The sequence below is a fragment of the Nocardia sp. NPDC057353 genome (assembly GCF_042667085.1).
Taxonomy (GTDB): Bacteria; Actinomycetota; Actinomycetes; order Mycobacteriales; family Mycobacteriaceae; genus Nocardia.
In genome coordinates, this window is sequence record NZ_JBHVAK010000015.1 from 57182 (window position 1) to 113027 (window position 55846).

At 72.1% G+C, this 55846-nt stretch carries 52 protein-coding genes and 1 pseudogene (1 of these 53 only partly in view); 21 read left to right on the top strand and 32 right to left on the bottom strand.

Going from position 1 to position 55846, the window contains the following annotated elements; all coding sequences use genetic code 11:
• A protein-coding gene (locus ACFUUZ_RS10390) for an acyltransferase (protein ID WP_378694608.1) crosses the window boundary here: on the bottom strand, positions 1-182 show its 5' portion. Its footprint begins 571 nt before the window's first position; the window shows 182 of its 753 coding nt (coding positions 1-182); its start codon is at positions 180-182; the stop codon falls past the left edge of the window.
• A gap of 94 nt (positions 183-276) precedes the next feature.
• On the opposite strand from ACFUUZ_RS10390, the gene ACFUUZ_RS10395 reads away from it, so the two are divergent.
• Positions 277-1590: a PQQ-binding-like beta-propeller repeat protein gene (locus ACFUUZ_RS10395; RefSeq protein WP_378694610.1), complete on the top strand. Its 1314-nt coding sequence runs from the start codon at positions 277-279 to the stop codon at positions 1588-1590.
• Here ACFUUZ_RS10395 and ACFUUZ_RS10400 read toward each other — a convergent pair.
• The 8 genes from ACFUUZ_RS10400 to ctaD all read right to left on the bottom strand — a co-directional run bounded on the left by ACFUUZ_RS10400 (position 1568) and on the right by ctaD (position 10440).
• A complete protein-coding gene (locus ACFUUZ_RS10400) occupies positions 1568-2905 on the bottom strand; it encodes a class I SAM-dependent methyltransferase (protein WP_378694612.1) in 1338 nt (445 codons plus the stop codon). The two genes, ACFUUZ_RS10395 and ACFUUZ_RS10400, sit on opposite strands and share 23 nt — an antisense overlap.
• On the bottom strand, positions 2906-3883 hold the full coding sequence (locus tag ACFUUZ_RS10405; protein WP_378694614.1) for a class I SAM-dependent methyltransferase: 978 nt from the start codon (positions 3881-3883) through the stop codon (positions 2906-2908).
• Between the two features lie 11 nt (positions 3884-3894).
• The gene (locus ACFUUZ_RS10410; protein ID WP_378694616.1) at positions 3895-4677 is read right to left on the bottom strand and encodes an enoyl-CoA hydratase-related protein; all 783 of its coding nucleotides are present in this window, start codon (positions 4675-4677) and stop codon (positions 3895-3897) included.
• A 19-nt stretch (positions 4678-4696) separates the two neighbouring features.
• On the bottom strand, positions 4697-5518 hold the full coding sequence (locus ACFUUZ_RS10415; protein WP_378694618.1) for an NUDIX hydrolase: 822 nt from the start codon (positions 5516-5518) through the stop codon (positions 4697-4699).
• Positions 5519-5547: 29 nt separating this feature from the next.
• Complete coding sequence (locus tag ACFUUZ_RS10420) at positions 5548-6381, bottom strand: ABC transporter ATP-binding protein (RefSeq protein WP_378694620.1); 834 nt, start codon at positions 6379-6381, stop codon at positions 5548-5550.
• Between the two features lie 113 nt (positions 6382-6494).
• Positions 6495-7256 (bottom strand): aminoacyl-tRNA hydrolase, encoded by a 762-nt coding sequence (locus ACFUUZ_RS10425; RefSeq protein ID WP_378694707.1) that lies wholly within the window; start codon positions 7254-7256, stop codon positions 6495-6497.
• Between the two features lie 147 nt (positions 7257-7403).
• Positions 7404-8609, bottom strand: coding sequence for a phosphoserine phosphatase SerB (gene serB, locus ACFUUZ_RS10430; RefSeq protein WP_378694709.1), 1206 nt, complete (start codon positions 8607-8609; stop codon positions 7404-7406).
• 88 nt (positions 8610-8697) lie between these two features.
• The gene (ctaD, locus tag ACFUUZ_RS10435; protein ID WP_378694622.1) at positions 8698-10440 is read right to left on the bottom strand and encodes a cytochrome c oxidase subunit I; all 1743 of its coding nucleotides are present in this window, start codon (positions 10438-10440) and stop codon (positions 8698-8700) included.
• A gap of 143 nt (positions 10441-10583) precedes the next feature.
• On the opposite strand from ctaD, the gene ACFUUZ_RS10440 reads away from it, so the two are divergent.
• Positions 10584-11633 (top strand): ABC transporter substrate-binding protein, encoded by a 1050-nt coding sequence (locus ACFUUZ_RS10440; RefSeq protein ID WP_378694624.1) that lies wholly within the window; start codon positions 10584-10586, stop codon positions 11631-11633.
• A 13-nt stretch (positions 11634-11646) separates the two neighbouring features.
• On the opposite strand, the gene nrdF is transcribed toward ACFUUZ_RS10440, so the two are convergent.
• The gene (gene nrdF, locus ACFUUZ_RS10445) at positions 11647-12609 is read right to left on the bottom strand and encodes a class 1b ribonucleoside-diphosphate reductase subunit beta (protein ID WP_378694626.1); all 963 of its coding nucleotides are present in this window, start codon (positions 12607-12609) and stop codon (positions 11647-11649) included.
• A 224-nt stretch (positions 12610-12833) separates the two neighbouring features.
• On the bottom strand, positions 12834-13688 hold the full coding sequence (locus tag ACFUUZ_RS10450; RefSeq protein ID WP_378694628.1) for a dioxygenase: 855 nt from the start codon (positions 13686-13688) through the stop codon (positions 12834-12836).
• A gap of 226 nt (positions 13689-13914) precedes the next feature.
• On the opposite strand from ACFUUZ_RS10450, the gene ACFUUZ_RS10455 reads away from it, so the two are divergent.
• Both ACFUUZ_RS10455 and ACFUUZ_RS10460 read left to right on the top strand, forming a co-directional pair.
• Entirely contained in the window at positions 13915-14169 is a 255-nt protein-coding gene (locus ACFUUZ_RS10455) for a type II toxin-antitoxin system Phd/YefM family antitoxin (RefSeq protein ID WP_378694630.1), read from the top strand.
• Positions 14162-14590 (top strand): type II toxin-antitoxin system VapC family toxin, encoded by a 429-nt coding sequence (locus ACFUUZ_RS10460; protein WP_378694632.1) that lies wholly within the window; start codon positions 14162-14164, stop codon positions 14588-14590. Before ACFUUZ_RS10455 ends, ACFUUZ_RS10460 begins: the two co-directional genes overlap by 8 nt.
• A 1-nt stretch (position 14591) precedes the next feature.
• Here the strand turns inward: ACFUUZ_RS10460 and ACFUUZ_RS10465 are convergent, their stop codons facing one another.
• Positions 14592-14987 (bottom strand): RidA family protein, encoded by a 396-nt coding sequence (locus ACFUUZ_RS10465; RefSeq protein ID WP_378694634.1) that lies wholly within the window; start codon positions 14985-14987, stop codon positions 14592-14594.
• A 53-nt stretch (positions 14988-15040) separates the two neighbouring features.
• On the opposite strand from ACFUUZ_RS10465, the gene ACFUUZ_RS10470 reads away from it, so the two are divergent.
• Positions 15041-15997: a helix-turn-helix transcriptional regulator gene (locus ACFUUZ_RS10470; RefSeq protein WP_378694636.1), complete on the top strand. Its 957-nt coding sequence runs from the start codon at positions 15041-15043 to the stop codon at positions 15995-15997.
• A gap of 13 nt (positions 15998-16010) precedes the next feature.
• Here ACFUUZ_RS10470 and ACFUUZ_RS10475 read toward each other — a convergent pair whose 3' ends face one another.
• From ACFUUZ_RS10475 to ACFUUZ_RS10485, 3 genes are all read right to left on the bottom strand, one after another.
• Positions 16011-16232 (bottom strand): hypothetical protein, encoded by a 222-nt coding sequence (locus ACFUUZ_RS10475; RefSeq protein ID WP_378694638.1) that lies wholly within the window; start codon positions 16230-16232, stop codon positions 16011-16013.
• Between the two features lie 68 nt (positions 16233-16300).
• A complete protein-coding gene (locus ACFUUZ_RS10480) occupies positions 16301-16441 on the bottom strand; it encodes a hypothetical protein (RefSeq protein ID WP_378694640.1) in 141 nt (46 codons plus the stop codon).
• A gap of 66 nt (positions 16442-16507) precedes the next feature.
• Entirely contained in the window at positions 16508-17503 is a 996-nt protein-coding gene (locus ACFUUZ_RS10485) for an LLM class F420-dependent oxidoreductase (protein WP_378694642.1), read from the bottom strand.
• A gap of 228 nt (positions 17504-17731) precedes the next feature.
• On the opposite strand from ACFUUZ_RS10485, the gene sigK reads away from it, so the two are divergent.
• Positions 17732-18325: an ECF RNA polymerase sigma factor SigK gene (sigK, locus tag ACFUUZ_RS10490; RefSeq protein WP_378694644.1), complete on the top strand. Its 594-nt coding sequence runs from the start codon at positions 17732-17734 to the stop codon at positions 18323-18325.
• Between the two features lie 375 nt (positions 18326-18700).
• Positions 18701-20071 (top strand): magnesium transporter, encoded by a 1371-nt coding sequence (gene mgtE, locus ACFUUZ_RS10495; protein WP_378694646.1) that lies wholly within the window; start codon positions 18701-18703, stop codon positions 20069-20071.
• Positions 20072-20691: 620 nt separating this feature from the next.
• Here the strand turns inward: mgtE and ACFUUZ_RS10500 are convergent.
• The 6 genes from ACFUUZ_RS10500 to ACFUUZ_RS10525 form a co-directional block, all read right to left on the bottom strand.
• The gene (locus ACFUUZ_RS10500; RefSeq protein ID WP_378694648.1) at positions 20692-21714 is read right to left on the bottom strand and encodes a serine/threonine-protein kinase; all 1023 of its coding nucleotides are present in this window, start codon (positions 21712-21714) and stop codon (positions 20692-20694) included.
• Positions 21715-21776: 62 nt separating this feature from the next.
• Entirely contained in the window at positions 21777-22265 is a 489-nt protein-coding gene (locus tag ACFUUZ_RS10505; protein ID WP_378694650.1) for a hypothetical protein, read from the bottom strand.
• A gap of 57 nt (positions 22266-22322) precedes the next feature.
• Positions 22323-24404 carry a class 1b ribonucleoside-diphosphate reductase subunit alpha gene (gene nrdE / locus ACFUUZ_RS10510; RefSeq protein ID WP_378694652.1) on the bottom strand — a complete coding sequence of 694 codons (2082 nt, stop codon included), beginning with the start codon at positions 24402-24404 and terminating at the stop codon, positions 22323-22325.
• Positions 24405-24409: 5 nt separating this feature from the next.
• Positions 24410-24916 carry a class Ib ribonucleoside-diphosphate reductase assembly flavoprotein NrdI gene (nrdI, locus tag ACFUUZ_RS10515; RefSeq protein ID WP_378694654.1) on the bottom strand — a complete coding sequence of 169 codons (507 nt, stop codon included), beginning with the start codon at positions 24914-24916 and terminating at the stop codon, positions 24410-24412.
• Between the two features lie 40 nt (positions 24917-24956).
• Positions 24957-25190: a glutaredoxin-like protein NrdH gene (gene nrdH, locus ACFUUZ_RS10520; RefSeq protein ID WP_378694656.1), complete on the bottom strand. Its 234-nt coding sequence runs from the start codon at positions 25188-25190 to the stop codon at positions 24957-24959.
• Between the two features lie 343 nt (positions 25191-25533).
• Complete coding sequence (locus ACFUUZ_RS10525) at positions 25534-26100, bottom strand: NAD(P)H-dependent oxidoreductase (RefSeq protein WP_378694659.1); 567 nt, start codon at positions 26098-26100, stop codon at positions 25534-25536.
• A gap of 93 nt (positions 26101-26193) precedes the next feature.
• Between ACFUUZ_RS10525 and ACFUUZ_RS10530 the strand changes: the two genes are divergently transcribed.
• Both ACFUUZ_RS10530 and nadE read left to right on the top strand, forming a co-directional pair.
• On the top strand, positions 26194-26826 hold the full coding sequence (locus tag ACFUUZ_RS10530) for a TetR/AcrR family transcriptional regulator (protein ID WP_378694660.1): 633 nt from the start codon (positions 26194-26196) through the stop codon (positions 26824-26826).
• 8 nt (positions 26827-26834) lie between these two features.
• A complete protein-coding gene (gene nadE / locus ACFUUZ_RS10535; protein ID WP_378694662.1) occupies positions 26835-27659 on the top strand; it encodes an ammonia-dependent NAD(+) synthetase in 825 nt (274 codons plus the stop codon).
• A gap of 172 nt (positions 27660-27831) precedes the next feature.
• Here nadE and ACFUUZ_RS10540 read toward each other — a convergent pair whose 3' ends face one another.
• The 4 genes from ACFUUZ_RS10540 to moaA form a co-directional block, all read right to left on the bottom strand.
• Complete coding sequence (locus tag ACFUUZ_RS10540) at positions 27832-29256, bottom strand: RNA polymerase sigma factor (RefSeq protein ID WP_378694664.1); 1425 nt, start codon at positions 29254-29256, stop codon at positions 27832-27834.
• Positions 29253-30005 carry a YciI family protein gene (locus ACFUUZ_RS10545; protein ID WP_378694666.1) on the bottom strand — a complete coding sequence of 251 codons (753 nt, stop codon included), beginning with the start codon at positions 30003-30005 and terminating at the stop codon, positions 29253-29255. Before ACFUUZ_RS10545 ends, ACFUUZ_RS10540 begins: the two co-directional genes overlap by 4 nt.
• Positions 30006-30096: 91 nt before the next feature.
• On the bottom strand, positions 30097-30339 hold the full coding sequence (locus ACFUUZ_RS10550; RefSeq protein ID WP_378694668.1) for a MoaD/ThiS family protein: 243 nt from the start codon (positions 30337-30339) through the stop codon (positions 30097-30099).
• Positions 30332-31390 (bottom strand): GTP 3',8-cyclase MoaA, encoded by a 1059-nt coding sequence (moaA, locus tag ACFUUZ_RS10555; RefSeq protein WP_378694670.1) that lies wholly within the window; start codon positions 31388-31390, stop codon positions 30332-30334. Before moaA ends, ACFUUZ_RS10550 begins: the two co-directional genes overlap by 8 nt.
• A 51-nt stretch (positions 31391-31441) precedes the next feature.
• Between moaA and glp the strand changes: the two genes are divergently transcribed.
• The 4 genes from glp (at position 31442) to ACFUUZ_RS10575 (ending at position 35430) form a co-directional block, all read left to right on the top strand.
• Entirely contained in the window at positions 31442-32647 is a 1206-nt protein-coding gene (gene glp / locus ACFUUZ_RS10560) for a gephyrin-like molybdotransferase Glp (protein WP_378694672.1), read from the top strand.
• The gene (moaCB, locus tag ACFUUZ_RS10565) at positions 32644-33837 is read left to right on the top strand and encodes a bifunctional molybdenum cofactor biosynthesis protein MoaC/MoaB (protein ID WP_378694673.1); all 1194 of its coding nucleotides are present in this window, start codon (positions 32644-32646) and stop codon (positions 33835-33837) included. Before glp ends, moaCB begins: the two co-directional genes overlap by 4 nt.
• 4 nt (positions 33838-33841) lie before the next feature.
• Positions 33842-34276 carry a molybdenum cofactor biosynthesis protein MoaE gene (locus ACFUUZ_RS10570; protein ID WP_378694674.1) on the top strand — a complete coding sequence of 145 codons (435 nt, stop codon included), beginning with the start codon at positions 33842-33844 and terminating at the stop codon, positions 34274-34276.
• A 149-nt stretch (positions 34277-34425) separates the two neighbouring features.
• Positions 34426-35430, top strand: coding sequence for an AraC family transcriptional regulator (locus ACFUUZ_RS10575; RefSeq protein ID WP_378694676.1), 1005 nt, complete (start codon positions 34426-34428; stop codon positions 35428-35430).
• On the opposite strand, the gene ACFUUZ_RS10580 is transcribed toward ACFUUZ_RS10575, so the two are convergent.
• The 3 genes from ACFUUZ_RS10580 to ACFUUZ_RS10590 form a co-directional block, all read right to left on the bottom strand.
• The gene (locus tag ACFUUZ_RS10580; protein WP_378694678.1) at positions 35420-35608 is read right to left on the bottom strand and encodes a hypothetical protein; all 189 of its coding nucleotides are present in this window, start codon (positions 35606-35608) and stop codon (positions 35420-35422) included. The two genes, ACFUUZ_RS10575 and ACFUUZ_RS10580, sit on opposite strands and share 11 nt — an antisense overlap.
• A gap of 176 nt (positions 35609-35784) precedes the next feature.
• On the bottom strand, positions 35785-36810 hold the full coding sequence (locus ACFUUZ_RS10585) for a CobW family GTP-binding protein (RefSeq protein WP_378694679.1): 1026 nt from the start codon (positions 36808-36810) through the stop codon (positions 35785-35787).
• A gap of 30 nt (positions 36811-36840) precedes the next feature.
• Positions 36841-37956, bottom strand: a complete 1116-nt coding sequence (locus tag ACFUUZ_RS10590) for an N-acetylmuramoyl-L-alanine amidase (RefSeq protein ID WP_378694681.1) — start codon at positions 37954-37956, stop codon at positions 36841-36843.
• 152 nt (positions 37957-38108) lie between these two features.
• Between ACFUUZ_RS10590 and ACFUUZ_RS10595 the strand changes: the two genes are divergently transcribed.
• On the top strand, positions 38109-38477 hold the full coding sequence (locus tag ACFUUZ_RS10595; protein ID WP_378694683.1) for a hypothetical protein: 369 nt from the start codon (positions 38109-38111) through the stop codon (positions 38475-38477).
• Here the strand turns inward: ACFUUZ_RS10595 and ACFUUZ_RS10600 are convergent.
• On the bottom strand, positions 38474-39745 hold the full coding sequence (locus ACFUUZ_RS10600; RefSeq protein ID WP_378694711.1) for an MFS transporter: 1272 nt from the start codon (positions 39743-39745) through the stop codon (positions 38474-38476). The genes ACFUUZ_RS10595 and ACFUUZ_RS10600 overlap by 4 nt on opposite strands.
• 409 nt (positions 39746-40154) lie before the next feature.
• Between ACFUUZ_RS10600 and ACFUUZ_RS10605 the strand changes: the two genes are divergently transcribed.
• Positions 40155-41237, top strand: a complete 1083-nt coding sequence (locus ACFUUZ_RS10605; protein WP_378694684.1) for a hypothetical protein — start codon at positions 40155-40157, stop codon at positions 41235-41237.
• Position 41238: 1 nt separating this feature from the next.
• On the opposite strand, the gene ACFUUZ_RS10610 is transcribed toward ACFUUZ_RS10605, so the two are convergent.
• Positions 41239-42480 carry a metallophosphoesterase gene (locus ACFUUZ_RS10610; protein WP_378694686.1) on the bottom strand — a complete coding sequence of 414 codons (1242 nt, stop codon included), beginning with the start codon at positions 42478-42480 and terminating at the stop codon, positions 41239-41241.
• Between the two features lie 86 nt (positions 42481-42566).
• Here ACFUUZ_RS10610 and ACFUUZ_RS10615 point away from each other — a divergent pair.
• From ACFUUZ_RS10615 to ACFUUZ_RS10625, 3 genes and pseudogenes are all read left to right on the top strand, one after another.
• A pseudogene (locus ACFUUZ_RS10615) lies at positions 42567-42983 on the top strand (molybdopterin-binding protein); the annotation flags it as partial.
• On the top strand, positions 42980-43777 hold the full coding sequence (gene modB, locus ACFUUZ_RS10620; RefSeq protein WP_378694688.1) for a molybdate ABC transporter permease subunit: 798 nt from the start codon (positions 42980-42982) through the stop codon (positions 43775-43777). The pseudogene ACFUUZ_RS10615 and the gene modB, both read left to right, overlap by 4 nt.
• The gene (locus tag ACFUUZ_RS10625) at positions 43774-44931 is read left to right on the top strand and encodes an ABC transporter ATP-binding protein (RefSeq protein WP_378694690.1); all 1158 of its coding nucleotides are present in this window, start codon (positions 43774-43776) and stop codon (positions 44929-44931) included. The genes modB and ACFUUZ_RS10625 overlap by 4 nt, the downstream gene beginning before the upstream one ends.
• A 1-nt stretch (position 44932) precedes the next feature.
• On the opposite strand, the gene ACFUUZ_RS10630 is transcribed toward ACFUUZ_RS10625, so the two are convergent.
• Positions 44933-46444 (bottom strand): phosphatase PAP2 family protein, encoded by a 1512-nt coding sequence (locus tag ACFUUZ_RS10630; protein WP_378694692.1) that lies wholly within the window; start codon positions 46442-46444, stop codon positions 44933-44935.
• Between the two features lie 285 nt (positions 46445-46729).
• On the opposite strand from ACFUUZ_RS10630, the gene ACFUUZ_RS10635 reads away from it, so the two are divergent.
• Entirely contained in the window at positions 46730-46873 is a 144-nt protein-coding gene (locus ACFUUZ_RS10635) for a hypothetical protein (RefSeq protein ID WP_378694694.1), read from the top strand.
• A 7-nt stretch (positions 46874-46880) separates the two neighbouring features.
• Here the strand turns inward: ACFUUZ_RS10635 and ACFUUZ_RS10640 are convergent, their stop codons facing one another.
• Entirely contained in the window at positions 46881-52910 is a 6030-nt protein-coding gene (locus ACFUUZ_RS10640) for an amino acid adenylation domain-containing protein (RefSeq protein WP_378694696.1), read from the bottom strand.
• A gap of 96 nt (positions 52911-53006) precedes the next feature.
• On the opposite strand from ACFUUZ_RS10640, the gene ACFUUZ_RS10645 reads away from it, so the two are divergent.
• Together ACFUUZ_RS10645 and ACFUUZ_RS10650 are read left to right on the top strand one after the other, a co-directional pair.
• Positions 53007-54434: an amidase gene (locus ACFUUZ_RS10645; protein ID WP_378694697.1), complete on the top strand. Its 1428-nt coding sequence runs from the start codon at positions 53007-53009 to the stop codon at positions 54432-54434.
• 176 nt (positions 54435-54610) lie between these two features.
• Positions 54611-55798 (top strand): lipase family protein, encoded by a 1188-nt coding sequence (locus ACFUUZ_RS10650; RefSeq protein ID WP_378694699.1) that lies wholly within the window; start codon positions 54611-54613, stop codon positions 55796-55798.
• The last annotated feature ends 48 nt before the right edge of the window (positions 55799-55846 follow it).

Genomic DNA, 55846 nt, shown 5'->3' on the forward strand with positions numbered 1-55846 from the left:
TGCGGGTTCGCCGCCTTGAACTTGAACAGCCGGTAGTAGCGCACCAGGTACCAGGGCGTATAGGCCCGGTTGGCGAGCACCCAGCGCAGCGAGGCCATGGTCAGGAACCTGGCCTGTTTCGGATCGCGGCGGCGCGATCCCTGCCAGCGCGAGCGCAGCGGTGCGCCCCACATGCTCGTCACGAAGTCTCCTCCGTCGATCGGTCTTCGGATACCACAGACTAGTCTTGCCCTCGGCCGGTCTCGGCGCAGGCAACGACCCAAGGGAGAGCAGCAGGTGGGAAGCGGCGGTGCACGTTCGGGGTTCCGGCAGGCGGCTGTCGCGGCGGCGCTCGCGGGGCTACTGCTCACCTCCTGCGGCACCGACGTCGACGACATCACCCAGGGCCCCGGGTTCGGCTGGACCGCGGCGCACAACGACGGCCGCAACAGCGGCACCTCCGCGGTCGAGGGGTCGCGCCGGCTCGGCCCGGCCTGGCAGCGCCCGCTCGGCGGGCCGGTCGCCGCGCCGGTGACGGTGGGGTCGGAGGGGCAGATGTTCGTCACCACGCGCACCGCGAACTGCGCGATCTTCTCCTTCCAGATGAGCGGCCGCAAGCGCTTCTGCAACCAGCTCGGCCCGAACGCCGTCTCCGCGCCCACGCTGCTGGACTCGGCGAACAACGTCTACGTCGGCGACGACAGCGGCGTGAACTCGGACAACTTCCTCGGCCAGCCGCGCTGGCGCACCCCGGTCGCCGGGGTGCCGGTGACCATGCAGTTCACCGGTGACGGCCACGTCCTCTCGATCACCCAGACCGGCCAGGTCGACGTGCTGGAGCGGCAGACAGGCAAGCGCGTCGTCCCCACCGTGCAGCTGCTCGGCCAGCCGGACTTCCTGCGCGCCCCCGACCTCACCTGGCCCGCGGCCGGGCAGGGGCTCACCGACTGCGCCGACGGCGGCCCGCGCTGCGCGGTCGCCACCCAGGCGGCGGTGGACGGCGCGAGCGGCCGGATCTTCGCCACGGTCTGGGAGCCGGGCCGCCCGGCCGCGGCGCTGGTGGCGCTGCGCTACACCGGCGACCGGGTCGAGCGGCTGTGGAGCGCCGAGCTGCTCACCGACGGCGCCGCCGCCGGGCCCACGCTCTCCGCCGACGGCGGCACCGTCTACGTGGGTGACAACAGCGGCAGGCTGCTCGCGCTCGACACCGCCGACGGCCGCACCCGCTGGGCACACGAGCTGGGCTGGACCCCGCGCGGCGGGCTCTCGGTCTCCGCCGACGGGTTGATCGTCCCGGCGGGCGACGACGGCTACCTGCTCGCCCTGCGCGACACCGGCGACGCCGTCGAACCCGTCTGGGAGCGCAAGGACCTGGCGCTGCGCGGCACCCCGGTGCAGACCGCGGGCGACACCGGCTACACGGTGGCCGCGATCGGCGACGGGCTCACCCTGATCACCTTCGACACCGGGACCGGCGCGACCGTCGACTCCGATGTGCTGCCGGAGGCACAGGGCAGCACCACCGGCACCGCGGTCGGGCCGGAGGGCGAGGTGGTGACGGCGACCAGGATCGGCGAGCTGTTCGTCTTCACCCCGGAGTCGCAGGGGTAGCGGTGCAGAGGAAGACCGCGGCGGCGCGGCCGATCCGGGTGACCACCAGCGTGTAGGGGGTGCGGCCGGTCGGGGCGAGGGTGCGGCGCAGCCGGTCGGGGTCGAGGTCGACGCCGCGGACCAGGATCTCCAGCGGGCCGCACCCGCGGCGCCTCAGCTCGGCGCGGAGCGGTTTCTCGCGGAGCTCGAAGCGGTCGAGGACGCGGAAGCCGCGGGTGCCCGGCGGGACCGCCTCGCCGGTGAGGTAGGCGATTCTGGGGTCGAGCTGCCAGAGGCCGTGCTTCGCGGCGTAATGGCGGACCAGGCCGGCGCGAACCACGGCGCCGTCCGGGTCGACGATCCAGGTGCCCGGTTCGCGCTCCGGGATGTCGTCCGGGTCGGCGTCGGTGAGCGTGCTCGGCGGCTGTCCGGTGCGCAGGACGGTAGCGCGGCGGGTGATGCCGGATGCGGTGAGCCCCGGTGACCAGAGGCAGGCTTCGCGGACGCCGCCGTCCAGCGAGACCAGTTCGATCTCGCCGGGCCATTCCAGGCGGGAGAAGTCGAGGCCGGGGGCGCATTTCACGACCAGGTCGCGGCCCGCGTAGGCGGCGAGCAGGTCGGGAAGGGGTGGTTGCAGTGCCGTTGGGTCGTGCGTGCGCTTGCCGCCCGCCCGGCGGCCGGGATCGGCCACGACCACGGTGTCGCGGGTGCACGGAATCAGCGCGTCCGCGCGGAACAGCGCCACCGGCGCGCGATGCGCCCGGTCGGTTTCCGGTCCGGCGGCGGCGTTCGTCGGGCCGTCGATGGCGGCCTCGACCGCATTCGCCTGCTCGCCCGCGGCGATCTCGGGTCTCCCCGAGCCGGTACGCCCCGCGGGGGCCGCATTTCCCCGCGCGGGGATGTCCGCACCCGCGACAGCGAGGTTGTGCGCGGCCATGGCCAGCCGGACCGGGTCGATATCGCTGCCGATGACGGCGGTGCAGGTCTCCGCGAGCGCGGCGAGTTCGCCGCCGATCGAGCAGGTCACGTCGTGCACCGCGCGCCCGGCGAGCCGGGTCGCCCGGTGCCCGGCGACGGCGCTCGGCGTCGCCTGCTGCAGCGCGTCGTCGGTGAGCAGCCACTCCCCCGCGCCGTCCAGCTTGGCGGCGGCGCGGCGGCGCAGCCGGACCGTCTCCACCAGCGCGGCGGCCATCGCGCCGTGCGCGCGCCGGACCCGGCCGAGATCGGCGAGCAGCGACCCGTCGGTGAGCGGCAGCCCGGCCGTCTCGGCCAGCGCCGCGCGCCCGGCCGCGCTCCCGAGGAAGGCGACGTCCGAACGCGCGAAGGCGTACCCCAACTACTGGGCGGGGGCGCCCGGCTTCACGCCGGTGATCATGGCGTTGTAGAAGAACCGCCGCGGCACGATCCGGTGCAGCACCTTCTCGTCCAGCGCGCTGAGCTTCAGCCACGCCTTGTACTGGAACAGCCGGTACCGCAGCGAGAGCTTCTCGTCCGGCACCGCGGCCTCGAAGGTGCGCACCGGCCAGCCCCAGAGCGCCGCCGCGAACTCCTCGGTGTGCGCGATCGCGTCCACCGCCCCGGCCCGCCTGGCGATCGCCTCCAGCTCGTCCGGCTCGAAGGTGTGCAGGTCGACCACGGCCTCCAGCGCCGCCGCCCGGGACGACTCGTCCAGCTCGGACTGCGGCCGCCGCCAGCCCGCCAGCGGGGGCAGCTTGGTGATGGTGGTGGTGATCTTCCAGGTGATCCGACCCAGCCAGCGGGCGTAGAAATTACCGGCGGTGGTCGGCTCGCCGGCGAAGACGAAGCGGCCGCCCGGCTTGAGCACCCGCAGGCACTCCTTCAGCGCCAGCTCCACGTCGGGGATGTGGTGCAGGACCGCGTGCCCGACCACCAGATCGAAGGTGTCGTCCTCGTACGGGATGGTTTCGGCGTCGGCCACCCGGCCGTCCACGTCCAACCCCAGGTTCTCGGCATTGCGCAGCGCGACCTTCACCATGCCGGGCGAGAGGTCGGTGACCGAGCCGCTCTTGGCGATCCCGCCCTGCATGAGGTTCAGCAGGAAGAAGCCGGTGCCGCAGCCGAGCTCCAGCGCGCGGCCGTAGGGCAGCTGCACCGGGCCCGCCGCCAGGTCGAAGCGGCCCCGCGCGTAGTCGATACACCGCTCGTCGTAGGAGATCGACCACTTGTCGTCGTAGGTCTCCGCTTCCCAGTCGTGGTAGAGGACCTGGGCGAGCTTGTTGTTCTCCCGTGCGGCTTCCACTTCGGCTTCGGTGGCGTGTGGGTTCGGCGCGGGGTCGTCGGGGCGTACCGTCATGAGCGCAGAGCCTACCGTCCGGTTCCCGGTACCGGGTTCGGGCCGTCCGCCGCGTAGGCCGCCGCCGCCCGCTGCGGCTCCCCGGTCAGCGCCAGGCCGATCCACGCCGCGCTCGCCTGCGCGGAGTAGTGCGCGGGGGCACTGAGCACCTCCTTGGCGGCGGTGACCGCGGGGCCTGCCAGGCCGGTGAAGCGCTCGGCCCAGCGGTGCGCGGCGTCGTAGACGTCGTCCGGCGCGACGACCTCGTCCACCAGCCCCAGCCGCAGCGCCTCCTCGGCCTCCACGTACCGGCCGCTGAAGACCAGGTCGCGGGCGGCGCCGATCCCGACCAGCCGGACGAGCCGGTCCAGGCCGACGGTCGGGATGGTGCCGTGGTGGATCTGCGGCAGCCCGAGTTTGACGTTGTCGCCGACGATCCTGCGGTCCGCGCCGAGCGCCAGCTCCAGCGCGCCGCCCAGGCAGTAGCCGGTGATGGCGGCGACCGTCGGCACCCGCACCTGCGACAGGCAGTCCAGCTGCTGGGTGTGGTCGCTGATCAGGGCGACCGCCTGATCGGGGCTCCAGGTGCCGATCTCGGCGAGGTCGTCGCCCGCGCTGAAGATCCGCTCGTCGCCGTAGACGACCAGCGCCGAGACCAGCTTGTTCTTGCCCGCCCGCTTGGCGTCGATCGCGATCTCGCGGGCCAGCTGCAGGGTGATCAGGTTGGCCGGGGGCCGCGAGAACCGCAGCACCGCCACCCCGCGCTGCGTGGGCAGCTCCAGGGTGGTGAACTCCGCGGGCGTGTTGTTCGACATGGCCGGCGAGATTACCCGGTCAGCGTGCCGAGCCGCGCAGCTCCATGGGGTTCGGCAGGTCGGCGAAGTACCGTGCGTCGTCCGGGAATTGCAGCACCGTGCTGCCGTCCTGCTGCGCCACCACCGGCTCGATCGGCTCGATCACCGGCCGCGCGGCGAGCACGGCGGCGGTGTCCGCGTACTGCCCGAGCGCGACCAGCTGCGACCAGGTGGGCGGGAGCAGCACGTCGTGCCCGGCCCGCCAGCGGTCGAGCGCCGCGGCCGGGGTGCGCCAGTGCACCACCTCGGCCTCGGAGGTGGCGCCGTCCGCCCGCTGCCCGGCAGGCAGCACCGCGACGAAGAAGCGGGTGTCGTAGCGGCGCCGCTCGACCACCGGGGTGACCCAGTTGGCCCACGGCCGCAGCAGATCGGCGCGGAGTACCAGGCCGGTCTCGGCGAGGAAGGCGGCGAGCGAGGTCTGCCTGGACTCCAGCGCGTGCCTGGCGTCCCGGTACTCGGTGGTGTCGGAGACGACGGTCTCGGCGGTGGGGCCCGCGAGCAGCACGCCGCACTCCTCGAAGGTCTCCCTGACCGCCGCGCAGACCAGCGCCTGCGCGCGCGGGCCGGTGGTGCCGAAGCGCTCGGCCCACCAGTCCGGGCCCGGCCCGGCCCAGGCGATCTCGGCGTCGGCGTCGGACGGGTCGACGCCGCCGCCGGGGAACACGGTCATGCCCGCGGCGAAGTCCATGCCGGTGACCCGGCGCTGCAGGAAGACCTCGGGTCCGGCGTCGCCGTCGCGCACCAGCAGGACGGTCGAGGCGTCCCGCAGCGGTGCGGGTTCGGGATCGTTCGTCTCGCTCACCAACCCACCCTAGCGCTTGTTCGGACGGCTCAGCGGTGCCGGTGCTTGCCGGAGCGCCTGGCCCGGCGGGCGAACCAGCGGCCGTCCACCTGGTCCAGCGCGATGGACTGGCGGAAGGCGGCGCTCAGGTTCTCCGCGGTGAGCACGTCGGCGAGCAGCCCCTGCGCGACCACCTCGCCCTCGCGCAGCAGCAGGCCGTGCGTGAAACCGGGCGGGATCTCCTCCACGTGGTGGGTGACCAGCACCATGGCCGGGGCGTCCGGGTCGCTCGCCAGGTCGCCGAGGCGCTCCACCAGCTCCTCGCGGCCGCCGAGGTCGAGCCCGGCGGCGGGCTCGTCGAGCAGCAGCAGCTCGGGGTCGGTCATCAGGGCGCGGGCGATCAGCACCCGCTTGCGCTCGCCCTCGGAGAGCGTGCCGTAGGTGCGGTCGGCGAGGTGCTCGGCGCCGAGGCTCTCCAGCATGTCCAGCGCGCGGTCGGTGTCCACCCGCTCGTACTTCTCCCGCCAGCGGCCGAGCACCGCGTACCCGGCCGAGACCACCAGGTCGGCGACCTTCTCGTCGGCGGGGACCCGGGCGGCGACCGCGGCCGAGGAGAGCCCGATGCGCGGGCGTAGCTCGGTGACCGCGACCTTGCCGAGCACCTCGCCGAGCAGGTTCGCGGTGCCCGCGGTGGGGTGCACCTCGGCGGCGGCCATCCGGAGCAGGGAGGTCTTCCCCGCGCCGTTGGGGCCGAGCACCACCCAGCGTTCGTCCAGTTCGACCTGCCAGGTGACGGGGCCGACCAGGGTGCGGCCGGACCGTCGGATGGTCACGGCGCTGAAGTCGATGAGGAGATCAGGATCCGGTTGCGACACGCGCTCCATCTTGGACCACGCGCGGCGCCCGCGCCCGGCCACCCTCGGCGCGGTGCGCGGGATCTTTGCTGCCGCGTGTCCGCCGCGCCTGCCCCGCCCCCGGGATCCCCGATCCGACTGGCTCATCCGAGCGCTGGCGGCACGGCGAGCACCGTGATGGAGCCGGGGGCGACCTCGGTGTACCCGGCGTCGCGCACCGCGACCGCACCGCCGCCCGCCTGCAGCGCGAGCAGCTCACCCCACTGCTCCGGCCCGGCTTCGCGCACCGCGCAGCGGAATTCGTCCCGCGCCCAGCGGGCCGCGGCGCCGAGCGGGAGCGCACCGGCGAGCAGCATGCTCGCGTGCCCGACCTGCGCCGCCGCCTTGCCCACCGTCATCCCCAGTTCCCGGTTCACCCAGAGCACGGGGGCATCGGCCGCGGGCTCCCCCGGTTCGTCGGCGAGCAGCTCGGTGCCGCCGATCTGCAGCCGCTTGATCCGCGGATCCACCGCGCCGACCGGGCCGGGCACCAGGGCCCGCGCCTCCGCGCCGCCCACGCTCAGCGTGATCCCAGGAACCTCCTGCGCCGCCCGCCACTGCGCCCCGCGGGCCCGCCGCGCCACCTTGCGGATGCGCGCCCGCTTCCAGCCGAGGTACCCCTGCTCCCACGGCCCGCCCGGCCCCGAGCGCTCGTCCAGGCAGAGCGCCACCGCCACCGCCGCGGCAGCCGCGAGCAGGTCGCTGCGGGCGGGCGGGTCGACCTTGGGCAGGTGCAGCACCATCTGCATGGCCTGCACCTGCCCAGGGTCGTCCGGGTCGGGGGTATTGCCGTAGCCGCGGGCGAGCTCCGCGTGCAGTGCAGCGAAACCCGCTGTCGGCGTTCCGTTCTCGTCCACCCCGAGCACGGCGCCGACCGGCGCGCAGGTACAGCCCGCGCCGACCTCCCCTCGCGTATCGAAACCGACGTCCTCCACCCTCGACCTCCGTCCGTCACGCACGCGAAACTCCGTGAGTTTACGTGGCCGAGCAGGCACCCGCCGGGTGAACGGGGCTCAGCCCAGCGGCACCCGGCGCAGCAGCCCGTCGCGGGCGTCGGCCGCCTCCACCTCGTCGCGGGTCACGCCGAGCACGAAGAGCACGGCGTCCAGGAACGGGTGCGAGAGCGCCGCGTCGGCGACCTCGCGCAGTGCCGGCTTGGCATTGAAGGCGACGCCGAGCCCGGCGGCATTGAGCATGTCGATGTCGTTGGCGCCGTCGCCGACCGCGACGGTCTGCTCCATCGGCACCCCGGCCTCGGCGGCGAACCGGCGCAGCGCGGTCGCCTTGTAGGCCCGGTCCACGATCTCCCCGGTGACCCGTCCGGTGAGCTTCCCGTCGACGATCTCCAGCGTGTTGGCCTGCACGAAGTCCAGCTCCAGCTCGTGCGCCAGCGGCTCGATCACCTGCCGGAAGCCGCCGGAGACGACCCCGCAGCGGAACCCGATCCGGCGCAGCGTGCGGATCGTGGTGCGGGCGCCGGGGGTGAGCTCGATCCGCTCGGCGACCTCCTCGATCACCGACTCGTCCAGCCCGGCCAGGGTGGCGACCCGCTGCCGCAGCGACTCGGCGAAGTCGAGCTCGCCGCGCATGGCCGCCTCGGTGACCGCGCGCACCTCGTCCTCGACGCCCGCGTGCGCGGCCAGCATCTCGATCACCTCGCCCTGGATCAGCGTGGAGTCGACGTCGAAGACGATGAGCCGCTTGCCGCGCCTGGCCAGCCCGGCCCGCTCGACCGCGACATCCACCCGCTCGGCCACCGCGACCTCGGCCAGCGCGGTGCGCAGCACCTCGTCCTCGTCGCGCGCGGTGACCAGCAGCTCCATCCCGGTCACCGGGTAGTCGGCGATGCCGCGGATGGAGTCGATATTGGCGCCCAGCTGGGCCAGCCTGCGGGAGACGGCGCTGAACGCCCGCGCGGTCACCGGCGCGCCGAGCACGACGACGGCGTGCGTGGAGACCGGCTGCCTGCCGATGGCGGCATCCACCTCGACGTCGACGTGCATGCCGACGGTGTTCATCGCCTCCTCGACCTCGTCCTGCAGCACCTCGGGGTCGGCCGGGCAGGTGACCAGGACGCCGAGCGTGAGCCTGCCGCGGATCACCACCTGCTCGACGTCGAGCAGGTGCACGCCGTGCCGGGACATGGCCCCGAGCAGGACGGAGGTCACGCCGGGGCGGTCGGGCCCGGTGACGGTGACGAGAACGATGGTGTCGGCCACTCGGCTGCTCCAGTGTCGGTCGGGTGCGCTCACGAAAAGAGTGTGCACCCGCCGGGGATCGGCGGGTGCACACTCGGGCATTGCGGGGTTACTTGGTGAGCTCGACCCGGTCGTCGGACTCGACGTGGTGCTTCGCCGTGCCCCAGCCCACGTGCGCCTCTTCCCGCATCCGGTCGATCATGTGCGGGTAGTGCAGCTCGAACGCGGGGCGCTCGGAGCGGATGCGCGGCAGCTCGTAGAAGTTGTGCCGCGGCGGCGGGCAGGTGGTCGCCCACTCCAGCGAGTTGCCGTAGCCCCACGGGTCGTCGACGGTGACCACCTCGCCGTACCGGTAGCTCTTGAAGACGTTCCACAGGAACGGCAGCATCGAGGCGCCGAGCACGAAGGCGCCGATGGTGGAGATGGTGTTCAGCGTGGTGAAGCCGTCGGTGGGCAGGTAGTCGGCGTAGCGCCGCGGCATGCCCTCGGCACCCAGCCAGTGCTGGACCAGGAAGGTGGTGTGGAAGCCGATGAAGGTGGCCCAGAAGTGCCACTTCGCCAGCCGCTCGTCCATCATCCGGCCGGTCATCTTCGGGAACCAGAAGTAGATGCCCGCGAAGGTGGCGAACACGATGGTGCCGAAGAGCACGTAGTGGAAGTGCGCGACCACGAAGTACGAGTCGGTGACGTGGAAGTCCAGCGGCGGGCTGGCCAGGATGACGCCGGAGAGGCCGCCGAAGAGGAAGGTCACCAGGAAGCCGAGGGAGAAGAGCATCGGCGACTCGAACGTCAGCTGGCCGCGCCACATGGTGCCGATCCAGTTGAAGAACTTCACGCCGGTCGGCACCGCGATGAGGAACGTCATGAAGGAGAAGAACGGCAGCAGCACCGCGCCGGTGGCGTACATGTGGTGCGCCCACACCGCGATGGAGAGCGCGGCGATGCCGAGCGTCGCGTACACCAGCGTGGTGTAGCCGAAGATCGGCTTGCGGGAGAAGACCGGGAAGATCTCGGACACGATCCCGAAGAACGGCAGCGCGATGATGTACACCTCGGGATGCCCGAAGAACCAGAACAGGTGCTGGTAGAGCAGGATGCCGCCGGTGGCCGGGTCGTAGATGTGCCCGCCCAGGTGCCGGTCGTACGCGAGGCCGAAGAGCGCGGCGGTGAGCAGCGGGAACGCGAGGATGACCAGCACCGAGGTGACGGCGATGTTCCAGGTGAAGATCGGCATCCGGAACATGGTCATGCCGGGCGCACGCAGGCAGACGACCGTGGTCAGCATGTTCACACCGCCGAGGATGGTGCCAAGGCCGGAGACGGCGAGGCCGAGGATCCACAGGTCGGTGCCGACGCCGGGCGAGTGCAGGATGTCGGTGAGCGGCACGTACGCCGTCCAGCCGAAGTCCGCCGCGCCGCCGGGGGTGATGAAGCCCGCGGTGCCCATGGTCGCGCCGAACGCGTACAGCCAGTAGCTGAAGGCGTTCAGCCGCGGGAAGGCGACGTCGGGGGCGCCGATCTGCAGCGGCAGCAGGATGTTCGCGAAGCCGAAGACGATGGCGGTCGCGTAGAAGAGCAGCATGATCGTGCCGTGCATGGTGAACAGCTGGTTGAACTGCTCCGGCGAGAGGAACTGCAGGCCGGGGCGGGCCAGCTCGCCGCGCATCAGCAGCGCCATCAGGCCACCGATGAGGAAGAAGCTCATCGAGGTGGTCAGGTACATGACACCGAGGACCTTGGGGTCCGTGGTGGTCACCATCTTGTAGAGGAACGACCCCTTCGGCCCGGTGCGGGCTGGATACGGCCGAGACGCTTCCACCTGTTTGACTGGCTGGGGCTCAACGGCAGTCACTGATCCTCCTCGTTCGCGTGCGCTCCCCAGATCGTAAACCTTGTGGCGGGGGCGGTCCGACTCCGGTCCTACTCTGTGTCGTATTTCCGTTCCGGCCCGGTGCGCGGGTGGGTACTACCCGCTCCGGCTGTACCCTCACCCGCATGCCGGTGAGCGCCCGCGTCCGCACCCGATTCCCGTCCGTCCGCCCCCTCGCGGTGTTCGCCGCGGCGGGGGCGCTGCTGCTCGCGGGGTGCGGGCAGCAGACCGACGACGCCTCCACCATCATCCGCACCACCACGAACATCGCGGGGGCGGGCGTGGTCGGGTTGGAGCGCGACACCACGAAGGCGTGCCCGCTGCCGAGCCGCCCCGACCAGGGCGCCGCGCAGGTCACGCACACCGGCGGGGTCACGACGGTGCCCGCCGACCCGCAGCGGATCGTGGTGCTCGGCACCCCCGCGCTGGACGCCGCCTGCGCGCTCGGGCTCTGGGAGCGGGTGGTCGGCGCGACCACGCTGAACGGCTCGGCGCCGCAGCCGGACTACCTCGGGTACGGGGTGAAGCGGATCCCCTCCGTCGGCCCGGACGGCGCGCCGGACCCGGCCCGGATCGCGGAGCTGGACCCGGACGTCATCGTGGGAACCGCGGGCCAGGGCGACTACGCCGCGCTCGCCGCCGTCGCGCCCACCGTGCTCGCGGGCACCGGCAGCGGCTGGGCGGCCGAGTTCACCGGCCTCGCCGCCGGGCTCGGCCGCACCGAGGCCGCCGAGGCCGCGCTCGCCGCCTACCGCGCCGACGCCGCCGCCACCGGCGCCGACCCGGCGGTCTCGGCTGCGCAGACCCAGGCCTCGGTGATCCGGTTCGGCGCGGACAGCATCACCGTGCAGGGCGCCGACAGCTTCGCGGGCGGCGTCCTCGCCGACATCGGCGTGCGCAGGCCGCAGGACCAGCGCGCCGCCTCCTTCACCGTCGCCCCCGACGAGCTGGACCGGGTCGAGGGCGACGTGATCTTCGTGCTCTTCGACGGCGAGGCGGGCACCGAGTACGGCGAGTCGGTCATGCGCTCGGCGGGCTGGAAGGAGCTGGGCGCCGCGAGCGACCAGCGGGTCTTCGCGGTGGAGGACTCGGTCTGGCACGGCAGCGGGGTGACCGCCGCGCGTGCCCTCGTGACCGACGTCCGGATGCACCTGAACGGCTACGTCGGCGGCTGACCGCCGACCGCGCTCAGAACTCCCAGTCCTCGTCCTCGGTGTTGACCGCCTTGCCGATCACGTAGGAGCTGCCGGAGCCGGAGAAGAAGTCGTGGTTCTCGTCGGCGTTCGGCGAGAGCGCGGAGAGGATCGCCGGGTTCACGTCGGTCTCGTCCTTCGGGAAGAGCCCCTCGTAGCCCAGGTTCATCAGCGCCTTGTTGGCGTTGTACCGGAGGAACTTCTTGACGTCCTCGGTGAGCCCGACCTCGTCGTACAGGTCCTGGGTGTACTCCGCCTCGTTCTCGTACAGCTCGAAGAGCAGCTCGAAGGTGTAGTTCTTGAGCTCGTCGCGCTCGGCCTGGGAGACCAGCTCCAGCCCCTTCTGGTACTTGTAGCCGATGTAGTAGCCGTGCACCGCCTCGTCCCGGATGATCAGCCGGATCATGTCGGCGGTGTTGGTCAGCTTGGCCCGCGAGGACCAGTGCATCGGCAGGTAGAAGCCGGAGTAGAAAAGGAAGCTCTCCAGCAGCGTGGAGGCCACCTTGCGCTTGAGCGGGTCGTCGCCGTTGTAGTACTCCAGCACGATCTCGGCCTTGCGCTGCAGGTTGCGGTTCTCCTCCGACCAGCGGAACGCCTCGTCGATCTCACGGGTCGAGCAGAGCGTGGAGAAGATCGAGCTGTAGCTCTTGGCGTGCACCGACTCCATGAAGGCGATATTGGTGAGCACCGCCTCCTCGTGCGGGGTCAGCGCGTCCGGGATCAGGCTCACCGCGCCGACCGTGCCCTGGATGGTGTCGAGCAGGGTGAGCCCGGTGAAGACCCGCATGGTGAGCTGCTTCTCGTCCGGGGTCAGCGTGGCCCAGGACGGGATGTCGTTGGAGACCGGCACCTTCTCCGGCAGCCAGAAGTTGCCGGTCAGCCGGTCCCAGACCTCGGCGTCCTTCTCGTCGGGCACCCGATTCCAGTTGATGGCCGACACCCGATCGATCAGTTTCATGCTGCTCCCGCACCTTTCCGGCTCCAGGCCGTACGCCGATACCCCTCTCCGGGAACACTACAGCTAGGGGGCAGAAACGCCCGAACCCACAAGGGATTGTGTCTGACCTGATCTTCGACGGTGCGCGTCGGCGCTGGTACGGGGCCGGTTCCCGCGCGGGTCCCGGCGCGTCGCGGAGCGCTGGGTTCGGGCCGGGAGTGGGCGGATGCCGGAGGGTTGCCCGATCAGCGGCCCTGCGGCCGCGCACCCGGCCGGGACTGCGTGTTCGCGGACTTCGCCGCGACCCCGACGGTGATCGCGACATCCATCCGGTCCGACGGCGACCCGTTCACCGTCGCGAGCTCGGCATCCCAGCCGTCGCCGAAGACATTGTCCGAGGCCAGGCTGACCCCGGACAGGTTCCCGGTGCTCCGCGCGTACCCGGAGTCGGCGGCGAAGACCTGCTCGCAGGCGTCCTGCGGGAGCGCGATCTGCGAGGTGAGCCGCGCGTTGTCGCCCGCGACGGCGACCTCGAGCGAGTCGTAGACCTCGAAGTGGATGTGCGGCCAGCGGCCGGCGTAGCAGGCGGGGAAGATCGAGGTGAAGGTGACGGTGCCGTCCGCGTCCGCGACCTGGACGCCGCGCAGGTAGTTCTGCTCGGCGACGCTCCGCCCGTACAGCGAGTACTCGCCGTCCCGGTCGCAGTGCCACACGTAGACGGCCATCCCGGTACCCGCCGCGCCGGAGTTCGCCAGGTCCCGCAGGGTGATCCGCAGCGTCATGGGCACGCCGTCGGCGGTGCCGGTGAGGCCGCCGAAGCTGGTGGTGATGTCGCTGCGCACCACGCCGGACTGCACGAGCACGTTCGGCCCGTTGGAGCCGTCGCCCGGGTACGGCCCCGCCGTCTCCTGCGGTGCGGCGGCGACGGAGGTGCTCGCCGTCGTGGTCGCGGAGGTCGCGGGCGTCACCTGGTCCGCGCCGGGCGCGCACCCGGCGGCCGCCAGCCCCGCCGCACCCGCCCCGAAGAAGAACAGCGCCCGCCGCCGCGACATGGTGCGCAGGTCGTGCGCCAATCCCAGATCGTGCTCGTGCTTGCCCATGCGCACCTCTTTCGTCGTTTCCGCTGGTCAGGAGCGACGGTAGGGGCCGGGACCGGCACCGGGCCGGCTGCGGGCTGGGAGAATCCTGTGTGTCGGTGGCTCCCGCTACAGTGCTCCCCGTCGACGCGGTCGCGTCGACTTGGGGAAATCAGGGGGATTCATGCTTCGACCGAGCACCGGCGGTAACGCGATAGCAACTGATAGCGCCTCTCGCTATCCTGATGACATGACCAGGACGATCAGCCAAGCCGAGCTCCGCAATGGAAGCGCGAGCATCATGGATGCACTCGAAGCAGGCGAGGACTTCGTCATCACTCGCAATGGGCAGCCGGTCGGCGAGCTGCGTCCCATCACCCGGCCGCGCGGCATGACCACCGTCGAGCTGCGACGGCGGCTCGCCAGGTTCGCGGGCCAGGCAAGCGGGGCCGAGGAGCGAGCGGAGATCGACGCCGTATTCGGCGAGGACCGCTTGGATGACTGAGCGGGGGACGAAGTTCCGCTATCCCGTCGGCCTGATCGACACGTGCGTGCTGATCGACCTGATCGATCTGCCGGACTTCGAAGGGGCAGACCTGCCGATCGAGTCGAGAATCAGCACGGTCACGCTGGCGGAACTGGGCATGGGGATAGCACTGGCACCCGACCCGACAGCACTGGCGATCCGAACCGAACGGCTCCTGGAGATCGAGCACGGCTTCGACGCGCTACCGTTCTCCGCCACCGCTGCCCGCCGATTCGCCTCATTGGCGAAACTGACAGTCGCAGCGGGGCGGAATCCGAAGCCGCGCCGAATGGACTTGATGATCGCCGCGATCGCCTCGTCGAACGATCTACCCCTGTTCACCCGCAACCCGGATGATTTCAAGGGCCTGGATCCGCTGCTGACCGTGGTCTCGGTGTAGCTCAGTCCACGGCGGTCCCCTCCAGCTCGACCAGCTGGCCGGGGACTGCCAGGCGGGTGACGCCGAGGAGGGTGGTGGCGGGGGCGATTCCGGCGGCGCCGAGGCGGGCGGCGAGGACGCCGTAGTGCTGGAAGAGCAGGTCGACGTCGGTGGTGTAGACATTCAGCCGGACCAGGTTCGGTAGCGCCATGTCGGCGGCGGCGAGGACGGCTTCGAGGTTGTCCAGGCTCAGGGTGAGCTGGGCGGCCATGTCGTCGGGGTGCTGGGGTTCGCCGTCGGCGTTCATGGCGGTCTGGCCGGAGCAGTAGAGGGTCCGGGTGGGGGCGGTGACCAGCTCGGCCTGGTGGAAGCCGAGCGCCAGGGACCAGGTGACGGGGTTGATCGCGGTTCGTTCCATGCGGATCAGCCTCACAGCGAATCACGACATCCTGTGTCGGGTATTTTCGAGCCGTGCGCGCCGACCGCCTCGTCTCGCTGGTCCTGCTGCTGCGCAGCCGCGGCCGGATGACCGCGCCCGCGCTGGCCCGCGAACTCGAGGTCTCCACCAGGACCGTGCTCCGCGATATCGAGGCGCTCTCCACCGCGGGCGTCCCGGTCTACGCCGAGCGTGGAAGGCACGGCGGGTTCGCGCTGCTCCCCGGCTTCCGGACCGAGCTCACCGGGCTCAACCACGAGGAGACACTGGCCCTGCTCACCTCCGGTGCAGGCGCGTTCGGGTTGGGCGCGGCGCTCGCGTCGGCGCTGCGGAAGGTGGCCGACGCACTGCCGGAGAACCACGCCGCCACCGCGAGCGATCAGGCCCGCCGCCTGCTGCACGAACCGGAGACAGACCTGCTCGAGCGCAGGCGCATCCGCGACGAGATCCCGGCGCGGGTCATGGCCGAGATCCGCCGCGCGGTGCTCGCCGGGCACCGGCTGCGCATTCACTACGCGGCGGCGGGCGCGGAACCCCGGTGGCGGACGGTGGACCCGATCGGCCTGGTCACGGCACGCGATCAGGGCTATCTGCTCGCGCTCAGAGCGGGGGAGGATCGCACCTACAAGCTGTCCAGGGTGACCGCCGCCGAAGCGCTCGACGAACCGGCGCAGCGCCCGGAAGGAATTGACCTGCACCAGCTCTGGCGCGAGCGTGCCGCCCGCTTCCGCGCCGGCGGCGATCGGCTGGCCGTGGTGGCCCGGGTACTCCCGTCCCGGCGCGCGGAGTTGGCGGAGACCGCGCTCACCGTCGATGGAGAACACCTCGACCAAGACGGTCTGCTCCGGCTCGGACTCGCCTTCCAGGACCGGCGGCACGCCGAATGGGCGTTCTGGCAGCTCGGCGCCGACGCGGAGGTCACCGCCCCGGACTCGCTGCGCGCCGCGCTCCACGAACGCGCCGCCGCCATGGCCGCTCGCTACCGGGAGTGACCCGAGCCCCGGTTCACCAGGTCGGCAGGGCGGTGCGCTCCCACGGGACGGCGTCCAGCCGCTGCCGGTCCCCTTCGAGCCAGTCCCAGATCAACTGCCCGACCTCGTCCGGATCGTCCAGGGTCGTCCTTAGGTATTCGCCGTCGGAGACGCCGTGCACCTCGAGCGGGTAATCGGCCTCGTCGTTGCGGTAGGTCTGGATGAACCCCGGTTCCGTGGGCCTGACCACCGTCATGAACGGCCCGCCTGCGGCGAACCGGAGCCGGGCCAGCCAGTAGCCCAGATGCTCTCACGTCAACATGGTCAACTCCCTGGCGTGAGGGCCACCTCGAGACTCAGGCGCTCGCCGTCGAGGACGTCGGTCAGCAACGCCGCCACTCCGGCGCGTTCCCGCTCGTCCTTCAGGTTGCCCACCCGGAAGAGCACATCGATGTTCACGGACACGACGCAGACGGTAGCGCGGGGCACCGACAGCGGTGGAGACGAAATCGCCTCCACCGCTTGCCCGAATCACGCCAGCGCGGGCAGCACTTCCTTCTCGAAGAGCTCGATCCCGCTGGTGTCGTACGCCGCCTCCGGGAAGTTGAAGATGGCGTAGCCGAGCCCGAGCGCCTCGACGCCGCGGAGCCGCTCGACGATCTGCTCGGGTGTACCGACCGCGGCCCCGCCTGCGGTCAGGTTCTGGACGTACCCGGCCCCCTTCTCCGCACCGAGCGCGGGCGCGAGCCGATCGCCGATCGCCTTCTTGCGCTCCTCCACCTCGGCTTCGGTCGTCCCGACCACCACATTGAAGTTCGCGCTGCGCACGATGGCGTCGTAGTCGGTGCCGACGTCGGCGCAGTGCCCGCGCAGGATCTCCGACTTGCGGGTGAACTCCTCCGGGTCGTTGCCCGCGAAATTCGTGTACTGCGCGTACTTGGCCGCGATCTTCAGCGTCTTCTTCTCCCCGCCGCCCGCGATCCAGAGCGGAATCCCGCCCTCCTGCAGCGGCTGCGGGTACACCCGGGCCCCATCCACCCGGTAGTACTTGCCGTCCAGGGTGGCGCTGCCGGTACTCCAGGCCTGGCGGAAGATCTGCACGCCCTCGTCCAGCCTGCCCAGCCGCTCACCGGCGGTGGGGAAGCCGTACCCGTAGGCGCGCCACTCGTGCTCGTACCAGCCGCCGCCGATGCCCATCTCGGTGCGGCCGCCGGAGATGGCGTCCACGGTGGCGGCGACCTTGGCCAGGTAGGCCGGGTTGCGGTAGCTGATCGCGGTACACATCTGGCCGAGCCGGATCCGCGAGGTGCTCGCCGCGAAGGCGGACATGAGCGTCCACGCCTCGTGGGTGGCCTCCTCGGTCGGCTCCGGCACGGTGTGGAAGTGGTCGTAGACCCACAGCGACTCCCAGACCGGGTTCGCGTCGGCGCGCGCGGCGAGATCCCGCATCACCCCCCACTGCGCGGCGGTGTCGATACCGACCAGGTCCAACCGCCACCCCTGCGGGACGAAGATTCCGAAGCGCACAGCACTCTCCTCGTATGTCGTCGCGTGCCGGGCGCACGCGCGCCCGTCCTCCACTCTGTCGAGCCTGCGCCGCGCGGGCAACGATTCGGCGCTCGGCGCGCGCAATTCCGATCACGGCCGAAACGGGGCGGAATCGGTCTACCGGTGCGGGAGTTTGCGGAGATTTTGCGGGGGCAGTCGGCGGGCATGCGGGTGTGCGGTGCGCCCGGGACGAAGGGAATAGCGGGAATGACGCGAGCGCACACGGCAGGGGCGACGATCGAGCGGGCGGAGCTGGACGAGCTGCTCGCGGGCGTCGCACACGGTGACCGGGTCGCCTTCACCGACTTCTACCGCGCCACCAGCGCCAGGGTCTACGGCCTCGCGCTGCGCGTGGTGCAGCACCGGGCCGCCGCGGAGGAGATCACCCAGGAGGTGTACCTGCAGGTCTGGCAGACGGCGGCGCGGTACGACGCGAGCATGTCGACGCCGACCGGCTGGCTGCTCATGCTCACCCACCGCCGCGCGGTCGACCGGGTGCGCCGGGAGTCCGCGGCCGCCGCGCGCGACCTGGTCTTCGGCCACGCGCACCGCCCGGTCGACCACGACGTGGTCGCCGAATCGGTCACCCGTCGACTCGAGGCGGGCTCGGTCGTCGACGGCATGCGGGTGCTCACGCCCGTGCAGCGCGAGGCCATCACGCTCGCCTACTACGGCGGCCGCAGCTACACCGAGGTCGCCGACCACCTCGGCATCCCGCTCTCCACGGTGAAGAGCCGCATCCGGGACGGGCTGCGCAGGCTGCGCACGGCGGTCACCGACACCGTGGTCGCCGCAGGCTGAACGGCCGCACCGCCCCCGGCGGAGTCCGGTGCCGGAGTGGGTCGCCGCCCACCCCACCTGCCCGGATGTCGAAGCGCCGCGCGCGATATGAGCGCCGTCACCGGGCCTGCGCCACGAGGTGAATTCCGCGGCGCGGCGGTGTACTCTCGCCCACGTCGATTCCCGCGGTGGCATTCTCGCCCCGCACCCCGAACGAGGAGGTGGGTTGCCATGCGCAGTGAACCTCCCAGTCGAAGGCCGCGCGGCGCCGCCCCTTCGCTCTGATCATCGATCCCCCGGCACTTTCCGGCCGGGTGCGCGCGTGGGGTAGCGCCTCGCGGTGTGACGCAGTCGTAGACCTCGTTCACCCGTTGCCTCGTGCCGAGGGGATCACCCATGTCGCAAACCGACGTCATCGAAGTACGCCCGGCGCTCTCGCTGCCGGACACCGTGCAGGAACTCGTGGAGACGCGCCGCGCCGACGCCGCGCTGGACTGGCTCGGCAACCACTCGCCGCACGCCATCGCCGACCAGCTCGCCCGGATGGACGCCGTGCGCGCGGGCATGGCCTTCCGGCTGCTGGACAAGGATCTCGCGCTCGCCGTCTTCGAGGAGCTCGAGCCGGTGGACCAGCAGCAGATCCTGGAAGGCTTGCGGGACAAGAGCTTCCGCGACCTGATCGAGAACATGGCACCGGACGACCGGGCCCGCATGCTGCGCGAGGCGCCCGCGACCGTCGCCAAGAAGGTCCTCGCTGGGCTCAGCCCGCGCGAACGCCGGATGACCGCGGGGCTGCTCGGCTACCCGGAGGGCTCGGTCGGGCTCTACATGACCCCCGAGGTCGTCGCGCTCCCGCGCGACCTCACCGTCGCCGCCGCGCTGCAGACCGTGCGCGCCAAGGGCGGCCGCGCCGAGACCGTCTACACCCTGCCGGTCGTCGACACCGGCCGCAGGCTCACCGGCATCGTCGAGCTGCGCGAACTGGTGCTCAGCGGCCCCGACGAGCTCGTCGCCGACCTGGTGCGCACCGAACCCGCCTTCGTCCGCGCCACCGACTCCGCCGAGCGCGCCGCCCGCGTCATGCGCGAGACCAACGTCCTCGACCTGCCGGTGGTGGACAGCGAGGACCGGCTGGTCGGGCTGCTCACCATCGACGACGCGGTCGAGGTGATCGAGGCCGCGGACAGCGAGGACGTCGCCAAGCAGGCGGGCTCCGCGCCGTGGGCCGGGCACTACATGGCGGCCGGGGTCTTCCAACTGGCCCGCTACCGGGCGCTCTGGCTGTTGCTCCTGCTGGTCGCCGCCACCCTCACGGTGAGCGTCACCGACTTCTTCGAGGGCACGCTGGAACAGGCGGCGCAGCTCGCGCTGTTCATCCCGCTGCTCATCGGGGCGGGCGGGAACGCGGGCGCCCAGGCGGCGACGGCGTGCGTGCGCGCGGTCGCCGTCGGCGAGGTGCGCGGGAGCGACCTGTTCCGGGTGATCTGGCGGGAGTGCCGGGTCGGATTCGTGCTCGGCAGCATGCTCGCCGTCGCCGGAACGGTGATCGGCGGGTTCTTCGTCGGTCCGAAGGTGGCTGTCGTCGTCGGGCTCACCCTGGTGATGATCTGCGCCTGGGCCGCGACCATCGGAGGGACCATGCCGTTGCTCGCCAAGCGGCTGCGGATCGACCCGGCGGTCGTCTCCGCGCCCATGGTGACGACGCTGGTCGATGCCACCGGCCTGATCCTTTACTTCACCATCGCCAAGTTGGTGCTAGGGATCTGAGGTCCATCATGAGGGTCGAGCTGCCGTTCTAGACCCTACGATCAGCGTATAGTGCCAGTCGCCAACTGACAGAGCACTTTCAACCGGTCCCTGCTTGGAGCAGTCGGGGCTACATTACAGCGACCTGCTTCCCTAGGACTGCCCCCTGTCGAAAGCTTGTTCGATAGGGGGCGGTCTTGTGGTGTATCCTCACGTCGAGGTGTACAACCTGCAGAATTTGCGCCTCGATGCGTATGCACGCACAGGAAGGAGCCGCTGGTGACTGACATATCACCCGAGGGCAACCTCTTGATGCTGTGCATCAGCCAACTGCCGGGTCGATGCTTACCACGGCATATTTGGGCTGCCGAAGTACTTCTTGAGCAATTATGGAATAGCGCAGACCTGCGCCAGTCTCATAGATCAGACTGGCATGGAACGCTGTCAGCCCTAGTCGATGATCATGGCGTAAAGACACGGCGCGTTCGTAACGAAATATGGAAACTAGCATTCACCGGAGCGCTAGTTCCCGAAGGAAGCGGCCTCTCAGCGATTTTCAAAGTCGAAGAGAGCAGTCATACGGAATTCGTTACCAGCAACTTCCCTTCCGATTTTGTTAACGCAGTCGATTTTGCCGTCACTCAGTTAACTGCAAGGTTATTCGCTATTTCGAACACTCCCGGCACCTGATCATCCTGTAGGCCAGGAACCGAAATACTCGACCCGTAACGACGCCAGGCCGTGTTTGTCTTCTTCTGGATCGATAGCTTGACACCTCCTTTTCGAGTATTCTCCGCCGTTACTCGAACCCACTTGCGCCGATCACGAAGAAAGGGCGCCTCCCATGTACCCGAATTCTTCTGGATCCAATTTGCGATCTCGACTTGGGCGATTGCCGTATCCATTTCCCGCGCAGTTTTATATCGCCGATCCGGACTGACATTCATTGACTTCTCAATCACTTGACGAAGTCGTTTACAGACCCAGAAAGGGATTACCCGATCCTCCGGACGAAGGGGGATCCTTCCGGCACTGAGAGCATCTACAACATGCGTTTTCGAATAAGAACCGTAGTCAAATTTCCCAATCAGAAGCTCCAAAAGAACAACACCCAAAGAATAGATATCAGACGCCCTCGTGAGACCTGTCGAACCGAATAATTCTGGCGGCGAGTAGAGTTGTGGGGCATTTACGCCAGGCGCATACCCTTCAGCATTCATACGGCCAGCGAGGCCCAGATCGCCCAGCTTGACAACGTCCACATCATCGCTTAGAAATATATTCGGACTTTTTATGTCTCGATGCAAAATACCATGGCGCTCGTGCATCTCAGCCAATCCGCGGAGAGACCGTCTAACAATATTCAAAGATTCGTGCGGGGTGAATCGCACTCCCCGCTCAAGCGCGTCGGTCAAGCTACCCTTTTCAAAATAGGGCATGATGACTTCAACTACCCGCATCGGGGGCGGGTAGCATCTTATCTCGGCGACCGCCCGGACGTTGACGACATTTGGATGATTAATCAGCTCCATGACGTGCGGCTCAACCAGGTCGGCATCGTCTTCAATTTCAGATAGGTCAACTCTCTTGCCGACAAGGAAGTTGTTTAGATTTGGATCCCAGTAGGCTCTGACTTCCCGAAATTGAGAATCCAAAGTTTGCATGCACTCATAGTTCAGAGTAAGAAGGATATCTTGCTTTTCCAATTTGTTTTCACCAAGCAGTTTCAGACGATTGCACTAGTGAAAGAATGGGCAACCGCAGCAGCGAAGGCCGCCGCACGACCCGCATTCCAGTATTCTGGCTTACTAGAAAATGACACTACCGCCGGATCGAGGCCATTTAGCGAATCTGGACGCAAGCCTACCGCTGAGCCGATTGCATCGGTCTTAATTTCGAGGCAGTCTACCCCCTGCTGGGCACTTGTGACCATTAGTATGGTAATTATCGAAGCCCGTTCGAAAGCCTCAGCATACTTCCATTGATTAAATTTCCTAGTTCCAACGACGATCATCACATCTGGCGAGATAGTCCGAATATCCTGAGTGATCCTTGAGAATGTGTCGTTCAGGCGGTCAGCACCGGTTAGCCCGGCGGACGGCCGGAATCGACTCGGCACACCCCGGATCGCCACGGGGTTAACGTCGGGCCTTGAGTTATCGACAGCACCGTAGTACACAATTCCTGAATTAACCGCAACGCCCAAAATCTTCACTTTGAACTTCCCGGGTGTTTAGAAGTGAACGAACCTGAAGCGACTCGATAGGCCGGACTACAGCATGCAGCTGACGCAGCCCTCGACCTCGGTCCCCTCCAGCGCCATCTGCCGCAGGCGGATGTAGTAGAGCGTCTTGATCCCCTTGCGCCAGGCGTAGATCTGCGCCTTGTTCAGGTCGCGCGTGTTGGCGGTGTCCTTGAAGAAGAGGGTCAGGGAGAGGCCCTGGTCCACGTGCTGGGTGGCGGCGGCGTAGGTGTCGACGATCTTCTCGTAGCCGATTTCGTAGGCGTCCTGGTAGTACTCGAGGTTGTCGTTGTCCATGTAGGGCGCCGGGTAGTAGACGCGGCCGATCTTGCCTTCCTTGCGGATCTCGATCTTCGACGCCACCGGGTGGATCGAGCTGGTGGAGTGGTTGATGTAGGAGATCGAGCCGGTGGGCGGGACGGCCTGCAGGTTCTGGTTGTAGATGCCGTGCTCCATGACGGAGGCCTTCAGCTCCAGCCAGTCCTGCTGGGTGGGGATGTGCACCCCGGCGTCGGCGAAGAGTTGGCGGACGCGCTCGGTCTCCGGCTCCCAGGCGCGGTCGGTGTACTTGTCGAAGTACTCGCCGCTGGCGTACTTGGACTCCGGGAAGCCGCCGAAGGTGGAGCCGCGCTCGATGGCGATCCGGTTCGAGGCGCGCAGGGCGTGGAACACCACGGTGTAGAAGTAGATGTTGGTGAAGTCGATGCCCTCGGGCGAGCCGTAGTGGATGTGCTCGCGGGCCAGGTAGCCGTGCAGGTTCATCTGGCCGAGGCCGATGGCGTGCGAGGCGTTGTTGCCCTGCTCGATGGAGGGCACCGAGTAGATGTGGGTCTGGTCGGAGACGGCGGTGAGCGCGCGGATCGAGACCTCGATGGTGCGCGCGAAGTCCGGCGAGTCCATGGTCTTGGCGATGTTCAGCGAGCCGAGGTTGCAGGAGATGTCCTTGCCGACGTGGTCGTAGGACAGGTCGTCGTTGTAGGTCGACGGAGTCGAGACCTGCAGGATCTCCGAGCACAGGTTGGAGTGCGTGATCTTGCCCGCGATCGGGTTGGCCCGGTTCACGGTGTCCTCGTACATGATGTACGGGTAGCCGGACTCGAACTGCAGCTCGGCGATGGTCTGGAAGAACTCGCGGGCCCGGATCTTGGACTTGCGGATCCGCTTGTCGTCGACCATCTCGTAGTACTTCTCGGTAATGTTCACGTCGGCGAACGGCTTGCCGTAGATGCGCTCGACGTCGTACGGCGAGAAGAGGTACATGTCCTCGTTGTTCTTCGCCAGCTCGAAGGTGATGTCGGGGATCACCACGCCGAGCGAGAGCGTCTTGATCCGGATCTTCTCGTCCGCGTTCTCCCGCTTGGTGTCCAGGAAGCGGTAGATGTCCGGGTGGTGCGCGTGCAGGTAGACCGCGCCCGCGCCCTGCCGCGCGCCGAGCTGGTTGGCGTAGGAGAACGAGTCCTCCAGCAGCTTCATGATCGGGATGACGCCGGAGCTCTGGTTCTCGATCTTCTTGATCGGCGCGCCGTGCTCGCGGATATTGCTGAGCAGCAGCGCCACCCCGCCGCCGCGCTTGGAGAGCTGCAGCGCGGAGTTGATCGAGCGCCCGATGGACTCCATGTTGTCCTCGATGCGCAGCAGGAAGCAGCTCACCGGCTCGCCGCGCTGCTTCTTGCCCGAGTTCAGGAAGGTCGGGGTGGCAGGCTGGAAGCGGCCGGTGATGATCTCCTCGACCAGCTCGACGGCCTGCTGCTCGTCGCCGTCGGCGAGGGTGAGCGCGACCATGCAGACCCGGTCCTCGAAGCGCTCCAGGTAGCGCTTCCCGTCGAAGGTCTTGAGCGTGTACGAGGTGTAGTACTTGAACGCGCCGAGGAAGGTCGGGAACCGGAACTTCTTCGCGTAGGCCTGCTCGAAGAGCGACTTCACGAAGGGGCGGCTGTACTTCTCCAGCACCTCCGCCTCGTAGTAGTTCTCCTCGACCAGGTAGTCGAGCTTCTCGTCGAGGTTGTGGAAGAAGACGGTGTTCTGGTTGACGTGCTGCAGGAAGTACTGCCGCGCGGCCTCCCGGTCGCGGTCGAACTGGATGCGTCCGTCCGCGCCGTAGAGGTTCAGCATCGCGTTCAGGGCGTGGTAGTCGAGGCCCTCTCCGGAGTCTCCGCCGCGGACCGGGGGCTGCTCCAGGCGGGCTGACTTTCCGGCCGGTGCTGTCGTTGCTGTTGCCAAAACAATCCCAATCCCTCGCGGACGCGGACGACGTCCTCTGCGGTTCCCATCAATTCGAAGCGGTAGAGGTAGGGGACCCCGCATTTACGCGAGATCACCTCGCCCGCAAAGCAAAACGTCTCGCCGAAGTTGGTGTTGCCCGCGGCGACGACCCCGCGCAGCAGGGCGCGGTTGTGCGGATCGTTGAGGAACTGCGCCACCTGGCGCGGCACGAATTCCTTGTCGGAGCGGCGGCCGTCCAGGTGCTTCCCGCCGCCGTAGGTGGGGCAGATCAGCACGTACGGCTCGTCCACGCGCAGCTTCTCCGCGAGGTGCAGCGGGATGCGCCGGGCGGGCAGCGCCAGCTTGACCACGAATCGGTGGGTGTTCTCCGAGGCGCTGGAGAAGTAGACCAGTCCTGTCACGACACCCTCCTGGAAAACGGGCCGGGGACGGCCCTGCGGCTCAGGCCGCGACGGTGGCGAGCGCCTTGATCCGGTCCGGCCGGAAGCCGGACCAGTGCTCCTCACCCGCCACGACGACGGGCGCCTGCAGGTAGCCGAGCGCCATCACGAAATCGCGGGCGTCGTCGTTCTGCGAGATGTCGACGACGCTGTACTCCACCCCGGCCTTGTCGAGCGCCTTGTAGGTGGCATTGCACTGGACGCAAGCAGGCTTGGTGTACACGGTGATGGTCATCTGATGTCCCTCTCGTCCAAGGCTGGCGAATCCCTGCGCAAACTGCGAATACCGGGGCTCACAGCAGCTGTGACGGGCGGGCCGTTGGTGCGTGAGTTCGGTAGGGCAGACACTACACCTAGTGGCCGACAGATCCGAGCAGCACTAGACCTGGTGAGTTGCATCCGTGGAATTAACTCCCAGGACACGCCGAGGACGCCCACTAAAACCTGTGATCCAGATCACAAAACACGCCATCGGCAGCACCTCAGCAAACTCGCGCCCCGCCCGTATCGCCAGTCACAGCGGACACAGCGCGGCGCCCCGCCCACCGGGGGTGGACGGGGCGCGGGGCGGAGCGGAATCAGGCGTCGACGCGCTGCCCCGCGGCGGCCACCAGCTCGTGCAGGGTGGCGCCGAGCTGGGTCAGCGCCTCGGCGTCCTCGCGCGGGTGCGCGGCGCCGAAGCGCTCACCGATCCCGCCGAAGTGCGCGTGCGCGGACTCGACCACGGCGCCGCCCGCGACGCCGACCGCCTTGACGGTGTCACCGTGCGCCCACTGCGCGGCGTTGCCGCTGATCGAGGCGCTCACGACGGCGACCGGCTTGTCCTTGACGGCGCCGGTGCCGTACGGGCGGGAGGCCCAGTCGATGGCGTTCTTGAGCACGGCGGTGATGGTGCCGTTGTACTCGGGGGTCACCAGCAGCAGCGCGTCGGCCTCGGCGACGGCGTCGCGCAGCTTCTGCGCGGCGGCGGGCACCGAACCCGGGACGTCGATGTCCTCGTTGTAGAACGGGATCTCGCCGAGCCCCTCGTACAGCGACACCGAGACACCCTCGGGAGCGGTCTGCACCGCGGCCTCGGCGAGCTGCCGGTTGACCGAGGCGGCGCGCAGGCTGCCGACGAGGACGAGAACGCGGGTCTGGCTCATGACGACTCCTGATGTTCTGGGATAGATTCCGTCTGTCCGCAGTAGTAACCGGACCGCGGTCCGATTACTTCCCGCCGAACCGGAGCCTGCCCTGTGAGCTACGACACACCGAAGGAGCGGGCGCCGCTGCCGCTGCTCGGCGCGGTGCCCGAGGTTCCGGTCGAGCGGGCGGACGCCGCGCGCAACCGCAGGGTGCTGCTCGACACCGCGCAGCGGCTGGTGCGCGACGAGGGCGTGCGCAACCTGACCATGGACGAGCTGGCCCGCCGCGCCGGAGTCGGCAAGGGCACCGTGTTCCGCCGCTTCGGCAACCGCTCCGGGCTGCTGATCGCGCTGCTCGACCACTCCGAGCAGAAGTTCCAGGGCGCGTTCCTCTTCGGCCCGCCGCCGCTGGGGCCGGGGGCGCCGCCGGTACAGCGGCTGGTCGCCTTCGGCCGGGCCCGGCTGCTCGACATCGAGGTGGAGGGCGAGCTGCACCGCGCCGCCGAGCTGGGCGCGGCCGAGCAGCGCTACCGCAACCCGCCCTACAACGTGAGCCGGGTGCACGTCAGCACGCTGCTGCGGCAGGCGGGCGCGCCGGGCGACCCGCGGCTGCTCGCCGACGCGCTGCTCGCCTCGCTCGGCGCGGCGCTGGTCATGCATCAGCTGCACGACCTCGGGTACACCCGCGATGAGATCGCGGACAACTGGGAGACGCTCGCCCGGCGGGTGAGCGGGCCGGAATGAGGGGCGACATGGCAGGGCTGCGCGAACGGATCATCGCCGAGCTCGGGGTTCGGTCCGAGATCGACCCGGAGGCGGAGATCCGCAGGCGGGTCGACTTTCTGAAGGACTACCTGAAGGCGACGCCCGCGAAGGGGTACGTGCTCGGCATCAGCGGCGGACAGGACAGCACGCTCGCCGGGCGGCTGGCCGCGCTGGCCGCGGCGGAGCTGCGCGCGGAGGGCGTCGAGGCGGCGTTCGTCGCGGTGCGGCTGCCGTACGGGGTGCAGGCGGACGAGGCGGATGCGAAGATCGCGCTCGACTTCATCCGGCCGGACCGCTCGGTGCTGGTGAACGTGCGACCGGGGGTGGACGCGCTCGGCGCCGAGACCGCGGCCGGGCTCGGCGTGGACGGGCTGCGCGACTTCGTGCGCGGCAACGTCAAGGCGCGGGAGCGGATGGTGATCCAGTACGCGATCGCCGGGCAGGAGAACCTGCTGGTCATCGGCACCGACCACGCGGCGGAGGCGATCACCGGGTTCTTCACCAAGTACGGCGACGGCGGCGCGGACGTCACGCCGCTGACCGGGCTCACCAAGCGGCAGGGGGCGGCGCTGCTGCGCGCGCTCGGCGCGCCGGAGAGCACCTGGTCCAAGGTGCCGACCGCCGACCTGGAGGACGACCGGCCCGCGCTGCCCGACGAGGAGGCGCTCGGGGTCCGCTACAGCGAGATCGACGACTACCTGGAGGGTGCGGAGGTGACCGATGCGGTCGCCGAGCGGCTGGAGTCGCTGTTCACCGCGACCAGGCACAAGCGGAATCTGCCGGTGGCGCCGCTGGACACCTGGTGGCGGTAAACGGGTCGGCCGCTAGCGGGGTCTACCGGTAGCGCGGTCTACCGGTAGCGGGGTCTACCGGTAGCGGAGTCGACCGGTCGCAAGGTCGGCCGGTAGTGAGGTCAGCCGGTAGCGGAGTCGACTGGTTAGTCGGATTCAAAGCCGCCCTGCTGCGGTTCGGCCTGCGACCTGGTCACTCCGGGAGATGGCGCTCGACCTCGGCGAGTCTGGCACGGAGGAATTCGCGGACGAGGGCGGTACCCGCGGTGGGGATGGCGGCGCGGTAGTGGGCGGCCGCCTCGGGGTAGCGGGCGGCGCGGCGGCAGGTGTCGGCGTAGGCGGCGGTGAGCAGGTGGGTGCCGGTGAGCCGGGGGTGCGCGGCGATGGCGTCGAGTGCGGCGAGCCCGGCCTGCGGGCCGTCGCGGAAGCCGATGGCGATCGCGCGGTTGACCAGGACCGGGGCGGCGGCGCCCGCGGTGGCGAGCGCGTCGTAGCAGGTGACGATGCGAACCCAGTCGGTCTCCGGCCAGGAGGGGGCGGTGGCGTGCGCGGCGGCGATCTCCGCCTGCGGGAGGTAGGGGCCCGCGGTCGCGGCGCGGAGGTGCCGGAGCCCGGCGGTGATGCGGGCGCTGTCCCAGCGGGAGCGGTCCTGCCGGTCGAGCGGGATCAGGGCGCCGGTGGGGTCGCGGCGGGCGGCGCGCCTGCTGTCCTGGAGCAGCATGAGCGCGAGCAGGGCGTGCGCCTGGCCCGCGTGCTCGCCCGGGAGGGCGCAGAGCAGCTCGCCGAGGCGGAGAGCCTCGTCGCAGAGGTCGTCGCGGACGGCGTCGGGGCCTGCGGTGGCGAAGTAGCCCTCGGAGAAGACCAGGTGGATCACGGCGAGCACCACCGGGACGCGCTCCGGGATGCGGTGCTCCGGCGGGAGCTCGAGCGGGATGCGGGCGCGCCGGATCTTGGCCTTAGCGCGGGAGATCCGCTGCGCCACCGTCGGCTCGGGGACCACGAAGGCGCGGGCGATCTCCGCGGTGCGAAGGCCGCAGACCAGGCGCAGGATGAGCGCGACCCGCGCCTCGACGGCGAGGGCCGGGTGGGCGCAGGCGAAGAGCAGGCGCAGGCGCTCGTCGGTGAGCGGGTCCGGGACCGGCGCGGCGGCGACCTGCGCCGAGCCCGTCGGGGCGGCCGCCTCCCGCGCGGCGTCGGCCCATGCATCGGCGCCCGGTGCGCGGTCGCCCGGCTGGGCCGGTCCCGACGCGCGGCCACCCCACGGGAAGCCACTCTGCGCTGGGTCGCGGTGGACAGAGCCGCCTTCCGCTCCGTCGTGCCGCGCGGAGACATCGGGGGCGGTCGCGGCAGCGAGGAGGACGGCCTCCTGCTCCTTGCCTGCGCGGGCGGCTTCGCGGCGGAGCCGGTCGAGGGCCACCCGGCGGGCGACGGTGGTGATCCAGGCGCCGGGACGGTCGGGAGTGCCCTGTTCGGGCCAGAGCCGGAGGGCTCGGGTGAAGGCCTCCTGGACGGCGTCCTCCGCGAGACCGAGGTCGCCGGTGTCGCGGGCGAGCACCGCGACGGACCGGCCGAACTCGGCGCGGTAGATCGCGTCGAACCGACCGGCCCGGCCGGTCATTCGAACGCCAGGACGGGCCGCACCTCGGTGGCACCGGTCGGGCCGAGCGGGATCTGCGCGGCCAGCTCGACCGCGGCGGCCCGGTCGGGCGCGGTGAACAGGTAGAGCCCGTCGATCACCTCCGCCGCCTCGGCGAACGGGCCGTCGGTGAGCAGCAGCTCACCGGCGGGGGCACGCAGGGTGGTGGCGGTGCCGGGCGGGTGCAGCGCGATCCCGCCGGTCAGCGCGGAACCCGCCGCCTCGGCGAAGGCGCCGTGCTCGGCGACCGCGGCGTCCCATTCCGGGCTGTCCGGGCCGATCACCGCCTCCGGCCGCTCCCAGAGCAGCGCGACCCACCAGCGCGCGCCCGGCTCGGCGTGCGGGAAGTACTGCGCGGCGGGCCGCAGCTCGACGGCGCCGGTGGAGACGGCGGGCAGCTGCCTGGCCCAGTCGATCGCCGCGTCCAGATCGGCGACGTCGAAGACGTAGAACCCGCCGACCACCTCGGCCGATTCGGCGAACGGGCCGTCGGTGGCGACCACCGCCCCCGCGGCCGCGCCACCTCCGGCGCCCCCCGCCGAGCCGGCTCCACCCTGCCTGGTCAGCCGCACCGCCTCGGCGGTACCCGCCAGCGCGGCGCCGCCCGCGACCACCGCGCCCGCCGCGGCGTCGAAGGCCGCGTACCGCTCCACCTCGGCGTCGAACTCCGGCGTTCCCGGCGTGGCGTCCGGCCCGCCCTCGGGGCCGAGCAACAGTGCCAAATAGTGCATATCGGTCATCCTTCCCGGTCTGAGAGGAGCAGGAAACCCCTCTTACCAGGACGACGAAGACGCCCGGCGCACCTCGACAGTGTGAGCTGCGTCACCCACCTGCGAAGGGCGGGAGGACGTCGACGGTCGGCGTGAGGACGGCCGCCCGATCCCGGGTGAGCTCATCGCCGACCAGGTACGCGCAGGCGCCGAGCATGGCGTCCAGCTCGGTGCCGTAGGCTGCGGCGAGCGCGCCGCGCAGGTCGGCGACGGTCGCGCCGTCGGGCAGCGCCAGCACCTCGCGGTCCTTGCCGACCGCGTCGGCGATCGCGGCGAAGTAGCGGACCTCAACCACCGATGGCTCCCATCGTGCGTTCGGGGGGGACGAAGCCGGCGGCATCGATGCCGTGCCCCGCCCACTTGTTCCACATGGCGCCGCGCCAGAGCTCGGCGAGCCCGGCGTCGTCGACGCCGGTGCGCAGCGCCCGGCGCAGGTCGAACTCCTGGTCGCTGAAGAGGCAGGAGCGCAGCATGCCGTCGGCGGTGAGCCGGGTGCGGTCGCAGCTGTCGCAGAACTTGCGGGTCACCGAGGCGATGATGCCGACGGTGGCGGGGCCGCCGTCGACGGCCCAGGTCTCGGCCGGGGCGGACGGGTCGGGGCGGCCCACCGGGACCAGGTCGAAGCGGGCGCCGAGCACGTCCAGCAGCTCGGCGGCGGTCACCATGTTGGCGCGGGCCCACTCGTGGTCCGCGTCCAGCGGCATCTCCTCGATGAAGCGCAGCTCGCAGCCCTGCTCCAGGCACCAGTGCAGCAGGTCGGGGGCGCCTGCCAGGGTGGCGCGCATGAGCACCGCGTTGACCTTGACCGGGGTGAGGCCCGCGGCGTGCGCGGCCGCGACCCCGGCGAAGACCGAATCCAGCCGGTCCCGGCGGGTGAGCCGGTGGAACTCGCGCGCGTCGACGGTGTCCAGCGAGATGTTCACCCGGCTCAGCCCGGCGGCGGCCAGCCCGGCCGCGCGGTGCGCCAGCCCCACCCCGTTGCTGGTGATCGCCAGCGGCACGGCGGGGACGGCGGCGTGGCACCCGGCCACGATCTGCTCCAGGTCCCGCCGCATGAGCGGCTCGCCCCCGGTGAACCGCACCTCCCTGATGCCGAGCTCGCGCACCGCGAGCGTGACCAGCCGCACGATCTCGGCCGGGGTCAGCAGCTCCTCGCGCGGGATCGCGGGCAGCCCCTCCTCCGGCATGCAGTAGGTGCAGCGCAGCGAACACTTCTCGGTGATGGAGACGCGCAGGTCGCGGGCGGTGCGGCCGAACCGGTCCACCAGCAGCGGGGTGTCGGGGCGGCCGGCCAGCGAGGGATGCCCGGACCGCACGGCGGGGATCCCCATCTCGACCAACGTCACCCCCCCATTATGACGACGGCCGCCCTCAGGCGACCGACTAGGCTGAAACCCATGAATTCCCGGCCCGCCCTCGCCCCGGCCCGGGCGGTCGACGACTACCGCGCCACCGTCGCCGAGCTGCTCCGCCCGGCGGGGCCGCGGCCGGTGCGGCAGCTCGCCCCGGTGGCGGCGCTGCACGCGGTGCTCGCCGCCGATGTGCACAGCCCGCTGGAGCTGCCGGTCTTCCGCAACTCCGCCATGGACGGCTACGCGCTGCGCGCCGAGTCGGTGCTGGTCACACCGGTGACGCTGCCGCTCGCCGGGGTGCTCGCCGCGGGCGCGGGCGAGCTCGCTCCAGTGCCCGCGGGCGCCGCGGTGAAGGTGATGACCGGGGCGCCGGTGCCGCCGGGCGCGGACTGTGTGGTCCCGGTCGAGGACACCCGCTCGGACGGGGCGACGGTGACCGTCGAACGCGGCCGCGGCGCCGGTGAATTCATTCGCGAGGCAGGCACCGACGTGCGGCGCGGCGAGCTGCTGGTCCCGGCGGGGACGCGGCTGGCGCCGCGGCACGTCGCCGCGCTGGCCGCGGTCGGGCTGCCGACCGTCCCGGTGTTCGCACCGGTGCGGGCGGCGGTGCTCACCACCGGGGACGAGCTGATGCCCGCCGGGGTCCCGCTGCGGCCGGGCGCGATCTACAACTCCAACGGCGCCGCGCTGGCCGCCGCGCTCGCCGACAGCGGCGCGGAGGTGGTGTCGGTGGCGCACAGCACCGACGACCACGGCGAGTTCCGCGCGCTGCTCGCCGCCGCGGTGGCGGTCGCGGACGTGGTGTTCACCAGCGGCGGGGTCTCGCAGGGCGATTTCGAGGTGGTCAAGGAGGTGCTCGGGCCGCTCGGCGGGGTGTTCGGCGCGGTCGCGATGCAGCCGGGCGGGCCGCAGGGGTACACGGTGGTCGACGGGGTGCCTGTGCTCAGCTTCCCCGGCAACCCGGTGAGCACCGCGGTCTCCTTCGAGGTGTTCGCGCGGCCGGTGCTGCGCGAGCTGGCCGGGCTGGCGCAGGCGCCGGAACAGCTGCTGCCGCTGCGGGACCCGATCCGCTCGCCCGCCGGGAAGCGGCAGTACCTGCGCGGGGCGCTGGACGGCGACGGGGTGCGGGTGGTGGCCGGGCCCGGCTCGCACCTGGTGGCCGGGATGGCGAGGGCCGATGCGCTGGTGGAGGTTCCGGAGGCGGTCACCGAACTGCCCGCGGGGGCGGTTGTGCGAGTCTGGTCCCTGTGAGCGAGCTGTCGCACGTCGATGCAGAGGGCCGCGCGCACATGGTCGATGTGAGCGCCAAGGCCGAGACCGCGCGTACCGCCACGGCGGCGGGAATCCTGCGCACCACACCGGAGGTGGTGGCGCTGGTGCGCGCCGACGACCTGCCGAAGGCGGATGTGCTCGCCACCGCACGGGTGGCGGGGATCGCCGGGGCGAAGAAGACCTCCGAACTGATCCCGCTCTGCCACCCGCTCGCGCTGACCTCGGTGAAGGTGGCGTTCGAGTTCCTCGACGACGGGATCGGGATCGAGGCGACGGCCAAGACGACCGGGCCGACCGGGGTCGAGATGGAGGCGTTGACCGCGGTCGCGGTGGCGGGGTTGACGCTGCACGACATGGTGAAGGCGGTGGATCCCGCGGCCGTGCTCGACGGAGTCCGGCTGCTCACCAAGAGCGGTGGGAAGCGCGGGGATTGGGTCCGCGAGGTCGAGGTTCCCGCGGCATCCGGAGCGGTGCTCGCCCCCAGCGCGGACCCGGCCGAGGCCGCCGCGGACGAGCCCGGCACGCCCACCTCGCCCGAGGCGGGCTCGACCGCCGCAACCGGGAGCGGTACGCCGCCGTCGTCCGACGCGGACTCGGCCGGAGCCGCGGCGGCGCAGGTGCTGGGGGACGATGTCGCGGCGACCGTCCACGCCGAATCCCCGGCGGGGATCGCCGAGGCGCCAGGGGCGCGGGCGCGGCACGCGGTGGTGCTGGTGGCCTCGACCGGCGTCGCGGCGGGCACGCGCGAGGACCGCACCGGGCCGGTGCTGGCCGACTGGCTGACCCGGCTCGGCTTCGAGGTCCGCGGCCCCCTGGTCTACGCGGACGTGGAGATCGCGCTCGGCCTCGCCGACGCCCTCCGCTTCGAGCCGGAGCTGGTGCTCAGCACCGGCGGCACCGGCGCCTCCCCCACCGACGCCACCCCGGAGGCCACCCTGGCCCTGCTGACCCGGGAGCTGCCCGGCATCGGCGAGGCCATCCGCAGGCACGGCGCCGCGAAGTTCCCGCTGGCGTCGCTGAGCCGGGGCGTCGCCGGGCTGGTCGGCCGCTCGGTGGTGGTGAACCTGCCCGGCTCGCCCGGCGGCGTCCGGGACGGCATCACCGTCCTGGAACCCCTGCTCGACCACCTGCTCGCCCAGGTCGCGGGCGGCGGCGCACACGAGGAGTAGCACCATGACCACCCCCACCGGCGACGTCCGCCTGGCCCGGATCAGCGAGCAGCCGCTCGACCCGGCGGCGGTGGAGGCCGCTGTGCTCAGCCCGGAGCACGGCGCCGTCGTCGTCTTCACCGGCGCGGTGCGCAACCACGACCACGGGCAGGCGGTCTCCGCGCTGGAGTACTCGGCGCACCCGAAGGCCGAGACCTTCCTTGCCCGCTGCTGCGCGGAGGTCGCCGCGGCCTCCGGGCTCCCGGTCGCGGCCGAGCACCGGATCGGCGCGCTGGCGATCGGGGATCGCGCCATCGTGGTCGCGGTGGCCGCCCCGCACCGCGCCGAGGCCTTCGCCACCTGCGCGGAGCTGGTCGACCGGATCAAGCTCGAGGTGCCGATCTGGAAGCGGCAGCTCTTCGCGGACGGCATGTCGGAGTGGGTGAACGCGTGCGGGTGAGCGGGGCCGGAGCGCGGCGGAACGGGCGAATTCGGGCGGCGGGGGCGGAATAGGTCGCCGCTCGGCAACGAATCCCGGCATCCGACGATGTTCTCTCGGGGGGATCGGCCAGGATGGGCTGATCGGGTGGTCGGCGACGAGGAGCAGGGGTGAGCACGGATCAGGTACTGCTGCACAGGTTCGTCATCACGCAGCTCGCCGCGGCGGGTATCGACCCGCGTAAGCTGGCCCGCGAGGCCGGGCTGCCGGAGTGGGCGCTGACCGGCGACTCCGGACACCTGCCGAGCCCGACCTTCTCCCGGCTGTGGGAGGTGGCCGCGCACGCGCTGAACGACCCGGACGTCGCGCTGCGGGTCGGCGGCAACTTCCAGCTCAGCAGCCTCGGGCTCTACGACTACCTGTTCTCCTCCGCGCCGACGCTCGGCGCCGGGTTGGCGACATCGGACCCGTACGTCACCGCGGTCACCACCAACCACCGGTTCCACCTGCTCGCCGACAACGAGCGCGAGGTCACGCTCTACCTGGACATGCTCGACGGCGAGGGCCCCGGCCGTGACCTCACCCAGCTCTGGGGGCTGATCGCCTCGCTCACCAGGGCCCGGCGCGCGGTGCGCGGGCCGATCACGCCGGTGAAGGTCGGGCTGCGGCAGCAGGCGCCGACCAGGCAGGCCGTGTACCAGGAGGCCTTCGGCACCGGCGCGGTGGAGTTCGGCGCCGCCTACGACGGCATCACCTTCCGCGCCGCCGACATGGAGCTCCCGCTCGCCACCGCCGACCCGGCGCTGGCGGCGGTGCTGCGCCCGCTGGCCGACGCGCTACCCCCGCCGCCCCCGCTGCGCGCCGTCTGGCCGCGCCGGGTGGCGGCGGCGCTGGAGCGCGCCATGGACGAGGGCGACGTCTCGCTGGAGCGGGTCGCCCGCGCGCTGGCGCTGAGCCCGCGCACCCTGCAGCGCAGGCTCGCCGACGCGGGCACCACCTGGCGGCGCGAATTGGACCGGGCCCGCGAGGCGCGGCTGCGCCGGGCGGTCGCGGTGGGGCCGGTGAACCGGTCGCGGCAGGCGGAGCTGCTCGGCTACTCGGACGCGGCGTCCATGCGCCGGGCGGCGCGGCGCTGGTCGGCGGCGCATCGGGCGCATACCCCGCTCACACCCTGAGGTAGCTCGCCGCGATCCGCCAGAACGACTGCGGCTCCAGGATCTCGAAGTCCCAGCTGTCGATCACGCTCTGCACCGAGGTCACGATGGCCGTCACGTCGAAGTCGTCGCGGGTGGCGGTCCCCTTCGCCTCCAGCGCGGCGATCACGTAGGCGGTGGCGCTCTCGCAAGTCTGCACGAAGCTCTCCCATCGGTCGCACGACACGACGCCCGCAGCATTGGACGCCGAATCGACCGCCGCGAACGAGCCGGATGTGCGCGGGTCCGGCGCGGCGGTCCCGCCGTCGAGTCTTGTCGGCGTGTCGCCGGGCCACCAGCACCGAACGCGACAGCCGCAGACCGAACGCGCCAGGATCAGACCGGCTCCGGGGTGTAGCGCCAGAGCCCGAGCAGCGCCTCCTCGCCGAGCGGCTCGCCGGTGTGCTCGGTGGTGGCGAGCCGGGCGCGCAGCGCGGCCTCGTCCAGGCCGGTGCCGATCAGGACGATGTCGGTCGCGCGGTGCTCGCCGCGGGTCCACGGGACCGGCTCGACCGCGACGTGCCTGCCGACCAGGTGGAAGGTCCACTTGCGGCGCTCCCCCGCCACCGCGACGGCGGCGACGCCCTTGGCCCGGAAGAGCCCGTCCGGCGGGTCCTCCAGGAAGGCGACGAGGGCGCGCGGGTCCAGCGGGCGCTCGCTGTGGAAGGCGATGCTGCGGTACTCGTCGTGCAGGTGGGTGTGCGGGAGGTCGGCGCAGGGCTCGGCGAGCAGCGCGTCGAAGCTGAGCTGCTCGGGGCCGTCCTGCGGGCGCCGGACCGGCTCGTCGAAGAGCAGCCCCGGCGCGACCCGGCCGTGCGTGGTGGCGTGGATCGGGACCTGGCCGACGGTCTCGGCGATCCGGGCGCGCACCGCGTCGGCGTCCGGGGCACGGTCGATCTTGTTGAGCACCACCAGGTCCGCGAGGCGCAGGTGGGTCAGGAGCTCGGGGTGCCTGGCGCTGGTCGCCGGGAACTGCTCGGCGTCGACGACCTCGACCAGCCCGCCGTAGCGGATGCGCGCATTCGCGCTGCCGATCACCATGCGCACCAGGTTGCGCGGCTCGGCGAGGCCGCTGGCCTCGACCACGATGACGTCGACGGCGTGCCTGGATTCGGTGAGCCGGGTGAACATCTCGTCCAGCTCGCCGAGGTCGACGGCGCAGCACACGCAGCCGTTGCCGAGCGAGACCATGGCGTCGACCTGGCCCGCGACCAGCATAGCGTCGATGTTCACCGCGCCGAAGTCGTTGACCACCACGCCGATTCTGGTGTCGCCCGCCGCGCGCAGCAGGTGGTTCAGCAGGGTGGTCTTGCCCGATCCGAGGAAGCCGGCCACGATCAGCACGGGAATCCGCTCCGCCATTCCGACCACCCTAGTGAAGGGTGCGGCGGCTCAGTTCGCGGGTTTGATCAGTGCCCCCGCCAGGCGGTACGCGAGGTCGATCAGGCCGGTGGTGATGTCCAGCTCGTCCAGGCCGAGCGCGGTCGCCAGCGGGCGGAGCAGCTCGAGGACCTGGGCGATCGGGCCTTCGGCCGGGCCGGGGGGCGCGGAGTCCCACGGGTCGACGCCACGGGCGCGCGGGAGGGATGGGGTCCTGGCCGTTCCGGTCGGGGGCTGGGTGGAGGTTCCGGCCGGCGGAACCGACCCCGGTGCGGTATCGCCGGGAGCGGCGGCGTCGGGGGTGGTTTCGGTGCGGGCGGGGTCGGTGGGCTGACCGTTGCCGGGCGAGAGGCCGAGCAGGTACCCGGCGATGCCGGTGGTGATGGCGATGGCGTGCTGCAGCTGCCCCTCGGCGCTCTCCAGCACGGCGGCGTCCTCGGGGTTGGCCCCGTTGCCCATCTCGACGAAGACCGCGGGCACCCGGGTGAGCGCGGGCCCGGCGATGTCCGCCCTGGTCTGCAGGCCGTTCACGGTGCCGCCGTAGGTGGCGGGCGAGAACCCGGCGCGCACGTAGGCATCGCGCATGGTGGTGCTCGCCGCGCGCCCGGCGCCGGACTGCGCCCGATCGGCCGCCGGGTCGGGGATCGGCAGCTGCGGCACGATGAGGTGGAAACCGCGCTGGTCGGCGGCGGCGCCGTCGGCGTGGATGCTCACCGCGAGCGCGGCACCGGAGCTGTTGGCCGCGGCGGCGCGCTCGTCGACGCAGCCGCCCCAGCCGGTGTCGTCGGCGCGGCTCAGCACGACCCGCGCCCCCAGGCTCTCCAGCGACGACTTGACCAGCTGGCTGACCGCCCAGTTCACGGTGTGCTCCGGCACGCCGTTCACCGTGGTCGTCCCGGTGGTCTGGCAGGGCTTGGTGCCGCCGCGGCCGTTGTCCACCGGTCGGTCGAGGTCCTCGCTGTGCCCGCTGCCCTGGTGGCCGGGGTCGAGGAAGACGGTGCGGCCCGCGAGCTCGCGCTCCGGCGCGGGCTGCGCCTGCGCGGCCGGGGCGGGCGCGAAGACCGCCGCGGTGAGGAGCAGCGGAGCCAGGGCGGTACGGGTCGTGCTTCGCAGAATGCTCGGCTTCATGTGCGGTCGGCGCCCGGGGCGGACGCCCCTCCCTTCCCATTCGTCACACCACACCCACGGACCACTTTCGTACCATACATTGGCCGGTCTGATGTGCGACGAATCTCGAAATCAGCCTTTCATACCTGACAGCTCTGGTACATCTGACGGGTATGCGCACCACAGCGGCGCTCGTCGCCGGAGCCCTCCTGTCCGCCGCGAGCCTGGTCGGCGCGGGCACCGCCGCCGCCCAGCCCGCGACCGTCATCCCGGTGGACGGCCTGTACCTGGTCGGCGCGGAGATCCAGCCGGGGTGGTACGAGGCGCCGGGCACCCCGGACCAGCGCTACGGCTGCGACTGGCGCAGGCTGCACACGATCGAGGGCGACCTCTTCGACATGAACCACATCATCGGCAACGACTTCACCAGGAAGACGCCGGTGCGCGCGGAGATCAAGGCCACCGACGTCGCCTTCCTGACCATCAACTGCGGCCCGTGGCGGCTGATCCCCGCGCCGCCGCGGACCGGCTCGGCGGGCTAGGCCTTCGCCACCGCGAACTGCTCGTCGGTGGCGGCGTCCGGCACCTCGGTGCCGCGCAGCGAGGTGCCTGCCGTCTCGCGCAGGTAGAACCAGGCGATCAGCCCGATCACGCTGGCGCCCATCATGTAGGCGGCCGGGAAGAGCGACCAGCCGGTGCCCTCGATGGCGGCCTCGTTCACCAGCGGCGCGGTGCCGCCGAAGAGCGCGGTGGAGACGTTGTAGCCGAAGGCGAAGCCCGCGTAGCGCACGTGCGTCGGGAAGATCGCCGGGAAGGTCGAGCTGATGGTGGCGAGCTGCGGCAGGTACAGCAGCCCGAGCACCACGAAGCCGAGCACCGCCCAGCCGATGCCCTGCCCCATCAGCCAGTACATCGGCAGCGCGAAGACGATCAGCCCGATCAGCGAGAACAGCCACATGGGGCGCCGCCCGACCCGGTCGGAGAGCGCGCCGAAGAACGGGATGGCCAGCATCATCACCAGCTGGCCGATCAGCATCATGGCGGTGGTGGTCGACTCCGCCACGCCGACGGTGTTCTGCAGGTAGGTCGGCTGGTAGGTGAGCAGCGTGTAGTTGACCACGTTGAGCGCGACGACCAGGCCGATCAGCGTGAGGGTTTCGCGCCGGTAGGTGACGATCACCTCGCGCAGCCCGGTCGGCGGCCGCTTCGTCTTCGCCGCGGCGACCTCCTCGAACACCGGCGACTCGTTCAGCCGCGAGCGCAGGTACCAGCCGATGGCGCCGAGCGGGAGCGCGATCAGGAACGGGATGCGCCAGCCCCAGTCGTGCATGGCGTCGGTGCCGAGCACCAGCTGACAGGCGAGCACCACCGCGGAGCCGCCGACGAAGCCGCCGAGCGTGCCGAACTCCAGAAAGCTGCCGTAGAAGCCGCGCTTGCGGTCGCCCGCGCACTCGGCCATGTAGGTGGCGGCGCCGCCGTACTCGCCGCCGGTGGAGAAGCCCTGCACCACGCGCAGCAGAATCAGCAGGATCGGCGCCAACACGCCGACCTGGGCGTGCGTCGGCAGGATGCCGATGGCGCCGGTCGCCGCGGCCATCAGCAGGATCGTGGTGGCCAGCACCGCCTTGCGGCCGATCCGGTCGCCGAGCGGGCCCCAGACCATGCCGCCGAGCGGGCGCAGCACGAAGGAGATGGCGAAGCCGAGCATGACGCCGAGCGTCCCCAGCTCGCCGGGGAAGAACGCGTCGGCGAGGTAGGTGGCGGTCGCGGCGTAGACGCCGTAGTCGAACCACTCGGTGGCATTGCCCATGGCGGAGGCGGCGATGGAGCGCTTGAGCGTCCCCCGGTCCGGCGTTCCCGTTGCCTGTGGATTGCTGTCGGTCACGATCGTATCCTTCCCAGCCCGCGGCTCGGGCCTCCCTTTCATCCCGCCCTTCGCCCGTGCGAATTCGAAGGACCCGACGAAAACAGCCGATACCCGTGTTCGACGGTGATCAAACAAGGGCCCCGCGCCGCCGCCCGCGCCACACCGGCCCGACCAGGCAACTCTTCATTCCGTGACCTGGGTCACAATTTGCCCCGAGCCCGCCGCCCAGCGCCGGGGTCGACCTCATCGACATCGGCCCCGGACTCGAGAATTCCCGAGCGGTAGCAATTACTCAGCTACCATCGGGTACGTGGTGTTTCGACACCGTGGACCGAGCTGGAGGGTCGTCGCGATGGCGGAACCGAACACCTGGCACGCCGTGCTGGAAGCCTTCACCGAACAGGCGCGCCGACGCGCGGAGATCGACGGCGCACCCGCGCCGGACACCCCGCCGCGGCCGGGCGCCACCGAATCCGAACTCGCCGCCGCCGAGCGGCGGCTCGGCAGGCCGCTGCACCCCGGGCACCGCGCACTGCTCGCCACCGCGGACGGCTGGGACGGCTACGCCGACGGCGCCGCGCTGCTCGGCACCGCCGAACTCGGGGCGGGGCCGCGGCACGACCGCGCCGCCGCTGTGCTCGCCGAGTACTTCGCCGAGAGCGCGGGCCGCTTCCCGGCCGCGCTCGGCATCGACCCCGACCCCGCCGCGCACACCCCGGTCGGCGACTGCGCCGAGGACGGCTACAACCAGCACATCTACCTCACCCCCGCGGGCGCCGCCTTCGAACTCCGCGCCCGCCGCCCGGTGCTGCACCCCGACCTGGCCGCGCTGCTGCGGCACCGGCTGCGCGAGTTCACCGAGCGGGTGGACCGGCTCATGTGGGGGCCGGAGCACGGGCCGTGGGGCCGCGACGTGCACCTGGACCCGCCGCCGGTGGACCGGATCATCGCGGTCATGACCGCGCTCGGCCGGATCGCCGACCCGGAGGCGCCGGTGCACGCCGGGCCGCCCGCCACGCCGGAGCGGCTGAGCAGGCTGGAGCGCGCGCTCGGGGTGTCGCTGCGGCCGGAGCACCGGGCGGTGCTGCTCGCCGCGGACGGGCTGCGCTACCCGGGCGGGCAGGTGCTCTCGGTGCCGGAGATCCGGGAGAGCGCGCTGGTAGCGCAGCACACCGCCGCGGGCGATGGCCGCAAGCGGGCCGCGCGCGGCCGGATCAGCCGGGTGCCGACGGTGCCGTTCGCGCTGGCCGGGATCGCGCTGCTCGGCGTCGACGTCAGGGACGGGCGGGTGCACGACCTGCTCGCCGGGCAGCCGGTCGCCGGGCGGGCGGGCGCCGAGGACGGGACGGTGCTCGGGCACCTGCTCGCCGAGTGCGAGGCGCTGTGGCGGGCGGCGGGGCGGCCGCCGCTGCACACGCTCTGCGTGGTGCTGTAGCTCAGGCGCTGGTCAGGGTGAGCACGGTGACGTCGGAGGGGGCCGCGGTGCGGACCGGCGGGCCCCACGCGCCAGCGCCGCGGGTGACGTAGAGCTGGGTGTCGTCGTAGCGCTCCAGCCCGGCCAGGGTGGGGTTGGCGAGCCGGGCCAGCAGGTTGCCGGGGAAGACCTGGCCGCCGTGGGTGTGGCCGGAGATCTGCAGGTCGACGCCGCGCGCCCTGGCCTCCTCGATGAAGGCGGGCTGGTGCGCCAGGAGCACCACCGGGCGCGTCTCGTCCCGGCCCGCCAGCGCCTTGTCCAGGTCGGGGCCGTTGCCCTCGTCCTCGCCCGCGAGGTCGTTGACCCCGGCCAGGTCGAAGCCGGGCAGCGCGACGCGCTCGTTGAACAGCACCCGCATGCCGACCTCGGGGAGGTACTCGACCCACTGCTGGGCGCCGGAGATGTACTCGTGGTTGCCGGTGACGAAGAAGACGCCGTGCGGGGCGCGCAGGTCGGCGAAGGGGGCGATGTCCGGGCGCAGGTCGGCGACGTCGCCGTCGACCAGGTCGCCGACCACGACGATGGCGTCCGGGTTCGTCGCGTTCACCGTGTCCACCACGGTGCGGGCGAAGCCCGCGGCCAGGGCCGGGCCGATGTGGGTGTCGCTGACCACGGCGAGCCGGAAGCCGGAGGCGTCGGGCGGGAGCTTCGCCAGCGGCACCTCGACCTCGAGTACCCGGGGGCCGCGCAGCACGCCGTAGGTGCCGAGCCCGACGGTCGCCACCGCGGCGGCGACGCCAGCGCCCGCCAGCGCCTGGGCGATCAGCCTGCGGCGGGTCAGGTCGGTCGCCGCGGACTCGGCGACCGGGGCGGGAGCCACGGCAACCGTCCCAGGTGCCGCCGAGTCGGCCGGCGCGGCCGCATCGGCGTCCGGAGTCCGGGTTCTCCGAGAGGCGATGCGGAGCAGGAGCGGGCGCAGGACCTCGCCGACCAGGACCGCGAGCAGCAGGTAGAGGAAGAGGACGGCCCAGAGGTACCCGGGCCAGGCGATGACGCGGACGACGCCGATCGGGAGCCCGGAGCGGGCGCCGACGAAGGTCGCGAGCGTGAGCAGCGGCGCGACCACGAAGAGCACCGAGCCGAGGCGGCGCGGCACCGAACCCGCGTCGGTGGTGTCGCGCACCAGCCGCTTCCAGAGGTACCGGTGCAGGACGGCGAAGAGCGCGAGCACCAGCAGCCCGACGACGACGAACACGAACCCCACCGGGCCGACCCACTTTCCGTTCCGGCCCGTGACCTGCGCACGGACGCCGCTCTCCACAGTAGCGAGTACGCCGGGGACGCACCCGCGGCGGTATCATCCGATCCGTGTCGAATCTGCGGATCAGTGAGGCGGCCGAGCTGCTCGGCGTGAGCGACGACACCGTGCGCCGCTGGATCGAGCAGGGCCGGCTGACCGCGGTGCAGCTGCCGAACGGCCGCAAGGGCATCGACGGCCGCGAGCTCGCCGAGTTCCTGCGCGCCACCGCCGACGCGCCGGAGCCGGGCGTCACCGTCGCCGCCTCGGCCCGCAACCGCTTCCGCGGCATCGTCACCCGGATCGTCAAGGACACGGTGATGGCGCAGGTCGAGCTGCAGGCCGGGCCGTTCCGGGTGGTCTCGCTGCTCAGCGCGGAGTCCGTCGACGACCTCGGCCTCGAGGTCGGGAAGGTGGCGGTGGCCTCGGTGAAGTCGACGCACGTGGTGGTGGAGGTTCCGGAGCGGTGAGGCGCCGGGTCCGCGCCCGGCGGCCGCCGCTGCTGCTGATCCCCGGGCTCGCCGGGCTGGCCTTCCTGCTGATCCCGGTGGCCGGGCTGCTGGTGCGGACGCCGTGGCGGGAGCTGCCCGCCCGGCTGGCGAGCCCCGAGGTGGCCACCGCGCTGCGGCTCTCGCTGGTGAGCGCGACGCTGGCCACCGGGATCTGCCTGGTGCTCGGGGTGCCGCTGGCCTGGCTGCTGGCCCGCGGTGAGCTGCCGTTCCGCGGGCTGCTGCGGGCGCTGGTCACGGTGCCGCTGGTGCTGCCGCCGGTGGTCGGCGGGGTGGCGCTGCTGCTCGTCTTCGGCAGGCGCGGGCTGCTCGGGCAGTACCTGGATGCCTGGTTCGGCGTGAGCCTGCCGTTCACCACGGCCGCCGTGGTGCTGGCCGAGGCCTTCGTGGCGCTGCCGTTCCTGGTGATCGCGGTGGAGGGGGCACTGCGCTCGGCCGACCCGAGGTACGAGGAGGCGGCGGCCACGCTCGGGGCCTCGCGCTGGTACACCTTCCGCCGGGTGACGCTGCCCGCGGTGCTGCCCGGCGTGGTCGCCGGGGCGGTGCTCTGCTGGGCGCGGGCGCTCGGCGAGTTCGGCGCGACCATCACCTTCGCGGGCAACTTCCCCGGGACGACGACGACCATGCCGCTCGCCGTCTACCTGGCGCTGGAGACCGATCCCGCCGCCGCCATCGTGCTCAGCCTCGTCCTGCTCGCGGTCTCGGTGACGGTGCTGGTCGCCCTGCGCGAGCGCTGGATCCGGGGGGCGCTGTGACGCTGCGGGCCCGGCTCGGAGTCGAGCGCGAGCGATTCCGGCTGGACCTCGACCTCGAGGTCGCGCCGGGCGAGGTGGTGGCGCTGCTCGGGCCGAACGGGGCGGGCAAGACGACGGCGCTGCGCGCGCTGGCCGGGCTCACCCCGCTCGACGCAGGCGCGGTCCGGCTCGGCGCGCGGGAGTGGGACCTGCCGCCGAAGGTCTTCGTGCCGCCGGAGCAGCGCGCGGTCGGCGTCGTCTTCCAGGACTACCTGCTCTTCGCGCACCTCAGCGCGCTGGAGAACGTGGCCTTCGGCCCGCGGGCGCGCGGGGTGCCCCGCGCCGAGGCGCGGGCGAGGGCCGCCGCCCGGCTGGCCGCGGTCGGCCTCGCCGAGCTGGCCGACCGCAGGCCGCGGGCGCTCTCCGGCGGCCAGGCGCAGCGGGTGGCGCTGGCCAGGGCGCTCGCCACCGACCCCGAGGTCCTGCTGCTGGACGAGCCGCTGGCCGCCCTGGACGCGGGGACCAGGGTGCGGGTCCGCGCCGACCTGGCCCGGCACCTCGGCGCCTACCCCGGGCACACCGTGCTGGTGACGCACGACCCGCTGGACGCCATGATGCTCGCCGACCGGCTGGTCATCCTGGAGCACGGCCGGGTCGTGCAGCAGGGCCCGCCCGCCGAGGTCGCCCGCCGCCCGCGCTCGGACTACGTCGCCGAACTCGTCGGCCTGAACCTCTATCGCGGGGTCGCCACCGGCACCGAGGTGCTGGTGGCAGGCAGCGGTGGGGAGATGCCGCCCGGCCACGTCACGGCCGCGGAGAAGCAGGCAGGCAGCACCGCACCGGCGGGAAGCCCGAGCATCGGCAACGCGCACGAAACTCCTGAACCGGGCCGGTTCACGCTCGCCGAACCGGAACGGGGCGAGGTCTTCGTCTCGTTCGCGCCGAGCGCGGTCGCGCTGCACCCGGAGCGCCCTGCGGGCAGCGCGCGCAACACCTGGCCGGTGACGGTCGCGGGGGTGGAGCAGCACGCGCACAGCACCCGGGTGCGGCTGGACGGCGCGCCCCCGGTGCTCGCCGACGTCACCGCGGCGGCCGTCGCCGAACTGCGCATCCGGCCTGGCACCTGCCTCTGGGCCGCGGTCAAGGCGACCGAGATGCAGTGCTACCCGGCCTGACTCAGCCGGGCCCCGGCCCGTCGGACGCCGCGCGGAACAGCGGCAGCGCCCCCGAGTTGCTGCGGAAGACGAAGTCCCGCCCGCGGCTGTCCACCTCGCCGTCGGTGGCGAGCGAGACCTCGGGGCCGGTCACCCGGACCGCGACCCGGTGCACCTCGCGCCGCACGTAGGTGGGCGAGTGCTCCAGCGTGCCGGTGAGCGTGGCCCAGACCAGCCTGGTGCGCGAGAACGGCACGTCGGCGCGGAGGTAGCGCACGTCGAGCGTGCCGCGGTACATCTCCGGCCGCGACATCGGCACCTGGTGCGCCGGGTGGTAGCGCCCGTTGCCGACGAAGAGCATCCACAGCGCGTTCGGTTCGCCGTCCACCTCGGCGTGCACCGGCCGCGCGCGCAGCAGCACCCGGATCATGGCGAGCGCGGCCGCGGGCCACTTGCCGAGCCTGCGCTCCCACTCCTCGCGGATGCGCACGAAGTCCGGGTACCCGCCCAGGCTGGCGGTGTTGACGAAGTCGCGGTGGCCCGCGCCGTCCAGGTCGACCCTGGCGGTGTCGGCGCGCACCACCTCGCCCGCGTTCAGCGCGGCGACGGTGCGCTCGGCGTCCTCCACCCCGGCGTCCCTGGCGAAGTGGTTCAGCGTGCCGCCGGGGAAGACCGCCAGCGGCAGCCGGTGCCGCACCGCGACCCCCGCCACGCACGAGACGGTGCCGTCGCCGCCGCTCACCCCGAGCGCGGTGATCCCGCCCGCCGCGATCCCGTCCTCCAGGTCGGTGACCAGGTCGCGGTCGGGGTGCAGCTCGACCACCGTCGCCTCGGGCAGCAACCCGCGCAGCTCGGCCGCGTAGTGGGCGCCCGCGCCGCTGCCCGAGTGCGGGTTCACCACCAGCAGCAGCCCGCGCCCCGCGGGCACCGGGTCGACGTACTCGGCCGGGCCGAGCATGGCGGGTTCATCGGCGCGCACCGCCCACCAGCGGTGCGTCGCCCAGGCGATCCCGGCCCCGAGCGCGGCCCCGGCCACCACGTCGGAGGGCCAGTGCACCCCGATGTGGACCCGGGAGTAGGCGACCGCCACCGCGACCGGCGCCACCACCGCCGCGGCGGGCGGGCACTCCAGCGCGACCCCGGCGGTGAAGGCGGCCGCGGAGGCCGAGTGCCCGGACGGGAAGGACGAGGAGACCGGCGGCTTGACCAGCCTGCGCACGAACGGCACCGACTCGTCCGGCGGCCTGCGCCGCGGGAACAGCGGCTTCGCGACGCCGTTGGCGGTGCCGCTGGCCAGCGCGACGGCGAGCAGCCCGCGGGCGCCCGCCCTGCGCACCGGCCGATTGCCCGCCAGCAGCATGAGCGTGCCCGCCACCAGCCAGAGCCGGTTGTGGTTCGCGCTGGTCGAGAGGAGCCGGAGCGCGCGGTCGGCCGGGCTCGGCCTGACCTCGGCGCTGCGCTCCACCAACCACTCGTCGAGGCTGCTCGCCATGCCCATCGGCCGCGTCAGGCGGCGGGCCCGGTGTAACCGCATGGGGAAAGCCTAGCCATGAACGGCGGCCGGAAACCTCATGGCAACACCGCGGACTTCACAGCGATGCACGTGCATCGGAATTTGCTGTTGCACAAATGCTTTCGATCGGTGTCGAAAAGCCTCTTGTGCAACGTGATCTTTACCCGATTGCCATGTCGGAAAGGGAAAAAACGAATACTATTGCATCACTGCCAGTTTCGATTCGTGCGCGCGCCACTGTCTGGGCGCCTCTCGTGAGCTCTGCCCGGCACCGGCGCACCGGCGAGACTCCGGAGGAAACCTGTCATGATCCGCCCCGCACCGCTCCCCGACTACCAGCAGCTTCCCGACGGCGAGGAGCCCGCGACCGCGGTCGTCTGGCCGGACCCCAGCCCGCTCACCTCCTGGTGGGACGATGTGATGGCCAGGGAGCCGGTGGCCGAGGGCTGACCCCGCCTCACCCCGCGGCCGGGCTCGGCTGCGGCAGCAGCCCCGCCTCCCGGAAGCGCAGCAGGCACCGGTCGATCACCGCGGCGTCCACCGCCGGGCAGGTGATGCCGGTGTCCGCCAGCGCGCGCCGGGTCGCGGTGTCGTCGAGCACCAGGTCGCCGACGCCGGAGTCCAGGTCGGCGTAGTTCCCGACCAGCAGCGCGGCCCTGGCCAGGTCGTCCCCTGGGGCCCCGCCCGCGGCCAGCCGGGCCGCGAGTACCTGCTGCGCCTCGTCCGGGGTGACGGTGCGCAGCGCGTACCCCAACCGCTCCAGGCCGTGCAGGATCTCCGCGACCGGGGTCGGCTCGGTGTTCACCAGGTGGTACCGCTCCCCGGCGGGCACACCCCCGGTGACCAGCGCGGCGAGCGCGCGCGCCACGTAGTCCACCGGCGCCAGCGAGACCGCGGCCCCCGGCGGTACCGCGGGCGCGATCCCGAGCAGCGCGGCGGCCCTGACCATGGTCCAGAGCGAGTCGTCGGCCGCAATCAGCCCGGTGCGGGCGGAGGCGCCGACCAGCCCCGGCCGGTACACCGCGACCGGGAGGCCGCGCTCGCCCGCGCGCCGGACCAGCTGCTCGGCCACCCACTTGCTCGCCACGTACCCGTGCCGGTTCACCTCGTCCGCGGCCAGCTCGCTCCGCTCGGTGACCACCCCGCTCCGGTCCGCGCCGAGCACCGCGTCAAGGGTGCTGACCAGGTGCACCGGCACCGCGCGCGCGGTGCTCGCCAGCCGGAGCAGCTCGCGGGTGCCGCCGACGTTCGCGGTGCGCAGTTGCTCGTAGGTCGCCAGGTGGTTGACGAGCGCGCCGTTGTGCACGATCGCCGAGAGCTGCCCGGCGAGCGCGGCGAAGTCCGCCTCGTCCAGCCCGAGCCGGGGCCGGGCCAGGTCGCCGGGGAGCGCGGTGACGCGGTCCGCGAGGTCGTCGTGCGCCAGTTCGTAGCGCTCCAGCGACCGGCGCAGCCTGCGCAGCCCCTCCTCCGGGTCGGCGGCCCTGACCAGGCAGTGGATCGGGCGGTCGGTGTGGTCGAGCAGCTCGCGGAGCAGGTGGCTGCCGAGGAAGCCGGTGCCGCCGGTGAGCAGCAGCGGCCCGGTCGGGTCCGCCGGTTCCAGCCGGCTCGCGTCGAGGTCGTCGGCGAGCGCGGCGTCCGCGGCGAGCCGGGCGGCGTAGGCGACCGGGTCGTCGGCCTCGCTCGCCGCGGCCAGCGCCCGCACGGTGGCCCTGGCGAAGAGCGCGCGCGGCGCCACCCGCAGCCCGAGCCGGTCGGCGAGCGCGGTGCGCAGCGTGAAGACCAGCAGCGAGGTGCCGCCGAGCTCGAAGAAGTCGTCCTCGGGGCCGACCTCGTCCAGCTCGAGCACCTCGGCGAAGACCGCGGCGATGGCCTGCTCGCGCGCGGTCATGGGCGCGACCTCGCGAGCGGCGCGGGCGGCGTGCGCGCTGCGCGCGGTCGCCGGGTCGGCCACCGCCTCGCCACCGGCCTCGGCCAGCACGCCGACCGGCGCGGCCGGGTCGACGAGGGCGGCGGCCAGCACCGCGCGGTACCCCTCGGCGAACCCCTCCACGCTGTCCCGGTCGAAGACCGCGGTGTCGTACCGGAAGACCGCGCGCGGCGGGTTCTCCCTGACCGTGAGCGTCAAGTCGAACTGCGCCGTCGGCTGCGGCACCTCCAGCACCTCGACCCGCAGCCCGGCCAGGCCGAGCGGCGGCGGGGCGGGCAGGTTCTCGTAGGAGAAGACGGTGCGCAGCAGCGGGTGCCCGCCGTCCAGCCGGGGGGCATGGACGGCCTGCACGATCCGGTCGAAGGGGACGTCGGCCTGCTCGAAGGCGTCCAGCGCGGTGGCGCGCACCGCCGCGACCAGCTCGCCGAAGGTGGCCGCCGGGTCGATCCGCGTGCGCAGCGGGACGGTGTTGACGAACATGCCGACCAGCGCGTCCAGCGCCGGGTGGCCGCGCCCCGCCACCGGGGTGCCGATCACCAGGTCGTCCTTGCCGGAGAGCCGGTGCAGCAGCACCGCGTAGGCGGCGAAGGCGATCATGAACGGGGTGCCGTCGGCGATGCCGCCCGCCGGGACGTCGAGCGGGATCTCGACCGCGGCGCCGTCGCCCGCGCGCTCCTCCGCCACCCGGGTGGGCAGCGGGAGGCTGTCCGGCACGTCGGTGAGCTCCGCGCGCCAGTAGTCCAGCTGCTTCGCCGCGCGGGAGTCCGGGTCGGCCGGGTCGCCGAGCCGCTCCAGTTGCCACAGCGTGTAGTCCGCGTACTGCAGCGGCAGCGCGGGGAGTTCGACCCGCTCGCCCGCGTGCGCCGCGGCGTAGGCGGCGGTCAGGTCGGCGACGAGCGGGCCCAGCGACCAGCCGTCGGCCGCGATGTGGTGCGCGACCAGGGCGAGCACGTGCTGCTCCGGCGCGATCCGGAACAGCCGCAGCCGGACCGGCGGGTCCACCGCGACATCGAAGGGTTCGGCGGCCAGCGCGGTCAGCTCGGCCTGCAGATCGCCCGCGGCCGCACGCGGCTCCAGATCGAGCCCGGCGAGCACCGCCGAGACCGGGAGCACCTGCTGCCTGGCTCCCGAGCCGGACTCGGGGTAGACCGTGCGCAGCACCTCGTGCCTGGTGAGCACCGCGCGCACCGCGGCGGCCAGCGCGGGCGGCGCCAGCGGGCCGTCCAGCCGGACCGCGACCGGGAGGTGGTAGGCCGCCGAGTCCGGGAGCAGCTGGTTGAGCAGCCAGAGCCGCAGCTGCGCGGGCGCGGGCGGGATCACCTCGGGCCGCTCGCCCGCCACCGGCTCCTGGCCGCCGGAATCGGTGCCGAGCAGCGGCGCCAGCCCGGCCACGGTCGGGGTGTCGAAGACCGCGCGGACCGGGACCCGGAGCCGGGCGGCGACCCTGGTGGCGGAGAGCGAGGTGCCGCCGAGCGCGAAGAAGTCGTCGTCCGCGCCGATCCGGCGCTCAGTCTCGAAGACCTCGGCGAAGACCTCGGCCACCCGCTGCTCGGCCGGGCCCGCGGGGGCGCGGAACTCGGCGCGGCCGAAGGTCGGGGCGGGCAGCCTGCGAGCGTCGAGCTTGCCGTTGGTGGTGAGCGGGAGGCTCTCCAGGATCACGTAGGCGGCGGGGCGCAGGTAGGCGGGGAGCGCGCGGGCCAGCTCGGCGCGGACCGCGGCGAGCTCGATCCGCTCGCCCGCGGCGGGCACCAGGTAGGCGACCAGGTGGGTGCCGGTGCGCGGGTCGGTGTGCGCGGTGACGGCGGCGCGGCCGATGCCGGGCAGCGCGGTGAGCGCGGTCTCCACCTCGCCCGGCTCGATCCGGTGCCCGCGCACCTTGATCTGGAAGTCGCTCCTGCCGTGGTAGAGCAGCGCGGGCTCGCCGTCGAGGTCGGTGACGGTGACCAGGTCGCCGGTGCGGTAGAGCCTGCCGCCGGGCGGGCCGTACGGGTCGGCGACGAAGCGGCCCGCGGTGAGCGCGGGGCGGCCGTGGTAGCCGCGGGCCAGCGCCGGGCCGCCGATGTACAGCTCGCCGAGCACGCCGGGCGGCACCGGGCGCAGCGCGGCGTCCAGCACCAGGGCGTGGAAGCCGCGCAGCGGGGCGCCGATCGTCACCGGGCGCCCCTCGACCAGCTCGCCGATGGTGGCGATGTCGGTGGCCTCGGTGGGGCCGTAGCCGTTGCGCATGGCGCGGCCGGGGGCCCAGGCGTTCACCAGGTCGGCCCGGATGGCCTCGCCGCCGACGCCGAGCACCTTCAGGTCGGGGAGCTCGGCGGGGTCGAGGGTGGCGAGCACGGCCGGGGTGATGATCGCGTTGCTGACCCGCTCGCGGCGCAGCAGCGCGGCGAGGTCGGGGCCCGCGACGGTGAAGCGGGAGGCCACCACCAGGGTCGCGCCGCCCGCCAGCGCGCAGAGCTGCTCGCCGACCGCCATGTCGAAGCCGGGCGAGGCGTGGTGCAGTGCGATCGCGCCCGGGCGCAGGGCGTAGCGGTCGTGCCGCTCCGCGGCCAGGTTGGCCAGGCCGCCGTGGGTGACCACGACGCCCTTCGGGCGGCCGGTCGATCCGGACGTGTAGATGAGGTACGCCGGGTGCTCCGGGCGCAGCGCCGCGGTGCGCTCGGCGTCGGTGATGGGGCCGGGGTCCGCCCCGGCGACCGCCCGTGCGCCGCCCGCCTCCGGCGGTGCGCCGGGCAGGCCCGAGTCCGCGGTATGCGCGCCGGAGCGCGGCTCCGGGCCGCCGGCGAGCGCGCCGGAGCGCTGCCCCGAATCCGCCGCGGGCGCACCGGGCCACTCGTCCCGGTCGAGTGCGCCGTCCAGCAGGATGCGCGGCATCTGGGCAGGCAGGCGGTCCGCGTGCTCAGCGGTGGTGAGCGCGAGCGCGGCCTGGCTGTCCGCGAGGACGTAGGCGATCCGCTCCTCCGGGTACCCCGGGTCCACCGGGACGAAGGCGCCGCCCGCCTTGGTGACCGCCCACACCGCGGCGACCGACTCCGCGGAGCGCTCCAGCAGCGTCACCACCCTGGTCTCCGGCCCGACCCCGGCCGCGATCAGCTCGCGCGCGATGCGATCGGTGCGGGCGTCGAACTCCGGGTAACTCCAGCGCCGCTCCTCGTGCACCACCGCGGTCCGCTCCGGCGCCCGCCGCACCGCCGCCGCGATGATCTCGGCCAGCGGTCGCGCCTGTACCGCGGCAGGCCCCCGCCACGGCACGAGCGCCGCCCGCTCGGCGGCGTCGAGCGGGTCGAAGCCGCCGAGCGTGGCGGCCGGGTCGTCGGTGAGGTGCGCGAGCAGCCGCAGGAAGCGGGCGTGGTGCGCGCCGAGCTCCGGTTCGGTGTAGCGGTTCGGGTTGCCCTCGAACTCGACCCGCAGCCCGTCCGCCGAACCCGGATAGATGTTCAGCGTGAGGTCGGGCACCGGCCCGGTGGTGAGCAGGTGCAGCGTGCCGCGCGCCTGCCCCAGCTCGACGGTGGAGTGGAAGTTCATGATGTTGACCGCGGGCCCGAACCCGGTGCCGACGGTGCCGCGGTCCCGCTCGATGTCCTCGCCCCGGTACCGCTGGTGCCGCAGCGCCCCGCCCACCTCGGCGCGGACCGCCGCCACCAGGTCGGCGGTGGTGGCCGAGTCCGGCACCGCGATCCGCAGCGGCACCACATTGCTCACCAGCCCCGCCGCCTTGCGCAGCACGGCGGTGGTGCGCCCGGTGACCGGCAGGCTCAGCGAGACCTCCGCGCCGCCGGTGCTCCGCCCCAGGTACCCGGCGAACGCGCCGATCAGCACCGCGGCGCTGCCCGCCCCCGCCCCCGCTGCCGCCAGCGCCGCGACCCGCTCCGGGTCGAGGTCGGCGCCGACCACGACCGACCAGGGCGCGAGCTCACCGGGGCGGTTCGCCAAACTGACCGGTTCGGGCAAACCGGTGGCGTGTTCGGTCCAGTACTTCCGGTCGGTCCGGAAGCGCGCGGACTCCCGGTAGCTCCGGTCGGCGTCCAGCAGCACCTGCGGCGAGCCCGGCTCCGGCTCGGGCAGGGCTCCGCCCGCCACCAGCACGCCGTAGAGCTCGGCGTGCCTACGGGCGACGGTCATCGCGCCGAAGCCGTCCAGCACCAGGTGGTGCACCCGGGTGTAGACCAGGTGCCGCTCCGGGCCGAGCCGCAGGATCGACGACCAGGACGCCTCCTCGGCCGTGATGTCGAGCGGGCGGCGCTGGTCGGCGCGCATCCAGGCGAGCGCGGCGGCGAACGGGTCGGGCGCGGCGCCGAAGTCGTGGAAGTCGACCTCGTCGTACTGCTCGTAGTCCAGCCGCTGCCACGGCGTGCCGTCGGCATCGCGGCCGAACCGCAGGTAGGAGCCGAACTCCCGGGCGGTGTGGCGAGCGGCACGCGCGTAGGCCGCGCGGTCGAGCGGCCCGTGCACGTCGACGTACTGGGTGATCGTGAGGGGGAGGCTCCCGAGCAGCTGCTGGGCGAACCACACCTCGCGCTGCGCCGATGTCAGCGGCAACGTCGCCTGCGGGCGGGTAGTCATGCTTTTCCTCGATCTGTCGAGCAACGCGGGAGAGGGTAGCCTTTCCTACCCTGCATGGGAAACCCGGTTCTCGCCGGATCTTCTACATTCGGTCGGGTGACCACCGAAGCTCACCCCCCTGCCACCGCCCGGATCCACGCCTTCACCGACGACGCGCTCGGCGACCACGACGCCCTCGCGCTCGCCGAGCTGGTGCGCCGCGGCGAGCGATCTCCCGGTGAATTGGCCGCCGCGGCCGCGCGCCGGGCGGCGGCGGTCGCGGAGCTGGCCGCGGTGGCGCACGCCCGCTACGCCGACCCGGTCTTTCCCGTGCGGGCGGACGGCGTCTTCGCCGGGGTCCCGACCTTCGTCAAGGACAACTCCGACATCGAAGGCATGCCCAGCAACCAGGGGACGGTGGCCTTCACCGCGCGCCCGGCGCGCGGCACCGACACCTACGTCCGCGAGTTCCTGAGCACCGGCGCCGTCGTCCTCGGCAAGAGCGCGATGCCGGAGTTCGGCTTCAACGCCAGCACCGAGCCGGAGTACGCCGCGCCGACCCGCAACCCGTGGAATCCGGCGCACTCGGCGGGCGGCTCCTCCGGCGGGGCCGCCGCGCTGGTGGCGGCGGGCGTCGTCCCCTTCGCGCACGGCAACGACGGGGGCGGCTCGATCCGGATCCCGGCGGCGAGCACCGGGCTGGTCGGGCTCAAGCCGAGCCGGGGCAGGCACGCCGACTCCCGGCTGGCCAGGATGCTCCCGCTGAACATCGTGAGCGAGGGGGTGCTCACCAGGACCGTGCGCGACACCGCCGCCTTCGCCGCCGCCATCGAGCGCAGGCACCCGAACCGCGCGCTCCCGCCGATCGGCGCGGTCGAGGGCCCGCCGGACCGGCCGCTGCGGGTCGCGGTGCTGCTGGAGTCGGCGGCCGGGCCGGTGGCCGACCCCGCGGTGCGCGAATCGGTGCACCGGGTGGCGGAGCTGCTGAGCTCGCACGGCCACCACGTGGGGGAGCTCTCGCTGCCCTTCGTCCAGGCCGTCGAGACGGCGTTCCTGCACTACTGGGCGATGCTCGCGGCGGTGGTCGCGGACACCGGGAAGCTGGCCGACCGGCACTTCGACCGGTCCCGACTGGACGGGCTGACCAGGGGGCTGCGCCGGAAGTTCTACCGCGAGGTGTGGCGCACCCCCGGCGCGCTGCGCACCCTGGCCCGCGCCAACCACACTTACGAAACCCAGATGGCGGGGTACGACGCGGTGCTCATTCCGACCCTCGGCCACGCCACGCCGCCGCTCGGGCACCTGGCCCCCACCGTCCCGTTCGACGAGTTGCTCGACCGGCTGCGCGTCTACGTCGGTTTCACCCCGCTGAACAACATCACCGGCTCCCCCGCGATCTCGGTGCCCGCCGGGCTCGCCCCGTCGGGCGTCCCGCTCGGCGTGCAGTTCGCCGGGGTGCGCGGCGCGGAGCGGGTGCTGCTGCAGCTGGCCTACCTGGTGGAGGCCGAGATGCCGTTCCCGAGGATCGCCGCACCCGGCATCTGAAGGCGGATGACCGCACTTGACCGGCGCATATGCGTTCCCCGGTGTGAGACAGCCAAAACGTGAACGACCGTGTTTGTGAACCGTCCTGCCATTGCGGGCACGGGTGGAAGATCATTCTCGAAGTCCGATACTGTGCGCCCGTTCACCGTGCTTCATCCGCAGATCGAAGGAAGACCGTGCCCAGAGTTCGAACCAGAATTCTGATCGTCCTGCTGAGCCTGTTCTCGGCCGGTTCGATCGCGGCGCCCGCACAGGCGCAGCCGCTGTTTCCGACCCCGGATCCCGATCCCTTCTTCCACGCGCCCGCGAACCTCGCCGACTACGCCCCCGGCGACGTGGTGCGCACCAGGAAGATCGACTCCGGCATGTACGTCGGCACCGACATCCACCAGGTGGCGTTCCGCTCCACCAACTCGTCGGACCAGCCGGTCATGGGCATGACCACGGTGCTGCTGCCGATCGGCGTCAAGAACCCGCCGCTCGTCTCCTACCAGGCGCTGATCAACTCGCTCGGCACCAGGTGCAACCCGTCGCGCTCGCTCTTCAACGGTGAACTGCAGGACGCGCCGGGCGCCATGCTGCCGATCGGCAAGGGCTGGGCGATCAGCATGCCGGACTACCTCGGCCCGCACGTCGCCTACGGCGCCGCCAAGCTGGGCGGCCAGATGACGCTGGACAGCGTGCGCGCGGTGCAGAAGGCGACCGAGCTCGGGCTGGCCGACTCCAAGGTCGCGCTGGCCGGGTACTCCGGCGGCGGCATGGCCACCGCCTGGGCCGCCGCCATGCAGCCCAGCTACGCGCCGGAGCTGGAGCTGACCGCGGTCGCCGCGGGCGGTGTCCCCGCCGACCTGGAGCAGATGGCGCTCTCGCTCGGCTTCGAGCCGCACATCGGCTTCGGCCTCGCCTTCGCCGCCGCCATGGGGCTGGAGCGCGAGTACCCGGACCGGCTGCCGATCAGCGACCAGCTGAACCCGAACGGGCTGTGGTTCCGCGAGTTCACGCACGACGCCTGCCGCCGCTTCCTGCTCTTCCACGGCGCGTACCGGAGCGCGGACCAGATGGCCGCCAGCAAGGCGCTCATGGACTCGCCGGAGGCGCGCGCGGTGCTGCACGAGAACAGCCTGGTGGAGTACCCGGGCACGCCGACCGCGCCGATCATGCTGTGGCAGGGCCGGTACGACCAGCTCACCGCCTTCGAGCCGCTGGAGCGGACGGCGAACCGCTGGTGCGCCGCGGGCACCCCGCTCAAGTTCGCGCCCTACGACATCGCCGAGCACATGACCACCGCGGTGGCGGGCTTCGGCGAGGCGTGGAGCTACGTCGAGTCCCGCTTCAACGGGGAAGCGGCGCCGGTCACCTGCTGACAGCCGGAGAACACAGGGAGCGGGCCGGGTTCGACATCGAACCCGGCC

Coding starts and splice junctions, on each gene's coding strand:
- ACFUUZ_RS10405 (WP_378694614.1), bottom strand. CDS start 3,883: ATGACGGTACGCCCCGACGACCCCGCGCCGAACCCACACGCCACCGAA.
- ACFUUZ_RS10410 (WP_378694616.1), bottom strand. CDS start 4,677: ATGTCGAACAACACGCCCGCGGAGTTCACCACCCTGGAGCTGCCCACG.
- ACFUUZ_RS10420 (WP_378694620.1), bottom strand. CDS start 6,381: ATGGAGCGCGTGTCGCAACCGGATCCTGATCTCCTCATCGACTTCAGC.
- ACFUUZ_RS10440 (WP_378694624.1), top strand. CDS start 10,584: ATGCCGGTGAGCGCCCGCGTCCGCACCCGATTCCCGTCCGTCCGCCCC.
- nrdF (WP_378694626.1), bottom strand. CDS start 12,609: ATGAAACTGATCGATCGGGTGTCGGCCATCAACTGGAATCGGGTGCCC.
- ACFUUZ_RS10450 (WP_378694628.1), bottom strand. CDS start 13,688: ATGGGCAAGCACGAGCACGATCTGGGATTGGCGCACGACCTGCGCACC.
- ACFUUZ_RS10455 (WP_378694630.1), top strand. CDS start 13,915: ATGACCAGGACGATCAGCCAAGCCGAGCTCCGCAATGGAAGCGCGAGC.
- ACFUUZ_RS10460 (WP_378694632.1), top strand. CDS start 14,162: ATGACTGAGCGGGGGACGAAGTTCCGCTATCCCGTCGGCCTGATCGAC.
- ACFUUZ_RS10465 (WP_378694634.1), bottom strand. CDS start 14,987: ATGGAACGAACCGCGATCAACCCCGTCACCTGGTCCCTGGCGCTCGGC.
- ACFUUZ_RS10475 (WP_378694638.1), bottom strand. CDS start 16,232: ATGACGGTGGTCAGGCCCACGGAACCGGGGTTCATCCAGACCTACCGC.
- sigK (WP_378694644.1), top strand. CDS start 17,732: ATGACGCGAGCGCACACGGCAGGGGCGACGATCGAGCGGGCGGAGCTG.
- mgtE (WP_378694646.1), top strand. CDS start 18,701: ATGTCGCAAACCGACGTCATCGAAGTACGCCCGGCGCTCTCGCTGCCG.
- ACFUUZ_RS10500 (WP_378694648.1), bottom strand. CDS start 21,714: ATGCAAACTTTGGATTCTCAATTTCGGGAAGTCAGAGCCTACTGGGAT.
- nrdE (WP_378694652.1), bottom strand. CDS start 24,404: ATGCTGAACCTCTACGGCGCGGACGGACGCATCCAGTTCGACCGCGAC.
- nrdH (WP_378694656.1), bottom strand. CDS start 25,190: ATGACCATCACCGTGTACACCAAGCCTGCTTGCGTCCAGTGCAATGCC.
- ACFUUZ_RS10525 (WP_378694659.1), bottom strand. CDS start 26,100: ATGAGCCAGACCCGCGTTCTCGTCCTCGTCGGCAGCCTGCGCGCCGCC.
- nadE (WP_378694662.1), top strand. CDS start 26,835: ATGGCAGGGCTGCGCGAACGGATCATCGCCGAGCTCGGGGTTCGGTCC.
- ACFUUZ_RS10540 (WP_378694664.1), bottom strand. CDS start 29,256: ATGACCGGCCGGGCCGGTCGGTTCGACGCGATCTACCGCGCCGAGTTC.
- ACFUUZ_RS10545 (WP_378694666.1), bottom strand. CDS start 30,005: ATGCACTATTTGGCACTGTTGCTCGGCCCCGAGGGCGGGCCGGACGCC.
- glp (WP_378694672.1), top strand. CDS start 31,442: ATGAATTCCCGGCCCGCCCTCGCCCCGGCCCGGGCGGTCGACGACTAC.
- ACFUUZ_RS10570 (WP_378694674.1), top strand. CDS start 33,842: ATGACCACCCCCACCGGCGACGTCCGCCTGGCCCGGATCAGCGAGCAG.
- ACFUUZ_RS10585 (WP_378694679.1), bottom strand. CDS start 36,810: ATGGCGGAGCGGATTCCCGTGCTGATCGTGGCCGGCTTCCTCGGATCG.
- ACFUUZ_RS10590 (WP_378694681.1), bottom strand. CDS start 37,956: ATGAAGCCGAGCATTCTGCGAAGCACGACCCGTACCGCCCTGGCTCCG.
- ACFUUZ_RS10595 (WP_378694683.1), top strand. CDS start 38,109: ATGCGCACCACAGCGGCGCTCGTCGCCGGAGCCCTCCTGTCCGCCGCG.
- ACFUUZ_RS10600 (WP_378694711.1), bottom strand. CDS start 39,745: ATGGGCAATGCCACCGAGTGGTTCGACTACGGCGTCTACGCCGCGACC.
- ACFUUZ_RS10605 (WP_378694684.1), top strand. CDS start 40,155: ATGGCGGAACCGAACACCTGGCACGCCGTGCTGGAAGCCTTCACCGAA.
- ACFUUZ_RS10630 (WP_378694692.1), bottom strand. CDS start 46,444: ATGCGGTTACACCGGGCCCGCCGCCTGACGCGGCCGATGGGCATGGCG.
- ACFUUZ_RS10635 (WP_378694694.1), top strand. CDS start 46,730: ATGATCCGCCCCGCACCGCTCCCCGACTACCAGCAGCTTCCCGACGGC.
- ACFUUZ_RS10640 (WP_378694696.1), bottom strand. CDS start 52,910: ATGACTACCCGCCCGCAGGCGACGTTGCCGCTGACATCGGCGCAGCGC.